Annotated in this window: 58 protein-coding genes and 1 pseudogene (2 of these 59 cut by a window edge); 38 read left to right on the top strand and 21 right to left on the bottom strand. The window is 62.0% G+C overall.

The features are described from left to right. Together def and BS630_RS10670 are read right to left on the bottom strand one after the other, a co-directional pair. A protein-coding gene (gene def, locus BS630_RS10675; RefSeq protein WP_072640856.1) for a peptide deformylase crosses the window boundary here: on the bottom strand, positions 1-397 show its 5' portion. Its footprint begins 119 nt before the window's first position; the window shows 397 of its 516 coding nt (coding positions 1-397); its start codon is at positions 395-397; the stop codon falls past the left edge of the window. Positions 398-494: 97 nt separating this feature from the next. Next, positions 495-662, bottom strand: a pseudogene (locus BS630_RS10670) (globin-coupled sensor protein); the annotation flags it as partial. 106 nt (positions 663-768) lie between these two features. Between BS630_RS10670 and BS630_RS10665 the strand changes: the two are divergent. Together BS630_RS10665 and BS630_RS10660 are read left to right on the top strand one after the other, a co-directional pair. Continuing rightward, complete coding sequence (locus BS630_RS10665) at positions 769-1,995, top strand: DNA recombination protein RmuC (protein ID WP_077977385.1); 1,227 nt, start codon at positions 769-771, stop codon at positions 1,993-1,995. Between the two features lie 80 nt (positions 1,996-2,075). Next, the gene (locus BS630_RS10660; RefSeq protein ID WP_077977384.1) at positions 2,076-2,975 is read left to right on the top strand and encodes a ribokinase; all 900 of its coding nucleotides are present in this window, start codon (positions 2,076-2,078) and stop codon (positions 2,973-2,975) included. 229 nt (positions 2,976-3,204) lie between these two features. On the opposite strand, the gene ptsN is transcribed toward BS630_RS10660, so the two are convergent. The 7 genes from ptsN to lptC form a co-directional block, all read right to left on the bottom strand. Next, a complete protein-coding gene (gene ptsN, locus BS630_RS10655; RefSeq protein ID WP_017995882.1) occupies positions 3,205-3,669 on the bottom strand; it encodes a PTS IIA-like nitrogen regulatory protein PtsN in 465 nt (154 codons plus the stop codon). Positions 3,670-3,739: 70 nt separating this feature from the next. Next, complete coding sequence (gene hpf / locus BS630_RS10650) at positions 3,740-4,315, bottom strand: ribosome hibernation-promoting factor, HPF/YfiA family (RefSeq protein WP_017958734.1); 576 nt, start codon at positions 4,313-4,315, stop codon at positions 3,740-3,742. A 292-nt stretch (positions 4,316-4,607) separates the two neighbouring features. Then, complete coding sequence (locus BS630_RS10645; RefSeq protein ID WP_077977383.1) at positions 4,608-5,531, bottom strand: DMT family transporter; 924 nt, start codon at positions 5,529-5,531, stop codon at positions 4,608-4,610. A 129-nt stretch (positions 5,532-5,660) separates the two neighbouring features. After that, entirely contained in the window at positions 5,661-7,220 is a 1,560-nt protein-coding gene (gene rpoN, locus BS630_RS10640) for an RNA polymerase factor sigma-54 (protein WP_027666156.1), read from the bottom strand. 173 nt (positions 7,221-7,393) lie between these two features. Then, positions 7,394-8,170 carry an LPS export ABC transporter ATP-binding protein gene (gene lptB, locus BS630_RS10630; protein ID WP_003556077.1) on the bottom strand — a complete coding sequence of 259 codons (777 nt, stop codon included), beginning with the start codon at positions 8,168-8,170 and terminating at the stop codon, positions 7,394-7,396. Positions 8,171-8,210: 40 nt separating this feature from the next. Beyond that, a complete protein-coding gene (locus BS630_RS10625; RefSeq protein WP_017958731.1) occupies positions 8,211-8,849 on the bottom strand; it encodes an LptA/OstA family protein in 639 nt (212 codons plus the stop codon). A 15-nt stretch (positions 8,850-8,864) separates the two neighbouring features. Further along, the gene (gene lptC / locus BS630_RS10620; protein ID WP_020048214.1) at positions 8,865-9,530 is read right to left on the bottom strand and encodes an LPS export ABC transporter periplasmic protein LptC; all 666 of its coding nucleotides are present in this window, start codon (positions 9,528-9,530) and stop codon (positions 8,865-8,867) included. 225 nt (positions 9,531-9,755) lie between these two features. Between lptC and sppA the strand changes: the two genes are divergently transcribed. The 3 genes from sppA (at position 9,756) to BS630_RS10605 (ending at position 11,528) form a co-directional block, all read left to right on the top strand. Beyond that, positions 9,756-10,706, top strand: a complete 951-nt coding sequence (gene sppA / locus BS630_RS10615; RefSeq protein WP_077977381.1) for a signal peptide peptidase SppA — start codon at positions 9,756-9,758, stop codon at positions 10,704-10,706. A 29-nt stretch (positions 10,707-10,735) separates the two neighbouring features. Further along, the gene (locus tag BS630_RS10610; protein WP_003544934.1) at positions 10,736-11,035 is read left to right on the top strand and encodes an integration host factor subunit beta; all 300 of its coding nucleotides are present in this window, start codon (positions 10,736-10,738) and stop codon (positions 11,033-11,035) included. A gap of 160 nt (positions 11,036-11,195) precedes the next feature. Next, on the top strand, positions 11,196-11,528 hold the full coding sequence (locus BS630_RS10605; protein ID WP_017958728.1) for a LapA family protein: 333 nt from the start codon (positions 11,196-11,198) through the stop codon (positions 11,526-11,528). Between the two features lie 38 nt (positions 11,529-11,566). Here the strand turns inward: BS630_RS10605 and BS630_RS10600 are convergent, their stop codons facing one another. Continuing rightward, positions 11,567-12,001, bottom strand: a complete 435-nt coding sequence (locus BS630_RS10600; protein WP_077977380.1) for a GNAT family N-acetyltransferase — start codon at positions 11,999-12,001, stop codon at positions 11,567-11,569. A 37-nt stretch (positions 12,002-12,038) separates the two neighbouring features. Further along, positions 12,039-12,494: an SRPBCC family protein gene (locus BS630_RS10595; protein ID WP_077977379.1), complete on the bottom strand. Its 456-nt coding sequence runs from the start codon at positions 12,492-12,494 to the stop codon at positions 12,039-12,041. A 133-nt stretch (positions 12,495-12,627) separates the two neighbouring features. Between BS630_RS10595 and BS630_RS10590 the strand changes: the two genes are divergently transcribed. The 6 genes from BS630_RS10590 to olsB all read left to right on the top strand — a co-directional run bounded on the left by BS630_RS10590 (position 12,628) and on the right by olsB (position 19,184). Further along, positions 12,628-13,218, top strand: a complete 591-nt coding sequence (locus BS630_RS10590) for an NUDIX hydrolase (RefSeq protein ID WP_077977378.1) — start codon at positions 12,628-12,630, stop codon at positions 13,216-13,218. Positions 13,219-13,404: 186 nt separating this feature from the next. After that, a complete protein-coding gene (locus tag BS630_RS10585; protein WP_077977377.1) occupies positions 13,405-14,502 on the top strand; it encodes a class I SAM-dependent methyltransferase in 1,098 nt (365 codons plus the stop codon). Continuing rightward, the gene (locus tag BS630_RS10580) at positions 14,499-15,359 is read left to right on the top strand and encodes a TrmH family RNA methyltransferase (RefSeq protein WP_077977376.1); all 861 of its coding nucleotides are present in this window, start codon (positions 14,499-14,501) and stop codon (positions 15,357-15,359) included. The genes BS630_RS10585 and BS630_RS10580 overlap by 4 nt, the downstream gene beginning before the upstream one ends. Then, the gene (lspA, locus tag BS630_RS10575) at positions 15,356-15,859 is read left to right on the top strand and encodes a signal peptidase II (RefSeq protein WP_077977375.1); all 504 of its coding nucleotides are present in this window, start codon (positions 15,356-15,358) and stop codon (positions 15,857-15,859) included. Before BS630_RS10580 ends, lspA begins: the two co-directional genes overlap by 4 nt. A 55-nt stretch (positions 15,860-15,914) precedes the next feature. After that, complete coding sequence (locus tag BS630_RS10570) at positions 15,915-18,197, top strand: PAS domain-containing hybrid sensor histidine kinase/response regulator (RefSeq protein WP_077977374.1); 2,283 nt, start codon at positions 15,915-15,917, stop codon at positions 18,195-18,197. A gap of 108 nt (positions 18,198-18,305) precedes the next feature. After that, entirely contained in the window at positions 18,306-19,184 is an 879-nt protein-coding gene (gene olsB, locus BS630_RS10565; RefSeq protein ID WP_077977373.1) for a l-ornithine N(alpha)-acyltransferase, read from the top strand. A 142-nt stretch (positions 19,185-19,326) separates the two neighbouring features. Here olsB and BS630_RS10560 read toward each other — a convergent pair whose 3' ends face one another. Then, positions 19,327-21,609, bottom strand: a complete 2,283-nt coding sequence (locus BS630_RS10560) for an NADP-dependent malic enzyme (protein ID WP_077977372.1) — start codon at positions 21,607-21,609, stop codon at positions 19,327-19,329. Positions 21,610-21,722: 113 nt separating this feature from the next. On the opposite strand from BS630_RS10560, the gene mutS reads away from it, so the two are divergent. The 4 genes from mutS (at position 21,723) to murJ (ending at position 29,400) form a co-directional block, all read left to right on the top strand. Further along, positions 21,723-24,449: a DNA mismatch repair protein MutS gene (gene mutS, locus BS630_RS10555; protein WP_077977371.1), complete on the top strand. Its 2,727-nt coding sequence runs from the start codon at positions 21,723-21,725 to the stop codon at positions 24,447-24,449. A gap of 12 nt (positions 24,450-24,461) precedes the next feature. Next, a complete protein-coding gene (locus BS630_RS10550; RefSeq protein WP_003544896.1) occupies positions 24,462-24,737 on the top strand; it encodes a hypothetical protein in 276 nt (91 codons plus the stop codon). A 137-nt stretch (positions 24,738-24,874) separates the two neighbouring features. Then, positions 24,875-27,781, top strand: a complete 2,907-nt coding sequence (locus tag BS630_RS10545; protein WP_077977370.1) for a [protein-PII] uridylyltransferase — start codon at positions 24,875-24,877, stop codon at positions 27,779-27,781. Between the two features lie 38 nt (positions 27,782-27,819). Then, on the top strand, positions 27,820-29,400 hold the full coding sequence (gene murJ, locus BS630_RS10540; RefSeq protein ID WP_077977369.1) for a murein biosynthesis integral membrane protein MurJ: 1,581 nt from the start codon (positions 27,820-27,822) through the stop codon (positions 29,398-29,400). Between the two features lie 26 nt (positions 29,401-29,426). Here murJ and BS630_RS10535 read toward each other — a convergent pair whose 3' ends face one another. Both BS630_RS10535 and BS630_RS10530 read right to left on the bottom strand, forming a co-directional pair. Beyond that, the gene (locus tag BS630_RS10535; RefSeq protein WP_077977368.1) at positions 29,427-29,831 is read right to left on the bottom strand and encodes a nuclear transport factor 2 family protein; all 405 of its coding nucleotides are present in this window, start codon (positions 29,829-29,831) and stop codon (positions 29,427-29,429) included. A gap of 165 nt (positions 29,832-29,996) precedes the next feature. Then, positions 29,997-31,100 (bottom strand): SDR family oxidoreductase, encoded by a 1,104-nt coding sequence (locus BS630_RS10530; RefSeq protein ID WP_245310400.1) that lies wholly within the window; start codon positions 31,098-31,100, stop codon positions 29,997-29,999. Positions 31,101-31,187: 87 nt separating this feature from the next. On the opposite strand from BS630_RS10530, the gene BS630_RS10525 reads away from it, so the two are divergent. Beyond that, positions 31,188-31,781, top strand: coding sequence for a TetR/AcrR family transcriptional regulator (locus BS630_RS10525; protein ID WP_221940754.1), 594 nt, complete (start codon positions 31,188-31,190; stop codon positions 31,779-31,781). Positions 31,782-31,863: 82 nt separating this feature from the next. Here the strand turns inward: BS630_RS10525 and BS630_RS10520 are convergent, their stop codons facing one another. Continuing rightward, positions 31,864-32,292, bottom strand: a complete 429-nt coding sequence (locus BS630_RS10520) for a YcbK family protein (RefSeq protein ID WP_025392900.1) — start codon at positions 32,290-32,292, stop codon at positions 31,864-31,866. Positions 32,293-32,480: 188 nt separating this feature from the next. Between BS630_RS10520 and BS630_RS10515 the strand changes: the two genes are divergently transcribed. The 17 genes from BS630_RS10515 to BS630_RS10435 all read left to right on the top strand — a co-directional run bounded on the left by BS630_RS10515 (position 32,481) and on the right by BS630_RS10435 (position 47,159). Next, complete coding sequence (locus tag BS630_RS10515) at positions 32,481-32,879, top strand: VOC family protein (RefSeq protein ID WP_025392899.1); 399 nt, start codon at positions 32,481-32,483, stop codon at positions 32,877-32,879. A gap of 129 nt (positions 32,880-33,008) precedes the next feature. Beyond that, positions 33,009-34,073, top strand: coding sequence for a tryptophan--tRNA ligase (trpS, locus tag BS630_RS10510; RefSeq protein WP_077977365.1), 1,065 nt, complete (start codon positions 33,009-33,011; stop codon positions 34,071-34,073). A gap of 107 nt (positions 34,074-34,180) precedes the next feature. Then, entirely contained in the window at positions 34,181-34,672 is a 492-nt protein-coding gene (locus BS630_RS10505) for a universal stress protein (protein WP_003544884.1), read from the top strand. 218 nt (positions 34,673-34,890) lie between these two features. Then, the gene (locus tag BS630_RS10500) at positions 34,891-35,457 is read left to right on the top strand and encodes a NifU family protein (RefSeq protein ID WP_017958704.1); all 567 of its coding nucleotides are present in this window, start codon (positions 34,891-34,893) and stop codon (positions 35,455-35,457) included. Positions 35,458-35,545: 88 nt separating this feature from the next. Further along, the gene (tsaB, locus tag BS630_RS10495) at positions 35,546-36,208 is read left to right on the top strand and encodes a tRNA (adenosine(37)-N6)-threonylcarbamoyltransferase complex dimerization subunit type 1 TsaB (protein ID WP_077977364.1); all 663 of its coding nucleotides are present in this window, start codon (positions 35,546-35,548) and stop codon (positions 36,206-36,208) included. Further along, the gene (locus BS630_RS10490; protein WP_017958702.1) at positions 36,205-36,705 is read left to right on the top strand and encodes a GNAT family N-acetyltransferase; all 501 of its coding nucleotides are present in this window, start codon (positions 36,205-36,207) and stop codon (positions 36,703-36,705) included. Before tsaB ends, BS630_RS10490 begins: the two co-directional genes overlap by 4 nt. A gap of 83 nt (positions 36,706-36,788) precedes the next feature. Next, positions 36,789-37,217, top strand: coding sequence for a Fur family transcriptional regulator (locus tag BS630_RS10485; RefSeq protein ID WP_003544875.1), 429 nt, complete (start codon positions 36,789-36,791; stop codon positions 37,215-37,217). A 27-nt stretch (positions 37,218-37,244) separates the two neighbouring features. Further along, entirely contained in the window at positions 37,245-38,042 is a 798-nt protein-coding gene (gene olsA, locus BS630_RS10480; RefSeq protein ID WP_077977363.1) for a lyso-ornithine lipid O-acyltransferase, read from the top strand. Positions 38,043-38,138: 96 nt separating this feature from the next. Beyond that, a complete protein-coding gene (gene miaB / locus BS630_RS10475; protein ID WP_025392895.1) occupies positions 38,139-39,548 on the top strand; it encodes a tRNA (N6-isopentenyl adenosine(37)-C2)-methylthiotransferase MiaB in 1,410 nt (469 codons plus the stop codon). A gap of 18 nt (positions 39,549-39,566) precedes the next feature. After that, the gene (locus tag BS630_RS10470; RefSeq protein ID WP_077977362.1) at positions 39,567-40,616 is read left to right on the top strand and encodes a PhoH family protein; all 1,050 of its coding nucleotides are present in this window, start codon (positions 39,567-39,569) and stop codon (positions 40,614-40,616) included. Next, on the top strand, positions 40,616-41,131 hold the full coding sequence (gene ybeY, locus BS630_RS10465; RefSeq protein WP_017958697.1) for an rRNA maturation RNase YbeY: 516 nt from the start codon (positions 40,616-40,618) through the stop codon (positions 41,129-41,131). The genes BS630_RS10470 and ybeY overlap by 1 nt, the downstream gene beginning before the upstream one ends. Further along, a complete protein-coding gene (locus BS630_RS10460) occupies positions 41,128-42,261 on the top strand; it encodes a hemolysin family protein (RefSeq protein ID WP_072639865.1) in 1,134 nt (377 codons plus the stop codon). The genes ybeY and BS630_RS10460 overlap by 4 nt, the downstream gene beginning before the upstream one ends. A gap of 94 nt (positions 42,262-42,355) precedes the next feature. After that, complete coding sequence (gene lnt, locus BS630_RS10455) at positions 42,356-43,960, top strand: apolipoprotein N-acyltransferase (RefSeq protein WP_077977713.1); 1,605 nt, start codon at positions 42,356-42,358, stop codon at positions 43,958-43,960. Positions 43,961-44,112: 152 nt separating this feature from the next. Further along, positions 44,113-44,529 carry a helix-turn-helix domain-containing protein gene (locus BS630_RS10450; RefSeq protein WP_020048186.1) on the top strand — a complete coding sequence of 139 codons (417 nt, stop codon included), beginning with the start codon at positions 44,113-44,115 and terminating at the stop codon, positions 44,527-44,529. Positions 44,530-44,706: 177 nt separating this feature from the next. Then, entirely contained in the window at positions 44,707-45,960 is a 1,254-nt protein-coding gene (gene metK, locus BS630_RS10445; RefSeq protein WP_025392891.1) for a methionine adenosyltransferase, read from the top strand. Then, a complete protein-coding gene (gene trmB / locus BS630_RS10440) occupies positions 45,957-46,658 on the top strand; it encodes a tRNA (guanine(46)-N(7))-methyltransferase TrmB (protein WP_077977361.1) in 702 nt (233 codons plus the stop codon). The genes metK and trmB overlap by 4 nt, the downstream gene beginning before the upstream one ends. Before the next feature lie 234 nt (positions 46,659-46,892). Next, positions 46,893-47,159 carry a DUF2277 domain-containing protein gene (locus BS630_RS10435; protein ID WP_017958692.1) on the top strand — a complete coding sequence of 89 codons (267 nt, stop codon included), beginning with the start codon at positions 46,893-46,895 and terminating at the stop codon, positions 47,157-47,159. Positions 47,160-47,207: 48 nt separating this feature from the next. Here the strand turns inward: BS630_RS10435 and BS630_RS10430 are convergent, their stop codons facing one another. Both BS630_RS10430 and BS630_RS10425 read right to left on the bottom strand, forming a co-directional pair. Further along, positions 47,208-47,465, bottom strand: a complete 258-nt coding sequence (locus BS630_RS10430) for a BQ00720 family protein (RefSeq protein WP_003544838.1) — start codon at positions 47,463-47,465, stop codon at positions 47,208-47,210. 47 nt (positions 47,466-47,512) lie between these two features. Continuing rightward, positions 47,513-47,938, bottom strand: coding sequence for an Hsp20 family protein (locus tag BS630_RS10425; protein ID WP_017958691.1), 426 nt, complete (start codon positions 47,936-47,938; stop codon positions 47,513-47,515). A gap of 277 nt (positions 47,939-48,215) precedes the next feature. Here BS630_RS10425 and BS630_RS10420 point away from each other — a divergent pair, with 277 nt between their 5' ends. Beyond that, positions 48,216-49,160 carry a nucleoside hydrolase gene (locus tag BS630_RS10420; RefSeq protein ID WP_077977712.1) on the top strand — a complete coding sequence of 315 codons (945 nt, stop codon included), beginning with the start codon at positions 48,216-48,218 and terminating at the stop codon, positions 49,158-49,160. A gap of 39 nt (positions 49,161-49,199) precedes the next feature. Here the strand turns inward: BS630_RS10420 and grpE are convergent, their stop codons facing one another. Both grpE and hrcA read right to left on the bottom strand, forming a co-directional pair. Further along, positions 49,200-49,832 (bottom strand): nucleotide exchange factor GrpE, encoded by a 633-nt coding sequence (grpE, locus tag BS630_RS10415; protein WP_003544834.1) that lies wholly within the window; start codon positions 49,830-49,832, stop codon positions 49,200-49,202. Positions 49,833-49,942: 110 nt separating this feature from the next. Continuing rightward, positions 49,943-51,031, bottom strand: coding sequence for a heat-inducible transcriptional repressor HrcA (hrcA, locus tag BS630_RS10410; RefSeq protein WP_012755759.1), 1,089 nt, complete (start codon positions 51,029-51,031; stop codon positions 49,943-49,945). Positions 51,032-51,159: 128 nt separating this feature from the next. Between hrcA and rph the strand changes: the two genes are divergently transcribed. Genes rph through hemW form a run of 4 tightly spaced genes read left to right on the top strand, consistent with a single transcriptional unit; the run spans position 51,160 to position 54,158 of the window. After that, positions 51,160-51,879, top strand: coding sequence for a ribonuclease PH (gene rph / locus BS630_RS10405; RefSeq protein ID WP_025392888.1), 720 nt, complete (start codon positions 51,160-51,162; stop codon positions 51,877-51,879). Beyond that, entirely contained in the window at positions 51,876-52,301 is a 426-nt protein-coding gene (locus tag BS630_RS10400; protein WP_025392887.1) for a VOC family protein, read from the top strand. Before rph ends, BS630_RS10400 begins: the two co-directional genes overlap by 4 nt. After that, complete coding sequence (gene rdgB, locus BS630_RS10395; RefSeq protein WP_020048178.1) at positions 52,302-52,946, top strand: RdgB/HAM1 family non-canonical purine NTP pyrophosphatase; 645 nt, start codon at positions 52,302-52,304, stop codon at positions 52,944-52,946. 9 nt (positions 52,947-52,955) lie between these two features. After that, positions 52,956-54,158, top strand: a complete 1,203-nt coding sequence (gene hemW, locus BS630_RS10390) for a radical SAM family heme chaperone HemW (RefSeq protein WP_077977360.1) — start codon at positions 52,956-52,958, stop codon at positions 54,156-54,158. Between the two features lie 65 nt (positions 54,159-54,223). Here hemW and BS630_RS10385 read toward each other — a convergent pair whose 3' ends face one another. Together BS630_RS10385 and dnaA are read right to left on the bottom strand one after the other, a co-directional pair. Then, complete coding sequence (locus BS630_RS10385; protein WP_077977359.1) at positions 54,224-55,306, bottom strand: saccharopine dehydrogenase family protein; 1,083 nt, start codon at positions 55,304-55,306, stop codon at positions 54,224-54,226. Positions 55,307-55,443: 137 nt separating this feature from the next. After that, on the bottom strand, positions 55,444-56,006 hold the end of the coding sequence (gene dnaA, locus BS630_RS10380) for a chromosomal replication initiator protein DnaA (protein ID WP_017958684.1). It continues 988 nt past the right edge of the window; only the last 563 of its 1,551 coding nucleotides appear in the window; its start codon lies off the right edge, out of view; its stop codon occupies positions 55,444-55,446.

The following is a 56,006-nucleotide window of genomic DNA, read 5'->3' as shown; positions in this document are numbered from 1 at the left end:
AGGTGGCGAGCAGGCCGTCGGCTTCCACCGTCTGTTCCTTGCCGTTCCGGTCGAGATACTTGACCGAGACGGTGGCCGGGCGCTCGACCTCGGCATAATAATCCGGAATCGAAAGGCAGCCTTCCTCATAGACGGAGCGCTCGTCGGAGGATGTGAGGATCTCCGGATTGATGAAGACCTGCGGCTGCTTTTCTTCGCCCTCGCGCGAGATATCGATGACGAGCATGCGGCGCGGCACGCCGATCTGGATCGCGGCAAGGCCAATGCCCGGCGCGTCGTACATGGTTTCCAGCATATCGTCGGCAAGACGCTGCAGGTCGGAATCCACCCGCTCGATCGGCTTGGACAGCTGGCGGAGAACGGGATCGGGAAGAATGATGAGTGGCTTGATGGTCATGGCGTTCCCATAACCCATCTTTTCCGACTATGGAATTATCCGGTAGGCGGGGAATACGCTTTTTTGCATCCCCGTCTGGAATTTTGCCATATTGGCCTCAGGCAGCCCGTCGAGCAGCACCGGCGGAGCGGCCCTCCGGTCGGGCGCGGAAACGCCGCAGCAGCTCGATCAGCGTCTCCACCTCGTCCTTGAGCCGGCGGGTTTCCGCCGAGGATTGCTCGACCATGTCCGAATTCTGCTGGATGATCGCACCCATGTTGCGGACTTCTCCCCAAGGGAGGAAGAGCGGTCGCTTGCGAGGATATTGAGGCCCACCCATTCCGTTCACGTTTTGATCTATATATCGCCATTTCTTCTGTTATGCTCGCGGCATGACCATCCATTCCGAATCGCTCGCCCTTGCCCTTGCCTCGATCAGCCCGGCCATGCTGGCGCTTGTCGGCGGCGTTCTCGCCGCCCTCGCCCTGCTGGTGATCGTGCTTCTGCTGCGCGGCGCCAGCCTTCGCCGCGAGCAGGCGGAGGAAGCGAGCTTTCGTGCTCAGCAAAACGAAGCGCGCATGGCCGAGCTTCTGAAGATCCAGGCGGAGATGCATGGCCGTATCGCGGCGATGACCGAGGTCTTCGGCGCGCGGCAGAGCGAGCTCAACCAGACGATCAGCCAACGCCTCGATGGCATGTCGCAGCGCGTCAACTCGACGATCACCGAGCAGACGAAATCGACGCATGAGAACCTGCAGCGGCTGCAGGAGCGGCTGGCGGTCATCGATGCCGCGCAGAACAATATCCAGACGCTTGCCAAGGATGTCGTCGGGCTGCAGGCCATTCTGTCCAACAAGCAGACGCGCGGCGCCTTCGGCCAGTCCAGGATGGAAACGATCGTCGCCGACGGCCTGCCGATGGGCGCCTACGCCTTCCAGCAGACGCTGTCCAACGGTTCGCGGCCGGACTGCACGATCCGCATGCCGAACGGCGCGCCGCCGCTGGTGATCGACGCGAAATTTCCGCTCGAAGCCTGGAATGCGATCCGCGACGCCGGCAGCCCCGAGGCCGGCAAGATCGCCGGCCAGCAATTCCGCCGGGACATGGAGGTCCATATAAGGGACATTTCCGAGAAATACCTGATCCAGGGCGAAACCCAGGATACGGCCTTTCTCTTCGTGCCATCCGAATCGATCTTCGCCGAGATCCACGAGCACTTCGAGCCGGTGGCGCAGAAGGCGCACCGCGCACGCGTCGTCATCGTCTCGCCGTCGCTGCTGATGCTGTCGATCCAGGTCATCCAGGCCGTGCTCAAGGACCAGCGCATGCGGGCGCAGGCACATCTGATCCAGGGCGAGGTGGCAATCCTGATGGACGATCTCAGCCGCCTCGACGAGCGGGTGCGCAAGCTGCAGGGCCATTTCGCCCTGGCGCAGAAGGATATCGATATGGTGGTCACGTCGGCCGACAAGCTCACCAAACGCGGCGCCAGGATCGAAGCGCTGGAATTCGAAGCGAGTGGCGGCGAGGCCAAGCCCGCCCGCGACAGCGAAGCCGCGGCCAAATCGGTGGAGAGCCGCACCGGCCTTCTGAAACTCCGGGTGGTTGACGAGGACTGACCGCTTCGGGCAGTGTCGCGCCCGCATGAAACAGTAGGAGCATGATTTCGCCCGCATGCTCCGGAAGACGGGACACATTCATGATCACAGTTTTCGGGTCCATCAACATGGATCTCATCGCCACGACCGAGCGCCTGCCGAAGCCCGGCGAGACGGTGGCCGGCGGCGGCTTTGCCACGGCCGCCGGCGGCAAGGGCGCCAACCAGGCGCTGGCAGCGCGCCGCGCCGGCCGCTACGTGCATATGGCCGGCGCCGTCGGCAAGGATGCCTTCGCTGCGGAGGCGCTGGCCCTGCTCGATGCTGCAGGCACCGACCTTTCCCTGATCAAACATGTCGACGGTCCGACCGGCACGGCGCTGATCCTGGTCGGCGGCGACGGCGAAAACATGATTGCCGTCGTTCCCGGCGCCAATGGCCTCGTCACGCCTGCCGATGCCGAGACGGCGATCGGCCGCATGAACGAAGGCGATATCCTGATGTTGCAGCTCGAAGTTCCGGCTGCTGCCGTCGAACGCGCGCTGTCGGCCGCCCGCGCCAAGGGCGTCACCAGCATCCTCAACCTCGCGCCGCTGATCCCCGATGCGCCGCGCCTCGGCCGGCTCGCCGATATCGTCATCGCCAACGAGACCGAGTTCGAACGGCTAGCCGGGCAGGAAGGCATAGACGCGCAAGCACGGGAGGCAGCCCTTGCGCGCTTGCATGCGGAGACCGGCCAGACGCTGATCGTGACGCTTGGCGCCGATGGGGTCATCGCCATCCGCGACGGGGCGATTTCACGAGCGCAGGGTCTCAAGATCGAACCTGTCGATACGGTCGGCGCGGGAGACACGTTCTGCGGCTATTTCGCCGCCAGCCTCGACGATGGCCTCGATTTTGTCTCGGCGCTGCGCCGCGCGGCGGTTGCCGGTTCGCTCGCCTGCCTCAAGGCCGGGGCACAACCTTCGATCCCCTTGAGCGAGGAAGTCGCAGACAGGATATGAAATCTTGAAGGGATGGACGGCGACAGGCGCCGATGTGCTGTTTCGTATAGTGATGGGACCGCGGAGATTGTGGCCTGATGGGTCAACGCGGTGCCGGCAGCCCCCTCATCCGCCTGCCGGCACCGGGTTTGCTCGACAAGCTCCGCTCAGTCTCTTCAATGCAAAAGGCGCCTGGGAGACCCGGCGCCTTTTTGCATTCGAGAATTAATGCGTTATCGCGCGACGCGCGTCAGGCAGCGTTCGACGTCTGCTCTTCGTTGAGGAAGGCGTAGATCGCCGAGGCGGAATCGGTGGCCCGCAGCTTGGCCACCAGATCGTGATCGCGCAGCACGCGGGCGATACGAGACAGAGCCTTGAGATGATCAGCGCCCGCGCCCTCCGGCGCAAGCAGCAGGAACACGAGATCGACAGGCTGGTCGTCCAGCGCCTCGAAATCGACCGGCTGCTCAAGCCGAGCGAAGATGCCGACGATCGAATGGATGTTTCCCAGCTTGCCGTGAGGAATGGCGATGCCGTTGCCGACTCCGGTCGAGCCCAGGCGTTCGCGCTGCAGGATGACGTCGAAAATCTCCCGTTCGGAAAGCCCGGTGATCCTGGAGGCTCTTGCAGCCAATTCCTGAAGCAACTGTTTCTTGGAATTTACTCTGAGGGCGGGAATGATCGCATCCTGATGGAGCAAATCTGCCAATGCCATTTCTTTTTCCTTCTGTCGCCGGGATCAAATGCAAGGAGCGGCGGCAATACCGCCGCTCACCACCCTGATCTCAGCCTTTGATACTGGCTGAATCGATCCAGCCAATATTTCCGTCGTGCCGACGGTAAACGATGTTCAGATGTTCCTTGCCGGGGCTGCGGAACAGGAGAAGCGGCTCGTCGGTCATGTCGAGCGCCATCACTGCGGTGGCGACCGACATGGTCTTCAGCTGCTTCGTGCTTTCTGCGACGATCGCCGGAGCGAAATCGTCAGCGATTTCATCATCGTGATCAGGAACGGAATCCATAACCGTGTAGGAGACCTCTGCAAAACCATTCAGATGGTTTCCGGCGTGATGGTCCTTCAGCTTGCGCTTGTATCGCCGCAGCCGTTTTTCGATCCGCTGGGAGGCGGCATCGAAAGCCAATTGCGGGTCGGTCGCCTCGCCGGCCGCATGCAGCACCACCCCGCTGTCGAGATGCAGCTTGCAATCCGCCGAGTAACGAGAACTCGCCTTTTCCACGGTCACCTGGCCGGAATATCCCCCGTCGAAGTATTTCGTGATGGCCATACCAATTTGGTCCTCGATCTTTTGACGGAAAGATTCACCAATTTCCATATGTTTCCCGGATACACGCACACTCATGGAGTTTCCCTTCTTATGGTCGTTTGCGGGTATCAGTTTACGCCAAGCCTCAGGTTCATCCAAGCACTTCGCACAATCTCAAGCAAGATCGGCTTAGGCCTGCGGGTCCTTGGTGCCCTTCTGATGCTGGGGATAACTCCAGACGCCGTTCACGGCATCGATTGCGGCGGGCTTCTAGCCAGAGCGTGCCGAAAAGTCAATAGGGCGCCGAATCACCAACAGTGGCACTCGGTCAACGTGTGGCGGATGCCTTGTCGGGCAAGGCATACCGCCGACCGCCAGTCCATCCACTTTACGCGTTTCGCGCCTGCGTTGCGCCCCTTCTGGCGGGGATCGTCATGGCGGCGACACCTGATATGACGCAGATGAGTCCGATCCAGGCCGTCGGACTCAGCCTTTCGCCGAGGAAGACGATGCCGATCGCAACACCGATCGGCACTCTGAGATAGGCTTGCGCGGTGGTTCCGACCGAACCCAGCGTCTGGACGAGACGGAAATAGATCACAAAGGCAAGCGCCGTCGAAAAGGCGGAGAGGGCCAGCAGTGCCAGCATCGATGCCGCCGAAGGATCGAGTTCCCACGGCCGATCGATGATAAGACTCATCGGCAAGAGAACGACCGCGCCTGAGATCAACGAGCCGGCCGCCGGCACGGCGGGATCAAGCCCCTTGAAGTTCTTGCTGAAAATCGCGGCACCTGCATAACAGATAGTCGCCAGGATGATGGCAAGCTGCGCCATCAGGTTTTCACCGAGACCACTGAGCGCTTCGATGCCGATGACGAGGCAGATGCCGGCAAGCCCGGCCATGACGCCGAAAAGCCTTCGCAGCGTCACCTGCTCATGGCCGGTGATCAGCACGGCCAGCAGGAAGGTGAAGATCGGCGTTGCCGAATTCAGGATCACCGCCAATCCGGCATCGACGGACTGTTCCGCCCAGGCGATCAGCGTGAAGGGGACGACGCTGTTCAGACAGGCCTGAACGAAAAACCGCCGCCAGGTGGCACGATCACGCGGCAGACGGACACGCCGGTGGCGCAGGACGGCCAGCAGAATGCCGCCGGCAATCAGCGTGCGGGCGGCGATCAACGTGATCGGCGGGATCGTCTCGACACCGATTTTGATGAAGCTATAGGAGGAACCCCAAAGGGTCGCCAGCACCAGCAGCAGGAAAAGCTCCCTGGCCAGGTTGGAATTTTGCGGTGTTATGGTTGGCATTTCGATCTTCGTTGAAGACAATTGAAAGGGTTGCAGCGCCATTGCACGTCTGAAAAGACGAAGGGTGCCGGAGAGGAATAGCGGGATTTGCAGGCCGGATGCTTCGATCGAGGTCGAAGCATTGCCGCGTCAGAAGCCGGCGACCTTGGCGAGCGCCCGTTTCTCGCGGCGGCGCTGGACCGAAGAGGCGATGTTCATTGCCTCCCGGTATTTCGCTACGGTGCGGCGGGCGAGATCGACGCCGCCCTTCTTCAGCATGTCGACGATATCGTCGTCGGAAAGCACCGCCTCCGGGCTCTCCTGCAGGATCAGCGCACGGATCTTGTGACGCACGGCCTCGGCCGAATGGCTGTCGCCGCCGGCGACGGCGCTGATCGAGACGGTGAAGAAATATTTGAGTTCGAAGAGGCCGCGCGGCGTCAGCATATATTTATTCGACGTGACGCGGCTGACGGTGGATTCATGCATCTTGATCGCCTCGGCGACCGTTTTCAGGTTCAGCGGGCGCAGGTAATCGACGCCGTGCAGCAGGAAGGCGTCCTGCTGGCGGACGATTTCGCTTGCCACCTTCATGATGGTTTTTGCCCGCTGGTCGAGGCTGCGCGTCAGCCAGTTGGCGCTCTGCAGGCAATCGGAGAGGAAGGCGTGGTCCTCGCCGTTCTTCGTCACACGGGAAAAATAGGACTGGTTGACCAGCACGCGCGGCAGCGTATCCGGATTGAGCTCGACCAGCCAGCCGCCGTCCGAGGCGGGCCTGACGACTACATCCGGCGTGATTGCTTCGGAAACACCCGCTTCGAAGCCGCTGCCGGGCTTGGGATTGAGCTGACGGATCTCGCCGAGCATGTCGAGAAGATCTTCCTCGTCGACGCCGCAGAGCCGCTTCAGCGTGGCAAAATCGCGCCGGGCCAGCAGTTCGAGGTTTTCGACCAGAGCCTGCATGGCCGGGTCGTACCGGTCCTTCTGCCTGAGCTGGATCGCCAGGCATTCGGCGAGGCTACGGGCGAAAACACCTGGCGGATCAAGGCTCTGCAGGGTGGCAAGCACGCGCTCGGCCTGTGCGAGGCTCGTGCCCAGCCTCTCGCCCGCCTCGACGATATCGGCCTGTAGATAACCGCAGTCGTCGAGCTGGTCGACGAAATTCTGCGCGATCAACCGGTCGGCCATGTCAGGCAGGACGAAGGGGATCTGCTGGGCGAGATGATCGCGCAGCGACACCTGACCGGCGACGAAATCGTCGAGATCGTAGTCGGCGCCCTCACCGCTGCCCGGCATCGACTTCCACTGGCTGACGAGTTCCGGCGCATCGAGGCGCTGCGGGGCTCCGTCATCAGGAAAGACATTGGTGTAATTGGCGTCGAGTTCGTCGTTCAGCCGGCTGGTGCTGGCGCTGCCGCCATTGTCATACCAGTCGCTGGAGAGCGCCTCGGCGCGGTTGTCATAGCCATCGTCGGAGCCGGCATCCTCAGGCTGATGAGCATACTCTCCATCTTCGGCATCGCCGCGTTCGCCGCCCGCCTCGCCGTCATTCGACGGAAATTCGAGCAGCGGGTTCTTCTCCACTTCCAGGGCGATGAACTGGTTGAGTTCGAAATGAGTCATCTGCAGCAACTGGATGGATTGCATCAGTTGCGGTGTCATCACCAGGGACTGGGTCTGGCGCAGGAAAAGATTGGCGGACAGTGCCATGACGGACGCGAAACTCCCCTCGATTCCTCCGGGAAACCGCGTCCGATCAAGGCTTCAGGCCACGGAAATCCAAGTTGGCCCAAAAATTGCTTTTTTATTGTATTTGGTCAAGCGGAACTATGACGGCACGGTGAATTTCTGCCGATCCGGCCTAAAATCATCCCGATCCGGGGTCAGAGGCTGAAATTGTCGCCGAGGTAGAGCCGGCGCACTTCCGGATTGTTGACGATGTCGTTTGCCCGGCCATGGGTCAGCACCTCACCGGCATGGATGATGTAGGCGCGGTCGATAAGGCCCAGCGTTTCGCGCACATTGTGGTCGGTGATGAGAACGCCTATGCCGCGTGCCGTCAGGTGGTGAACGAGATTCTGGATGTCGGCGACCGAGATCGGGTCGACGCCGGCAAAGGGCTCGTCGAGCAGCATGAAGGTCGGGTCGGTCGCAAGCGCACGCGCGATTTCGAGGCGGCGGCGCTCACCGCCGGACAGGGCGACGGCGGCACTTTTGCGCAGCTTCTGGATATGGAATTCTTCCAGCAGCTCGTTCAGCTTCTGCTCGCGCTCGGCCTTGTCCTTCACATGCACTTCGAGGACGGCGCGGATATTCTCCTCCACCGTCAGGCCGCGGAAGATCGAGGCTTCCTGCGGCAGATAACCGACGCCGAGACGCGAGCGGCGGTACATCGGCATGGTCGTGACATCGTTGCCGTCGATCTCGATCGTGCCTTCATCGACGGGCACCAGGCCGGTGATCATGTAAAAACAGGTGGTCTTGCCGGCGCCGTTCGGGCCGAGCAGGCCGACGGCCTCGCCACGGCGCACCACCAGCGAGACGCCGTTGACGACGCGCCGCGTCGCATAGGTCTTCGTCAGACCCCGTGCGATCAGCGTTCCCTGATAGCGGCTCTTGTCGGCGGCGCCCGCAGCTTGTGGCCCGGGCTTGCCGAACATGGTGGATAGCGATGATAATTTCACGTGGGAGGCCGGCTTCTCAGTTCTGCTTCTGCTGCTGCGCATTCGGCTGCGATTTCGGATCGAGCTGAATCTGGACACGCCCGCCGCAGCTTTCAAGCTGCGCCTGACCGGTCTGCATGTGAACCGTCAGTTTGCAGCCGGTAAAGACGTTCGGCCCGTCCGACAGAATAACTTTATTCCCCTCATCCGCTGTGAGGATGAATGTCTGCGAGGCCATGTCGAAATTGCCGTCATCGGCGGTCGCCGTCTGCGTGCCCGAGCTCAAAAAGACCTTGTCCGTCACCAGGATCTTGTCGATATCAGCACTTCCCGATGCAAGCGAGGCCGACTGTTCCGGCTGCGCTGCAGGCTGCGCGCCGTCAGCAGCCGGCTTTGCCGCCTTGTCCTTGTAATAGACGGTCATCTTGCCGGACTGCATCGTCGTCGTGCCCTGGACGACCTTGACGTTTCCGGTGAAGAGCGCGGTGTGTTCCTGGTCGTGGATCTCCAGCTTGTCGCTTTCGATCTGGATCGGCTGGTCGTTGGACAGCTTCATGCCCGGCATCGTGGCCGTCGCCTGCGCGCCGGCGCCCGTGGCCGTCAGAATAAGGGCAAATGCGCCGGCAATGAATGCCATGCCTGTCTTGCAAGTGGAAATGCGACAATCTTTTGTCATGGATGACCCGGCTGGTTAAGTGCCCTGTTTATGGATGGTGGATGGATCGACATTCATGCGAACATTCCCCTCGAATGTGATCACCCGCCCCTTATCGGTTATCTGAAGCGTCTTCGCAACAATGGAGGCATTGTCCTTGGTGATGGTGACGGGGTCGTCGCTCCGCATGTTTCCGCCCTTGATGTCGAGCTGCGCGGACTGGAAATTCGCATTGAGGCCGCTGCTCAGCACCAGGGTGAAGGGAGCCGTCATATGCAGATTGTCGGTGGCGCGGTTGTAATCGGCGGTCGAGGCGACGACGCGGGCGATCAGGCCGTCATTCATCGGCACGGCGGCCTTGATGGTCTCGAGGGTGATGAGATCGGGATTGCGGATATCCTGCAGCGCCCTTTCGGCCAGCATCGAATAATTGATGCCGTCGGAATTGCGGCCTGATATCGCCGGCTTTTCCATCACGACCTTGCCGTTCTCGATCTTGGCGCCTTCCATCTTGATGTTCTCGGGCAGATAGATGCTGACCAACGCCACCGCGGTGAGGCTCGCCGCGACGATGAGGGCTGCCACAGGCAGCAATATCTTCAGCCGCCGCACGCGGGCGGAATGGAACAACGCATCGCCATAAGCGCTCCTGCCGGACCCTGAATAGGCGGCATGTCCGTTGTTCTTCAGGGTATCGAGCATAGGCCTCGTCCATGTGCGGTGATCGCCGCGCTTCGATAACAAAGCCGGCCGCCAATCACAGTTCGTTTCGCATTATTACATTGGCTTGCCAATATGGAATTTTTTCTGCAACAAGCAACAAAACGGAAAAACATTTAAAAGTGGCATTCGTACGGGCCGCTGCCACTCTATTTCACCGGATCGATCGGCGGCATGCCGAAGCCGGTGCCAGCGCTGGAGGTTTCTATGGACAGTTCGATCATCGCGGATCGCCGGCGGTTGCGCCGCAAGCTGGGCTTCTGGCGCCTCATCGCGGTGGCCCTCATCGTGGCACTTGGTTTCGCCTTCTACCGCTTTGCTCTCGGCGATGCCGGGACGCAGCGCCCGCACATCGCCCATGTGACGATATCCGGGCTGATCGTCGATGACGACGAACTTCTTGAGCGGCTGAAGAAGGTCGAGACCAGCGACCAGGTGAAGGCAGCGGTGATTTCGATCTCCTCGCCCGGCGGCACGACCTATGGCGGCGAAAAAGTCTTTAAGGCGATCCGTGCGATATCAGCCAAGAAGCCTGTCGTCTCCGACGTGCGCACGCTCGCCGCCTCCGCCGGCTACATGATCGCCACCGCCGGCGATACGATCATTGCCGGTGATAGCTCGATCACCGGTTCGATCGGCGTCATCTTCCAGTATCCGCAGATCCAGCCGCTGCTCGACAAAATCGGCGTCTCGCTGCAGGAGATCAAGTCCTCGCCGCTGAAGGCCGAGCCCTCGCCCTTCCACGAGGCGAGCGAGGAAGCCAAGGCGATGATCCGCAACATGGTGGTCGACAGCTATAACTGGTTCGTCGACCTGGTCGCCGACCGGCGCAAGCTGCCGCGCGACGAGGTGCTGAAACTGGCCGACGGCACGATCTACACCGGGCGCCAGGCGCTGAAGGCGAAACTCGTCGATACAATCGGGGGCGAGGCTGAGATCCGCGCCTATCTGACGTCACGCGGCGTCGACAGCGATCTGCCGATGGTAGACTGGGACAAGAAGAGCAATACGCCCTTTCTGCTCGCTGGGGCTGTTTCGCGGTTGATTACGATCTTCGGTTATGGTGATCTCATGAAAACCCAGGATATCAATGGAATCCTGCCCCCAAAGTTGCTTCTTGACGGGCTGCTTTCAGTTTGGCAGGTTGGCCACGATTGATAAGAAATCAATAATTTAAGGGGGCGAAAGTGATCAAGTCTGAATTGGTGCAGATTGTTGCGGCACGCAACCCGCATCTCTATCATCGCGACGTCGAGAATATCGTCAACGCGGTTCTCGACGAGATCACGGATGCACTGGCTGCGGGTAACCGAGTCGAATTGCGCGGCTTTGGCGCCTTTTCGGTCAAGAACCGCCCTTCGCGCTCCGGCCGCAACCCGCGGACCGGCGATACCGTCTTCGTCGAGGAGAAGTGGGTTCCCTTCTTCAAGACCGGCAAGGAGCTGCGCGAGCGGCTTAATCCCGGCCAGGCCGACGAAGAGGATTGAGCCGTCGCTGCCTGCGGCGAAACCGCACTTGAACTCGAGGGCCGTTTTCCTATTCTGGTAACGCATCGTGCTTCGCGTGTCCTACAAGGACACATAGCGCTGCAAGCATGAAACGCGCCCTTCAAAAAGACCGGCGCAATCTGCCGCGTGGAGACCTCTAATGGCCAAGAAGATCGTCAACCTGTTGATTTTGCTGCCGCTCGGCGTCATCCTCATCGTCTTCTGCGTCGCCAACCGGCAGAGCGTCACGCTCGCCTTCAATCCGTTCCGGCCGGAAGACCAGGTGCTTGCAGTTTCCGCGCCCTTCTTCGTCTTCCTCGTCGTCGCGCTGATCACGGGCATGCTGATCGGGGCGGCCGCCACCTGGTTCAGCCAGGGCAAACACCGCAAGCGCGCCCGCACCGAGGCCAAGGAAGCCATCCGCTGGCAAAGCGAGGCCGACCGCCACAAGAACCGCGCAGAAGAAATTGCCGGGCAGCTGCCGGCGCGGTAAAACTGGTCAATATTCGATTGGCTCGGGTTCGGCGGCCGTCAAACCGGAAAAAAGCTCAGTTCCTCATAGTCGCCCTCCGGCGACGCGCCGTTGCCGGTCACGCGGAAACCGTGGGCGAGGTAGAACGCCTTTGCCCGCCGGTTCTTCACCAGGCACTTCAGCCGATACCGGTGCTGCGGCCATTCCGGCAGGGCGTGCAGCAGCGCCGTGCCTGCGCCCTGACCCTGGAATTCCGGTTTTAGGTAGAGCATGTGGATGAAATCGTCCTCCGGCCAAAGCGACAGGAAGCCGGCGACGCTGCCGCTTTCATGCGCGCAGACGAAGACCGTTTCGCCATTGGTATGGGCGGCGAAATCCTCGCGATGGAATTTGCCCGGATCGACCCAGACGAATGTTTCGCGGCGCACGGAAAGGTAAATCTCCGCAAGCACGTCCTGGTCTTCCGCCCGCGGCGGCCTGATGGTCCACATTATGGTGCCGATTTAAACAAACCCTCCGCCCGCGCCAAGCCTAATCGGCCGCCATTTTCGCGACGACGGCGGCATTGAAATCCGAAAAGAACCCTTCGGCGAGCTTCTGCGAGGTCGAATCGAGCAGGCGGGCGCCGAGCTGGGCGAGCCCGCCGCCGAGTTCGGCCTTCGACCGGTAGTGCAGGATCGTCTCGGCGCCCCTTTCCTCAAGCACGATATCGGCGCTGCCCCTGGCGAAGCCGGCAAGACCGCCCTTGCCTTCGGCCGATAGCGTATAGCTCTTCGGCGCATCGACATTGGAAAGCGTCAGCAGCCCGTGGAAGGTGGCAGACAGCAGGCTGAACTTGACCTTGATCGTCGCCTCGAAAGCGCTCGGCGACAGCCGCTCGATGCTCTGGCAGCCCGGAATGCAGCCGCGCATGATCTCGGGATCGTTGAGCGCTGCCCAGACGACGTCCCGCGGCGCGGCGATGCGTTCTTCGCCGGTGAAATCCATTCGATGGCCCCATCTTCGATTCGCTCATCTTATCCCAGCGGGAAAGCGCTTTGCCAAGGCGGCACGGAATGTTATCTGCCGGGTTGCGATCTGACACGCACCTGACACGCACTGACACACAAGGGACGGGCCGATGAACGACGAACTGAAGCCCTGGAGCGTGACGGCGAGCCGCATCACCTATGAGGATCGCTGGATCCGTGTCCGGAGCGACGATTGCATCACCGCCGATGGAATCGTCGTCGCGCCCTTCCATGTGCTCGATTATCCCGACTGGATAAACGTCATCCCTGTGATGCCCGACGGACGCGTGCTGCTGACTCGGGAATATCGACATGGCCGCGGCGAAATCGTGCTCGGTCTGGTCGCCGGCAGCCTCGAACCCGGCGACAGCAAGACCGGCGATGCGGCGATGGCGGCGGCCGAGCGCGAACTCCGGGAGGAGACCGGCTATCAAGCCTCGACCTTCGTCAAGCTGCTGACCTCCTATCCGAATGCCGCCAGCCACAGCAATATGGTGACGAGCTGGCTGGCGCTTGGTCTCAGCCGGGCCGGCGAACCGTCTTTCGACCCGGGCGAGAAGGTTGAGCTGCTGTTTGCGGATCTTGCTGCCATCCTCGGCGAGCTGCAGTCCGGCGCGGTCATCATGCAGTCGATGCATGTGGCAGCCCTTTATGCGGCGGAAAGCTGGCTTCGCAGACAGGCCTCCGAAGGCTTGAAATAGGCGCCGCGCCGGGAAAACCCTGTCCGTTTGCCCGGGCCGGCCGGCAGCGCAGTTGATCCGCCCCGCTTTTCTGGGCTACTGCATATTCAAAGTGCCGCAGCGCGCTTTGCGCGTTTCAAAAGACGCCCAGGCCTGCAGCCGACACAAAGCCGATAAGACACCCCGACAGAGACGCGGAAGAGCACGTTGAAACAGAGAGAAGGCCGGCCGGGCCAGAAGAAAACATCGGGTCCTTCCGGTGAAAGCCGCAGGGACGATCGGGCAGGCCGGCCGCCGAAGCCGGTCGCGCGGCCCGCGGCAACCCGTGAGGCGGTGCGCGAGGCTGCTGTGCCTGCCGCCGTCGTGCGTCCCCTGATGACACGCAGCGGCGAACGCCCGACCGAGCGCGTACCGGTCATCCTCGAATCGCTCGGGGCCGGCGACTTCCATCTGATCGACAGCGGCAACGGCGAAAAGCTCGAGCAATACGGCCCCTATCGCATCATCCGTCCGGAAGCCCAGGCGCTGTGGCGTCCTTCTTTGGCGCCCCAAGTCTGGGAAAAGGTCGATGCCGCCTTCACCGGCGACACCGACGAGGAAGGCACCGGCCGCTGGCGCTTCCCGAAGGAGGCACTCGGCGAGACTTGGCCGCTCAACCTGCTCGGCGTCGATTTCCTCGGTCGCTTCACCTCCTTCCGCCATGTCGGCGTCTTCCCCGAACAGATCGTCCACTGGAGCTGGATGAAGGATCAGGTCGAAAAGGCCGGCCGGCCGCTGAAAGTGCTGAACCTCTTCGGTTATACCGGCGTCGCCTCGCTGGTTGCCGCCGCAGCCGGCGCCGAGGTCACCCATGTCGACGCCTCGAAGAAGGCGATTGGCTGGGCGCGGGAAAACCAGGCGCTCGGGCGTATGGAGAAGCTGCCGATCCGCTGGATCTGCGAGGATGCGATGAAATTCATCCTGCGCGAGGAACGCCGCGGCAGCCAGTACGATATCATCCTCACCGATCCGCCGAAATTCGGCCGTGGCCCCAATGGCGAAGTCTGGCATCTCTTCGAGCATCTGCCGTTGATGCTCGATGTCTGCCGCGAGATCCTGTCGCCGAAGGCGGTGGGCCTGGTGCTGACGGCCTATTCGATCCGCGCCAGCTTCTATTCGATCCACGAGCTTATGCGCGAGACGATGCGGGGCGCCGGCGGTGTGGTCGAATCCGGCGAGTTGGTGATTCGCGAAGCCGGCACCGACGGCAAGACGCAGGGCCGCGCGCTTTCCACCTCCCTCTTTTCCCGCTGGGTACCGAAATGAGCAAGGACTTCCACGATCAGGGACCGCGCAGGGTCGGACAGGTGAAGGAAGTCACTTCGCTCGCCAATCCGATCATCAAGGATATCAAGGCGCTGACGAACAAGAAGTCTCGCGAGGAAAGCGGTACTTTCCTGGCCGAAGGGCTGAAGCTCGTCATCGATGCGATCGAACTCGGCTGGGCGATCCGCACGCTGGTCTATGCCAAGGGCGCCAAGGGCAAGCCGCTGGTCGAGCAGATGGCGGCAAAGACCGTCGCCTCGGGCGGGCTGGTGCTCGAGGTCAGCGAAAAGGTGATCGCCTCGATCACCCGCCGCGACAATCCACAGATGGTCGTCGGCATCTTTGAACAGCGCTGGACGCCGCTGAAGGGTATCCGACTGAGCGAGGGCGAGACATGGGTGGCGCTCGATCGGGTACGCGACCCCGGCAATCTCGGCACCATCATCCGCACGGCCGATGCGGCAGGCGCTTCCGGCATCATACTTCTCGGAGAAACGACCGATCCCTTCTCGCTCGAAACGGTGCGGGCGACCATGGGCTCGGTCTTTGCCGTTCCTGTGGCGCGGGCGACGCCTGAGGAATTCATTGCCTGGCGGAAATCGGCCGGCGTTTCCGTCGTCGCGACACATCTTGCCGGCGCGGTCGATTACCGGACGATCGACTACCGGAAAAAGCCCGTCGTGCTGTTGATGGGCAACGAACAATCCGGCCTGCCCGAGCAGTTGGCCAGGGAGGCCGACGCGCTTGCCCGCATTCCGCAGCAGGGCCGCGCCGATTCACTGAACCTCGCCGTCGCCACCGCCGTCATGCTTTTCGAGGCACGCCGCCATCTCCTCTCACTTGCCGAGGGCAAATGACCGAACAGACGCATGCACGCCCGGCGCTGTTTTCGCGCCCGGCGCCGATCCTCTTCTTCATCGTCGTCGCCGTTCTGATCGACCAGGCCGTCAAGATCGCCGTTGATCATTACCTGCCGCTGCAGGAGGCGGTGCCCGTTATTCCGATGCTGGCGCTCTACCGCACCTACAATCTCGGCGTCGCCTTTTCGATGCTATCAGGCATGGATGGCTGGTTCATCGTCGGCATGCGGCTCGTCATCGTCGCCTTCGTCATCTGGCTGTGGTACCGCACGGCAAAGGATCGCTGGATCGCTCATCTCGGTTATGCGCTGATCATCGCAGGCGCGATCGGCAATCTCGTCGACCGCTTCGCCTATGGGCATGTGATCGATTACATTCTTTTCTACACCGAGAGCTGGTCCTTCGCGGTCTTCAATCTCGCCGACAGTTTCATCACCATCGGGGCCGGCTGCGTCATTCTCGACGAACTGCTGCTGCCGAAAAAGGCCAGCCGCTAAAATCTTATCGAAATCCTGAAGGCATTCGGAACGGGCCTCATGTTAGTCAGATAGCATGCAGAACCTGGGACAGTTGCAGGAAAGATTGTCCGCCGCCTTCGGTGGACCCGCCGCCAAGCCGCATGAGAAGCGGATGGAGGTCGTTTCCCAACGGCCCATCGCAGCGACCCCCCGGGGCGCCGATGACCGCCAGGGCGGGCCTGCACCGACACGGCGCCTGCTGTTCTATTGGCTTGGCGGCGCCGGCCTTCTTGCCGCAACGATCCTGATGCTGCTTGCCCATGCCGGCGATCCGCTGCTGCTTTCGGGCGGTCTCGTCATCCTTGGCCTGGCCGTCATCGCCAGTTATGCCCTGCTGATGGTTCGCTCGCGCAAGGCCGGGCAACGCCCCGGTCAACCCATGCCGGATTGGAACGCCGGCGTAAAGCTGTTCGCCGACGTGCACGACGTGCTCGGCGACATCACGGTCAGTCGCACCATGGACCGGCGTATCATCTCCGCCAACGATACTTTTAGCCGCCTGACCGGGCGGCTGCGTCCGGAAGGACGCACCTGCGAGGAGATCGGGATTGCCTTCCGCCCCGGCCCGGTACCGCATTGCTACGACGTCGAGATTTCGACGCCGGAGGGTCAGCGCATCTTCCTCTGGCGCGATGTCGTCACCCGCGACCCGGCAAACGGCCGCCTGCTGCTGCAGAGCATTGCCCGCGACGTGACCGACGAGCGGCTGATCGCACAGGGCCGCGAGGAGGCTCGCCAGAAGGCCGAGTATAACAGCGCCGCCAAATCGAGGCTGCTTGCCACCGTCAGCCACGAGGTGCGCACGCCGCTTTCCGGCATCCTCGGCATGACGCATCTGATCGCCGAGACGCGGCTGACGCAGGAGCAGCAGAACTATCTCGCAAACATCCGCCAGTCCGGCCACGCCTTGACGCAGCTCGTCGAGGATCTGCTCGACTTCTCCACCATCGAAGTCGGCCGCTTCGCGCTGCACCCGCGCTCGGAATCGCTGCGCAAGCTGCTGGAAAGCGTCGTCGAGATGCTCGCCCACCGGGCGCATGAAAAGGGCATCGAGATCGGCGCCACCGTGTCATCCGACGTGCCCGAAAATATGAGCTTCGATCCGGCGCGGCTGCGCCAGGTCCTCTTCAACGTCATCGGCAATGCCGTGAAGTTCACCCAGGTCGGCGGCGTCTTCATCCGCGTGTCGCTCGACGCCGGCGACTTGCTGATCACCGTCACCGATAGCGGTCCCGGCATGACGGCGGAGGAGCAGGCGCGCGTCTTCGGCGAGTTCGAGCAGGGCGGGAGCGTTGCCGACAAGAGCAGCGGGACCGGGCTCGGCCTTGCCATCTCCGCCCGCATCATGCGCGAATTCAACGGCGCGCTGACGGTTGCCAGCGAAATGGGCAGAGGCAGCGAATTCACCATCCGCTTCCCTGTCGATATCGGCAGCGAGCGCCCCGACCGGCGAAACACGCTGCTTGCCGGCAACAGTGTCGTACTGCTGGCGCCGGCAGGTGCGGCGCGCACTGCCATCGCCGAAACGATCACTGCGCTCGGCGGTCTCTGCCATCTCGTCGGCGACGGCGAGATGGCGCGGGCAACGCTGCTCGAACTGGCGAAGGGCGGACGGCGGTCGACCGACATCATCATCGACCATCGGATGTCGGCGGAATTTTCCGCTCATCTTGCCGATCGCGCCGAAATCGCAGCACTCGGTTTGCGCAAGGTCCTGCTCGTCAATCCGGAAGAGCGTAGCGCCCATCCGCTTGACCTCTTCGATGCCTGGCTGATCCGGCCGCTGCGCGAACAGTCGCTGATCGACGTGCTGCGCGGGCGCATGCGCGGCATGGAGAAGCGCGACGCGCTGAACGACAACCAGCCGGGTTTCGGGCTTTCGGTGGCGGAGACGCTGGTTGCCGCCAGCGGGCTCAGCATCCTGCTCGGCGAAGACGATCCGATCAATGCCATGCTGGTGCGTGTCGTTCTGGAAAAGGGCGGGCACAAGGTGCGCCATGTCGAAGATTTCGAGACACTGCTCGACTGTGCGCTCTGCGACGCCAATGCCCGGCCCGATATCATCATCAGCGATCTCTCGATGCCTGGCGGCAACGGTATCGACATGCTAGGACGCCTGCGCGGCCACGAGCGGCGGCTCGATCTCGCGCCGGTGCCGGTGATCGTACTGACCGCCGACAAGAGCGACGAATCACGCCGCCAAGTCTTGCTCAACGGCGCCAATCGCGTCATGATAAAGCCGGTCGATCCGGTGCGGCTGCTGACCGAAGTTCAGGCGGTTGCCGCCCTTTCCGCCCGCCGGGCAGAGGCGCGGTGAGCGCCTCAGAAACCGGCACGCTTCTTGCGCTTGGAAATTCAAAATGTCACTTTCCTGTCGTAGAGAAGTGTTTTATGGCGTCGATAAGCCGGTAACGGGAGAATCGTCATGTCCGCCATCGACATCCTGAATCGTGACACCACCGCGGAGGCTGCACGGCCCTCGACGGCTGCTGTACAGAAGGACGGCGATATCCTCGGCCGCATCGGCAATCTGGAGACCCGCCTTGCCCGCACGGCACGCGAGATCGATGCCGCCCAGGCCGTGCGTTACCGCGTTTTCGTCGACGAAATGAAGGCGCAGCTGCCGCTGGACGCCATGCGCCGCCAGCGCGATGTCGATGCCTATGACGCTGTCTGCGATCATCTTCTCGTGCTCGACCGCTCGATCGAGGGCGACCCGGAAGACCAGATCGTGGGCACATACCGTCTGCTGCGTCAGGATGTCGCCATCGCCAATGGCGGTTTTTACTCGGCTTCCGAATTCGAAATCGAAGGCCTCATCGCCAAACATCCGGACAAGCGCTTCATGGAGCTCGGCCGCTCCTGCGTGCTGCCGGAATACCGCACCAAGCGCACCGTCGAGCTCCTGTGGCAGGGCAACTGGGCCTACGCGCTGAAGCACGGCGTCAGCGCCATGTTCGGCTGCGCGTCTTTCCCCGGCGTCTATCTCGAAAGCCACGCGCTGGCGCTGTCCTTCCTCTACCACAATGTGCTGGCGAAGAACGAATGGGCCGTCGGCGCCTTGCCGCATCTGGCCCGCAACATGGACCTGATGCCGGTCGAGGCTATCAACCCGAAGCGGGCGCTGATGGCTCTGCCGCCGCTGATCAAGGGCTATCTGCGCCTCGGTGCGATGGTCGGCTCCGACGCGGTCGTCGATCATGCCTTCAACACGACCGACGTGCTGATCGTGCTGCCGATCTCCAGCATTTCGGACCGTTATCTGAATTATTACGGCGCCGACGCCGGCCGCTTCGCCAGTTAGGATAATTCAGACGATGCAGCGTTGAGGGGTCGGTCTTGACGGTCCCCAGACCGAATTGAACTCCGGCTCATGTCTCAAAATATGTGCCCGGCGGGCGCGCTGCTAGCCGGGCACATATCTCTGTTATAGGCGAAGAAGACTACTAGCCCGCCCCGTAGGCGGCGATCGCAGCCATATTGACGATGTCGCTGTCCTTGGCACCCATCGAGGTGATCTGCACCGGCTTGTCGAGACCGACGAGGATCGGGCCGATCACCGTGGAGCCCCCGAGCTCCTGCAGCATCTTGGTCGAGATCGAGGCCGAGTGGAAAGCCGGCATGACGAGCACGTTGGCCGGGCCGGAAAGGCGGCAGAAGGGATATTGCTCCATCACCTTGCGGTTCAGAGCGACGTCGGCCGCCATCTCGCCGTCATATTCGAAATCGACGCGGCGCTTGTCGAGGATCTTCACCGCCTCGCGCACCCGCTCGGAACGTTCGCCCGAGGGATGGCCGAAGGTGGAATAGGCCAGCATGGCGACCCGCGGCGAATAACCCATGCGCCGCGCCAGACCGGCGGCCTCTTCGGCGATATCGGCAAGCTCCTCGGCCGTCGGCATGTCGTGCACCGCGGTATCGGCAACAAAGACCGTGCGGCCGCGGCAAAGCGCCAGCGACACGCCGATGACGCGGTGGCCCGGCTTCTCGTCGATGCAGCGGCGCACATCCTCGAGTGCCGTCGAATAATTGCGGGTGATCCCCGTCACCATGCCGTCGGCATCGCCGAGCGCCACCATGGTGGCTGCGAAGTGGTTGCGGTCGTTATGGATCAGTCGCTGGGCGTCGCGGTGGAGATAACCGTGCCGCTGCAGCCGGGCATAGAGATAGTCGATATAGGCCTCGACCCGGGTCGAAAGCCGGGCATTGACGATTTCGAGGCCCGGCCGGTTGAGATCGATGCCGGCACGTTCCGCCGTCGCCCGGATCAGGTCCTCGCGGCCGAGCAGGATGGCGGTGCCGAGCTGCTGGTTGGCGTAGGACATGGCCGCACGCAAGACCTGTTCTTCCTCGGCCTCGGCAAAGACGATGCGCTTCGGACGGCGGCGGACGCGCTCGTAAAGGCTGGCTAGCGTCGAGGCGATCGGATCGCGGCGCGCCGAAAGCTCGCGGGCATAACCGGCCATGTCGGTGATGACCTTGCGGGCGACGCCGCTTTCGATCGCGGCTTGCGCGACCGCGACCGGGATCGCCGAGATCAGGCGCGGATCGAAGGGAACGGGGATGATATATTGCGAGCCGAAACGCGGCCGGTTGCCCTGATAGGCGGCAACGACGTCATCAGGCACGTCCTCGCGGGCAAGATTTGCCAACGCGTTGACGGCGGCGATCTTCATAGCGTCGTTGATTGTGGAGGCGCGGACATCGAGAGCGCCGCGGAAGATATAGGGAAAGCCGAGGACGTTGTTGACCTGGTTCGGATAGTCCGAACGGCCGGTCGCCATGATGGCGTCGTCGCGGATGCGGGCTACCTCTTCCGGGGTGATCTCGGGATCGGGATTGGCCATGGCGAAGATGATCGGCCGCTCCGCCATCGAGCGGATCATCTTGGCCGAAAACGCGCCCTTCTGCGACAGGCCGAAGACGACGTCGGCGCCCTTCATCGCCTCTTCCAACGTGCGCGTGTCGGTCATTGCCGCATGCGCCGATTTCCACTGGTTCATGCCCTCGGTGCGGCCCTGGTAGATGACGCCCTTGGTGTCGCAGAGGATGACGTTGTCAGGCGCAAAACCCATTGCCTTGATGAGTTCGACGCAGGCGATCGCCGCAGCGCCCGCACCGTTGCAGACGAGTTTCGTCGTCTTCAGGTCGCGGCCGGTCAGCTCCAGCGCGTTAATCAGGCCGGCGGCGGCGATGATCGCCGTGCCATGCTGGTCGTCATGGAACACCGGGATGTCCATCAGCTCGCGCAGCCGGCTTTCGATGACGAAACAATCCGGCGCCTTGATATCCTCGAGGTTGATGCCGCCGAAGGAGGGACCGAGGAAGCGCACGCAGTTGATGAACTCGTCGACATTTTCCGTATCGATCTCGAGGTCGATGGAATCGACATCGGCGAAGCGCTTGAACAGCACCGCCTTGCCTTCCATGACCGGCTTGGACGCCAGCGCGCCGAGATTGCCCAGGCCGAGGATCGCCGTGCCGTTGGAAATGACGGCGACCATGTTGCCGCGCGCCGTATAGTCGTAGGCTGTCTGCGGATCGGCGGCGATTGCCTTCACGGGCACGGCAACACCCGGCGAATAGGCAAGCGAGAGGTCGCGTTGCGTCGCCATCGGCTTGGTCGGGTTGATCTCCAGCTTGCCGGGCCGGCCCATTGCGTGAAAATCGAGCGCCTCCTGGTCGGTAACTGAGGTCACCGGCCGGTCCTTCTTATCGATATCGGGCATAAATCCTCCAACGTCCTGTGGGCGACGCTTTGCTCTTCCTCAAATGCTGTTGTCATCTATAGCGGCGCGCGGATAGGGTTGGCACCTGTTTTTTTGGGAAAAACTGCACCTCCGTGAACGCACGAATAGACACAGGGAATGAAGCCTTTTCGGCGGCCGAGCTCGCCACGGCGGAAAGCCGTGCCTCGGCGACGCCGATGATGGAGCAATATATCGAGATCAAGGCGAACAATCCGGGTTCGCTTCTCTTCTATCGCATGGGCGACTTCTACGAGCTGTTCTTCGAGGATGCGCTGGAAGCCTCACGCGCGCTCGGTATCACGCTGACCAAGCGCGGCCAGCACATGGGCCAGGATATTCCGATGTGCGGCGTTCCGGTGCATGCAGCCGACGATTATCTGCAGAAGCTGATTTCGCTCGGATTCCGCGTCGCCGTCTGCGAGCAGATCGAAGATCCGGCGGAAGCGAAGAAACGCGGCGCGAAATCCGTCGTCAAGCGTGACGTCGTGCGCCTCGTCACTCCAGGCACGATCACCGAGGAAAAGCTGCTTTCGCCCTCGGAATCCAACTATCTGATGGCGCTGACCCGCATTCGCGCCAGCGGCGAGGCCTTGCTGGCGCTTGCCTGGATCGATATTTCCACAGGCGTCTTCCGGCTTGCCGAGACCGAAGCCTCGCGCCTCCTTGCCGATATCCTGCGCATCGATCCACGCGAACTCATCCTGCCCGACACGATCTTCCACGATCCCGAACTCAAGCCGGTCTTCGACGTGCTCGGCCGCACAGCCGTGCCGCAGCCTTCCGTGCTCTTCGACAGCGCCAGCGCCGAAGGCCGGATCGCGCGGTATTTCGGCGTCGCGACGCTTGACGGCTTCGGCACCTTCTCGCGCGCCGAGTTGGCGGCGGCAGCAGCAGCCGTCGCCTATGTCGAGAAAACGCAGATTGCCGAGCGTCCGCCGCTTGGAAAGCCGGAGCGGGAAAGTGCGGCCTCGACGCTGTTCATCGATCCCGCCACCCGCGCCAATCTCGAACTTGCCCGCACGCTTTCGGGCGATCGCAACGGTTCGCTCTTGAAGGCGATCGACCGCACCGTCACCGGCGGCGGCGCCAGGCTTCTTGCCGAGCGGCTGATGTCGCCGCTGACCGACCCCGCCCGCATCAATGCGCGGCTCGATTCGATCGGCTTCCTGATCGACGAACCCCTGCTCTGCGGCAATCTGCGCGACACGCTGAAACATGTGCCCGACATGCCGCGCGCCCTGTCGCGCCTGGCGCTCGACCGCGGCGGCCCGCGCGATCTCTCAGCGATCCGCCAGGGCCTTGACGCGGCCGGTGGAGTTGCGGCGATGCTCGGCAAGGCGATGCTGCCCGAAGAGCTCGGCCAGGCGCTATCCGGGCTGCAGGCTCTTCCCGCGGCGCTGGAAAAGCTGCTTGCCGAGATGCTCGCCGACGAATTGCCGCTGTTGAAACGCGATGGCGGCTTCCTGCGCGACGGCGCCAACTCCGAGCTCGACGAGGTCCGGGCCCTGCGCGACCAGTCGCGTCGCGTCATCGCCGGCCTGCAGTTGCAATATGCCGAGGAGACCGGCATCCGGTCGCTGAAGATCAAGCACAACAACGTCCTTGGTTATTTCATCGAAGTCACCGCCGGCAATGCCGCGCCGATGACGGAGACGGCCGACGCGAAGGCCCGCTTCATCCACCGCCAGACGATGGCGAACGCGATGCGCTTCACCACGACCGAACTTGCCGATCTCGAAAGCCGCATCGCCAATGCCGCCGACCAGGCGCTGACGATCGAGCTCGAAGCCTTCGACAGGATGACGGCGGCCGTCGTTGCCGAAGCCGAGGCGATCAAAGCGGGCGCCCGGGCGCTTGCCGTCATCGACGTCGCCGCAGGCTTGGCGCTTCTCGCCGAGGAGCAGGCCTATTGCCGCCCGCAGGTCGACGGCTCGAAGATGTTTGCCATCGAGGGCGGGCGCCATCCGGTCGTCGAGCAGGCGCTGCGGCGGCAGGCGGGCGGCCCCTTCGTCGCCAATCATTGCGATCTGTCGCCGAGGACCGGCGACCGGGACGGGGCGATCTGGCTGCTGACCGGCCCGAACATGGGCGGCAAGTCGACCTTCCTGCGCCAGAACGCGCTGATATCGATCCTGGCGCAAATGGGCTCCTTCGTGCCGGCGACATCAGCCCATATCGGTATCGTCGACCGACTTTTCTCGCGTGTCGGCGCCTCCGACGACCTGGCGCGCGGACGCTCCACCTTCATGGTCGAGATGGTGGAAACGGCTGCGATCCTCAACCAGGCGAGCGACCGTTCCCTCGTCATTCTCGACGAGATCGGCCGCGGCACCGCCACCTTCGACGGTCTTTCGATCGCCTGGGCCGCCGTCGAGCACCTGCATGAGGCCAATCGCTGCCGCGGCCTCTTCGCCACGCATTTCCACGAGTTGACCGTGCTTTCGGAAAAGCTTGGCCGGCTATCGAACGCGACAATGCGCGTCAAGGAATGGGACGGCGACGTCATCTTCCTGCACGAGGTCGGGCCGGGTGCGGCAGACCGCTCCTACGGCATCCAGGTCGCCCGCCTTGCCGGGCTTCCGGCCTCGGTCGTGGCGCGGGCTCGTGATGTACTGACGCGCTTGGAAGATGCCGACCGTAAGAACCCGGCGAGCCAGCTGATCGACGACCTGCCGCTCTTCCAGGTGGCGGTGCGCCGCGAGGAAACGGCTCGCGGACCTTCCAAGGTTGAGGAGGCGCTGAAGGCGATGAGCCTTGACGACATGACGCCGCGCGAGGCCATGGATGCGCTTTACGACCTCAAGAAGAAGCTGAAATAGGAGTAGCGCGCCATGTTCATGGAAAAACTGGTTCGCGAAACCGAGCGCCTCTCGCTCATCTGCTCCATGCTCGATACGATGCGGCGCGCCGATAAGGACCGCAATGCCCGCGGCTGGACGTCGCCGATCGGCATGCTGAAAATCACCCGCTGCTGCGCTGTGATCTCGGAGCTCGGAACGTCGATCGCCAAGGCGGGCTATCGCGAATGCGACAGGCAGGCGCTTGAGGAGATCATGCGCGAGACACGGCAGGTGCTGCATCTGCTGAATGCGCGGGCCGCCGGCTGACGATTTCCGAGATAGCCGGCGCCTTGCGTCAAAGCGCCCTCGCCTCTCTTGCGGCGAACCAACACCATTTCGCCAAATTTAAAGGTTCTTGCAGTATGAAGGCCCGTGTCAATCGCCGGGCAAAGGGGCTATAGCGCATGCAGACGAAACAAGCGGCAGGCCGTGAACCGGCAGTCCGGCATGAACAGGAAACCGCCCCGGCGACAGCGATGCGCGACCTCGATTTCTCCAATATCCTCGACGTCGAGCTCTTGCAGAAGCAATGTGATGCCGTTGCCGAGGCCAACCGCAACCGGCCCGACGTCCTGCGCGCCGATCTTCTGGCGGTGCTGAAGAAGGCGAGCATCGAAGGCCGGCAGAAGGCGCGCGCCGCACTGATGGCCGATGGCGGCGGGCTCAATTGCGCCTACCGGATTTCCTGGCTGCAGGATCAGATCACCACCGTCCTCTACAATTTCGCCACCGCCCATATCTTTCCGCAGCAGAAGGACAAGTTCGCGGTCACCGCCGTCGGCGGCTACGGCCGCGACACGCTGGCGCCGGGCTCCGATATCGACCTGCTGTTCCTCTTCCTGCCGAGGCCGGCGGAAGAGACGCACAAGGCGGTCGAATTCATGCTCTACGTGCTCTGGGACATGGGCTTCAAGGTCGGTCACGCCACCCGCACGGTGGAGGAATGCATTGCGCTTTCCAAGTCCGACATGACGATCCGCACCGCCATCCTGGAAATGCGCTACATCTGCGGTCTGCAGCGGCTGGAGACCGAGCTCGAGACCCGGTTCGACAAGGAGATCGTCACCGGCACCGGGCCGGAATTCATCGCCGCCAAGCTTGCCGAGCGCGACGAGCGCCACCGCAAGGCGGGCGATACGCGTTATCTCGTCGAACCGAACGTCAAGGAAGGCAAGGGCGGGCTTCGCGACCTGCACACGCTGTTCTGGATCTCGAAATATTATTATCACGTGCGGGACCAGGCGGAGTTGGTCAAGCTCGGGGTGCTCTCCAAGCACGAATACCGCCTGCTTGAGAAAGCCGACGATTTTCTCTGGGCGGTGCGCTGCCATATGCACTTCCTGACCGGCAAGGCCGAGGAGCGCCTGTCCTTCGATATCCAGCGCGAGATAGCCGAAGCTTTCGGCTATCACACCCGCCCGGGACTTTCGGCCGTCGAGCGCTTCATGAAACACTATTTCCTCGTCGCCAAGGATGTCGGCGATCTCACGCGCATCCTGTGCGCTGCGCTCGAAGACCAGCAGGCGAAGTCGATCCCGGGCCTCACCGGCGTCATCAGCCGCTTCACCCATCGCAACCGCAAGATCGCCGGCAGCGTCGAATTCGTCGAAGACCGCGGCCGCATCGCGCTGGCCGACCCCGAAGTCTTCAAGCGCGATCCCGTCAACATCATCCGGCTCTTCCACGTCGCCGACATCAACGGGCTGGAATTCCACCCGGACGCGCTGAAACGCGTCACCCGTTCTCTGGCTTTGATCGACAACGACCTGCGCGAAAACGACGAGGCCAACCGCCTGTTCCTGTCGATCCTGACGTCGAAGCGGGATCCGGCGCTCATCCTGCGCCGGATGAACGAGGCCGGCGTGCTCGGCCGTTTCATCCCCGAATTCGGCAAGATCGTCGCGATGATGCAATTCAATATGTATCACCACTATACGGTCGACGAACATCTGATCCGCACAGTCGACATTCTCTCCGAGATCGACAAGGGGCGCGCGGAGGATCTGCATCCGCTCGCCAACAAGCTGATGCCCGGCATCGAGGACCGCGAGGCGCTTTATCTCGCCGTTCTCCTCCACGACATTGCCAAGGGCCGCCAGGAGGATCATTCGATCGCCGGCGCCCGCGTCGCCCGCAAGCTCTGCGCCCGCTTCGGCCTGTCGCAGAAGCAAACGGAAATCGTCGTCTGGCTGATCGAAGAACATCTGACCATGTCGATGGTGGCGCAGACCCGCGACCTCACCGACCGCAAGACAATCACCGATTTCGCCGACCGCGTGCAGTCTCTCGACCGGCTGAAGATGCTCTTGATCCTGACGATCTGCGATATCCGCGCCGTCGGTCCGGGTGTGTGGAACGGCTGGAAGGGTCAGTTGCTGCGCACGCTCTATTATGAGACCGAGCTGCTGCTCGCTGGCGGCTTTTCGGAGGTCTCCCGCAAGGAGCGGGCCAATGCCGCCGCCGACGCGCTGCGGGCCGCACTCGCGGACTGGAGCCAGAAAGACCGCAACATCTATACCAAGCTGCACTACCAGCCCTATCTGCTCTCCGTGCCGCTGGAAGACCAGATCCGCCATGCCCATTTCATCCGCCAGACGGATAGAGCGGGTCAGGCGCTCGCCACGACGGTGCGCACCGACAGTTTCCACGCGATCACCGAGATCACCGTGCTGTCGCCCGACCATCCGCGACTGCTCGCGGTCATTGCCGGCGCCTGTGCCGCGGCCGGGGCCAACATCGTCGACGCCCAGATCTTCACGACATCGGACGGACGGGCGCTCGACACGATTCATGTCAGCCGCGAATTTACCGACGATGCCGACGAGCTGCGCCGGGCCGCGACGATCGGCCGGATGATCGAGGACGTGCTGTCCGGCCGCAAGCGCCTGCCCGAGGTCATCGCCACACGCGCGCGCAACCGAAAGAAGAGCAAGGCCTTCGTCATTCCGCCTTCGGTCAACATCACCAACAGCCTGTCGAACAAGTTCACGGTCATCGAAGTCGAATGCCTCGACCGGCCGGGACTGCTGTCGGAGATCACCGCCGTCCTTTCCGATTTGTCGCTCGACATCCAGTCGGCGCGCATCACCACCTTCGGCGAGAAGGTGATCGACACCTTCTACGTCACTGATCTGGTCGGCCAGAAAATATCAGGCGACAGCAAGCGCGCCAACATCACCGCCCGGATGAAGGCCGTCATGGCCGAGGAAGAAGACGAGCTGCGCGAGCGCATGCCCTCCGGCATCATCGCACCCGCTGCCACCGCCCGGACCCCGCCTGCCAGCGAAAAGAAGGCCGGTTCCCCCATATGATCTTGAACGCATGAGTCCCCACGCATGAGCCCAAACGGATGAGCCTGGTCAAGAAATTCGCGACCGTCGGCGGCGCCACCCTCGGCAGCCGCATCTTCGGCTTCGCCCGCGAAACGCTGATGGCTGCGGCGCTCGGCACCGGACCGATGGCCGATGTCTTTTACGCCGCCTTCCGCTTTCCGAATCTCTTCCGCCGGCTGTTTGCCGAGGGCGCCTTCAACGCCGCCTTCGTGCCGCTCTTTGCCAAGGAGATCGAGGCGAACGGCACGGATGGCGCCAAGCGCTTTTCCGAAGAAGTGTTCGGCGTGCTGTTTTCGGTGCTGCTCCTCATCACCATCGTGATGGAGCTTGCCATGCCGCTCTTGGTGCGCTTCGTCATCGCGCCGGGCTTTGCCGACGATCCCGAAAAATTCTCGATCACGATCCGCATGGCGGCGGTGATGTTTCCCTATCTGATGTGCATGTCGCTGACGGCGATGATGAGCGGCATGCTGAATTCGCTGCATCATTTCTTCGCCGCCGCCATCGCGCCCGTCTTCCTCAACGTGGTGATGATCGGAGCGCTGCTTTATGCGCTCTATACCGGCGCCGATCCGCTGGCGACGGCGTGGTACCTCTCCTGGGGCGTTCTTGCCGCCGGCGTCCTGCAGCTCGCCGTCGTCTATGTCGGCGTGCTTGCAGCCGGCATGAGCATCGGCTTCCGCTTCCCGAAGATGACTGCGAATGTCAAGCGGCTGCTGATCTTGGCGGTGCCGGCGGCGGTGACCGGCGGCATCACCCAGATCAACCAGCTGATCGGCCAGGCGATTGCTTCGTCCCGCGACGGCGCGATCGCAGCGCTGCAATATGCCGATCGCATCTATCAGCTGCCGCTCGGCGTCGTCGGCGTCGCCGTCGGCGTGGTGCTTTTACCCGAACTTGCCCGGGCGCTGAAGGGCGGCAACCTGCGCGAGGCCGGAAACCTGCAGAACCGCTCGATCGAATTCGTGCTGTTCCTGACGATCCCCGCCGCTTTCGCGCTCTGGATCCTCTCCGACGAGATCATCCGCGTGCTCTATGAGCGCGGCGCCTTTCATCAGGAAAACACCGCCGTCGTCGGCTCGATCCTGGCGATTTACGGCATCGGCCTGCCGGCCTTCGTGCTGATCAAAGCGCTGCAGCCCGGCTTCTATGCCCGCGAGGATACCAAGACGCCGATGCGTTTTTCGGCCATCGCGGTCGCGACCAATTGCGCTACGGCGCTCACCCTCTTTCCCTATATGGGCGCGCCCGGCATCGCCGTTGCCGAAGCCACGGCCGGCTGGATCAGCACCGTGCTGCTGTTTGCCACGCTTTTGCGCCGTGGCCACCTGACATGGGAATGGGCGCTGGCAAAGCGCACCGCCCTGCTGATCGTCGCTGCGGCCGTCATGGGGGCGGCCATCGTCCTCCTCAAGCAGTACTTTGCACCCTGGCTCGCCTCCGGCGCGCCGCTCCTCACCAAGGTCGGCACCCTCGGGCTGCTGATTGCAATCGCCATGCTGATTTATTTCGCCGCCGCTTTCCTGGTCGGCGGGGCAAATCTCGGCATGATCCGACGCAATCTGAACCGCAAGCCGGCGCCGGCAAAGGACGGGTGAGGCCAGTCGTACCACCGTGACTCTGGCTACTTGATGGCTGTGGCTTGCGACCAGACAACCATCCATCGTTCGTCATGCCGCTCATAAGTGTCGGTGTGCCAGTAGTCGTTGAGGGCGACTTTGTGGCCGCCGAAGACGACCTCCAGCTGAGCGCGATACCGAAGAACGGCGACACCGTCATAAAGCCGCACGGCAATGTCAGCGGGCTGCCAGGTCAGGTATTTGATCTGCCCGGAGGCGATCGCACCTAGATATTCTTCCTTTGAAAGCGCGGCACCGATTGGCGTTATCAGCTGGAAGTCCGGAGCGTGAAGCTGTCGTGCCCGAACCATATCGGCGTTGATCAGGGCACGCAGCCTCGCGCGCTCCGTTTCGCGAAGAAGGTTGGCCTCTCTGGCCAATGGGGATGCGTCGACGGTCGGGATTGTCATGTCCGTTCTCCAATTGAAGCCGGAGCATGATGCCGAAAGCCTCGGCGGCTTTCGGACGACATCGTGCTCTAACAATTTGATTTATAACAGGATTCTATCTAAGATCGACCGGCCTGAAATCATCCTGTTCCAAGGATCGGTTAATTCTCTCGGCATAGGCGGCGGCTATGATGCAGTCACTGGCCGTCGCGTTGCCGGTTCTCCATTCGAGGTCGGCACCAATCCCAAGTCGATGAGGCTTTGGGCGCTGGCGCGGATGCATTGCTCATCTGGACGTGAGCGCCACCCGAGGACGCGGTGGGCTTTTGCTGCACTGACACTGAGGTCGCGATTGAGCTCATGAACAATGGTTCGTGCATCTGGGTCGGATTGCGCCATGACCCTGACGATCTCGTCAGAGACTTCGCCTGACGGCAGGCGGGAGGCATGGTCGGGAAAGGAATGGGCAAGAATGGCCACAAGGTCCTTGAGCCAGAAAAACCGTCCACCGATGATGAACCGTTGGCGGCTGGCAGCAGGATTGGTCATCGCTCGAATATGGGCATCGGCGGTATCGCGCACATCCACGACGGAGAAGCCAAAGCGCGGGATACCGTTGAATCGTCCCGTCATCAAATGGTGGATCAATCCAACAGACGTCCCGAAATTCGGCCCGAGCAACGGCCCGAGGATCGTGCTTGGATTGATCACGGCCAGATCGAGCCCGACTTCATGAGCAAAGGCCCAGGCGGCCCGCTCAGTCAGCGTCTTGGATTTGTAATAGGGCGTCGCCCGCGGGCTTTCCGGGTCGGTCCAATTCTCTTCGGTAAAGGGCGCCCGCCCGTCGCCATGGTTGGTGGCAGCTACAGAGGATGTCAGAACCACACGTTTGACCCGTGCCCGATGCGCCTCGCGAAGCACGCGCAACGCACCATCGCGGGCTGTCTGGATCAGTGCATTCTCATTTTCAGGATATCCCGGAGGGAAAGGCGATGCGGTGTGAATGACATAGTCGCATCCTTCGACAGCCGCAGCCCAACCGCCATCGCTATCAAGATCGGCCTGCACCAGACTGAGGTTTTGCAGTTGCCCGTCAGTGTGCGCTCCAAGCAGACCGACCGTCGCAGCGCTTGTACCGATGCTGCGCAGGCTTCCTCTGACCCGATACCCCTGCTTGAGCAACTGCAAGGCAATGTGGCCTGCGAGAAATCCGCCAATGCCGGTCACCAGTACGTTGGCGCCATTAGAATTATCTGACGTGATACTCATGGGTATCTCCTGACTGCGCACCGATGCGCCTTCATCGACTTAGACAGGTATACATTATTTGTCTACTCGTCTTTTGACAGAATGGTCACAAAATGCCAGTCTGTCCAAATGACGCAGACTGATCGAAAAATCGCCCAAATCCTGGATGCCGCCCTGCCGGTGTTCGTGCGTTTCGGCTTTCGCAAGACGTCCATGGCCGACATTGCGCGCGCCGCAGGTATTTCGCGAGCATCGCTCTATCTGAGTTTCAACAGCAAGGAAGAGCTTTTCCGAGCCGGCTCGATGCGGGCGCATACTCGCGCATTGGATGAGGTGGGAGCGGCTCTGGCAGGACAGGGGAACGCGTTTGACCGCATGGAAATGGCCATAGCAGTGTTTCAGCGGGAGTTAATCGCCCCTTTTGGCGGCAGTTCCGATGCAGAAGAACTGTTTGCCGCCAATATGGCCTTGGCTGCGGATATCACGCTCGACGCGCGGACACGGCTATTGACTATGCTGACACAGACGCTGAATGCCGCTGCGGAAGCCACGGAAATCGATCTCGAACCACTGCAGGCCTCGCCTCATCAACTGGCCAATATCATGATGGCTGCAATGGATGGGATCAAACACGCGCAATGGAATGGTTCCAGCCTCGATGACGATACAAAACTATTCATGCGCCTCTTGCGGGTGGCGGTGACGCCACGGAGCGGCCAATAGAGTTGGTCGCGGCAGGTCTTTTCGCCGCCCCTGAATCGGCGATCCTTAAACCGGAATGGGAAAAGGCGGACCGCATGATTCTTCAGCAATCCACCCATCGTCGCTGCGGTCCGACGTCGACATGAATGATGCCGTTGCAATAGCTGCCGATGCCGCCGATGCCCGGCGCGCTTCTTGCGGCAGCAATGATCGTGCGCTCCGACAGGCCGGGCATCCTGAAATCGGCCGCCAGGCATTTTCCATGCAGGGAGCCATGGCGGCGGGGATGCGGCCTGTGGCCAGAGGTTATCACCGGGCGTCGCCCGGTCTTCGCGGCGATATGCGACAGGATCGCTCGCAGGCGCCCTGGAAAACAGCTGGCACGAACGCTGACGGTCTGGACCGTGTAGGCGAGACGTGCCTGAGGTTTTGGAAGATGAATGGCATGCCTTTTCATGTCTTGACCGACGGCAGCCGTTGCTGATTGTAGGGCGAAAAGGCCTGCCATGGCGAGCAAAATTGCGTTCTGCATGGTCGCTCCGATCGGCTATCCCAGCGACCCCAACGGCGCCGGCACCAGGCGCAGGATTTTCGGTTCAAAAAAAGCTTTTTTGTGAAATTTTATACTCAATTATGAGTAAGGCGGCTGATCAATTCGGCTTAAAAGCCGGGGAATTGCCGCTCACAACTGGAATAAACATCTCAAACGCGAGGCAGCACATGACGATCCAGTCTCTTTTTCTCGTCACCCTCGTGGTCGACGATTACGACCGCGCCAAGGCTTTTTACTGCGATGGTCTCGGTTTCGACTGCCTGCAGGACGAGCTACAGCCGGAGGGCAAGCGCTGGGTGGTGGTGAAGCCAAGGGGTGGGGATGGAGCCGCCTTTCTGCTGGCGCAGGCGGCAGACGAGACGCAGCGCGCGGCCATTGGCAATCAGACCGGCGGCCGTGTCGGCTTCTTTCTGAAGACCGACGATTTCGCCCGCGACCATGCCGCGATGCTGGCAGTCGGCGTGCGCTTTCTGGAAGAGCCGCGTCATGAGGTTTACGGCACGGTGGCGGTGTTTGCGGATCCCTACGGCAACACTTTCGATCTGATCCAGCACACTGCCGCCTGAACCCCTTGATTGCGACCGGTTGCCCGTGCATAAGCCGCGGCGTTAACAACATGGCGAAAAGCCCTGCTGCATTCTGCAGCAATTTAAACTGTGACAGCGTGGGCCCTCCACCAGCCTATTGAGGACGACATGAACGAATTCAAGAAACTCGTATTCTCCGGCGTGCAGCCGACCGGCAATCTGCATCTCGGCAATTATCTCGGCGCGATCCGCCGGTTCGTGGCGCTGCAGGAAGGCAATGACTGCATCTACTGCGTCGTCGACATGCATGCGCTCACCGCCCAGCTCGTGCATGAGGACATGCCGAGCCAGACGCGCTCGATCGCCGCCGCCTTCATCGCCGCCGGCATCGATCCGGAAAAACATATCGTCTTCAATCAGTCGGCCGTGCCGCAGCATGCCGAACTCGCCTGGATCTTCAACTGCGTCGCCCGCATCGGTTGGATGAACCGGATGACGCAGTTCAAGGACAAGGCCGGCAAGGACCGCGAGCAGGCCTCGCTCGGGCTCTACGCCTATCCGAGCCTGATGGCCGCCGACATTCTCGTCTATCGCGCCACCCATGTGCCTGTTGGTGAGGACCAGAAGCAGCATCTGGAGCTTGCCCGCGACATCGCGATGAAGTTCAACCTCGACTATGCCGAGCATATCAGCAGGACCGGCTACGGCGTCGACATCACCGTCGGCAACGAGCCGGTGCATGCCTATTTCCCGATGGTCGAGCCGTTGATCGGCGGGCCGGCGCCGCGCGTCATGTCGCTGCGCGACGGCACCAAGAAAATGTCGAAGTCGGACCCCTCCGATCTCTCGCGCATCAACCTGATGGACGACGAGGACGCGATCTCGAAGAAGATCCGCAAGGCCAAGACCGATCCGGACGGTTTGCCGAGCGAGATCGACGGGCTGCAGGGCCGTCCGGAAGCCGACAATCTGGTGGCGATCTATGCCGCACTCGCCGATAAGTCGAAGGCAGACGTGCTCGCCGAATTCGGCGGTCAGCAATTCTCCATCTTCAAGCCGGCGCTGGTCGAGCTGGCAATCAACGTGCTCGCGCCGATCACCGGCGAAATGCGCCGGCTGATGGATGATACCAGCCATATCGACGCGATCCTGCGCAAGGGCGGCGAACGCGCAAGGGCACGCGCCGAGGTGACCATGCGCCAGGTGCGCGACATCATCGGCTTCCTCTATTGAGATAGATCTCCTCTTCTCCCTGTCGCGGTAGAAGAGGATTTCTTCTGGGGCATCACGGAAAAAACTGGACTTGCATATTTTCCGCTTCGGGTGTCAGAGTCCGCGCCATGGTATCGAAGCGACTCTCACGGCTCGAAGGTCACCGCCGCAAATTCATGGCAGTGATCGACGGTACACCCGAATGCCAACGCGCCGTTCATTATGCCGGCCGGCGCGCGAAGAATTCCAATGGCGGGCTGGTGCTGCTCTATGTGATCCCCGACGGGGATTTCCAGCAATGGCTCGGCGTCGAAGAGATCATGCGGGCCGAAGCGCGTGAGGAGGCCGAGGCGGTGGTTGCCAAGATCGCCCAGATCGTGCGCGAGACCATCGGCATCGAGCCCGAGGTCGTCATCCGCGAGGGCGGCGCTGCCGAACAGATCAACGCCGTGATCGAGGAAGACCGCGATGTAGCGATCCTGGTTCTGGCCGCCGGTTCGGCGAAGGAAGGTCCAGGGCCGCTGGTTTCCTCGGTTGCCGGTCGCGCGGCGGCGTTTCCGATCCCGGTCACCGTGCTGCCGGATACGCTGACCAACGAGGAAATCGATGCCCTTTGCTAGAGCATGATGCCGAAAAGTATGAGCGGTTTTCGGACGACATCATGCTCTAACTATATAATGTAGAACAGGATTCAGATTTTATGCTAACGGGCCTAAAATCATCCTGTTCTGGCATTTCTTGAGTACAAGTCTCTTGATTAGAGCCATCAATCGGCTTATCTTCTTTTGAAGAATTCTAAAGACGGCCGAGACCACGGGCCGGCCGCATGGAGAATCAGATGTTCATTCAGACCGAAGCCACGCCGAACCCCGCCACGCAGAAGTTCCTGCCGGGCAAGGTGGTGATGGAAAACGGCACGGCCGAGTTCCGCAGCGCCGAAGAAGCTCAAGCTTCGCCGCTCGCTGCCCGCCTGTTCGAGATATCCGGCGTCACCGGCGTCTATTTCGGCTATGATTTCATTTCCGTCTCCAAGGACAATGCCGACTGGCAGCATCTTAAGCCGGCTATATTAGGCTCGATCATGGAGCACTTCATGTCCGGCAAGCCGGTCATGGGCGATGCCTCCATCCTTTCCGAAGACGCCGATGCCGGCGATGAATTCTTCGACGAAGGCGATGAGTCGATCGTGCTGACCATCAAGGAGCTTCTGGAGACCCGCGTACGCCCGGCCGTTGCCCAGGATGGCGGCGACATCACCTTCCGCGGCTTCAAGGATGGCAAGGTCTATCTGAACATGAAGGGTTCGTGCGCCGGCTGCCCGTCGTCGACGGCAACGCTGAAGCACGGCGTCCAGAACCTGCTGCGCCATTTCGTTCCGGAAGTGCAGGAAGTGATTGCCGCTTAAAAATCCTGAATTCGTCCAGCCGTTCATCTCAGGTTCGGCCGAACGGATTTATCGATAGGCGACACTGGTTTATTCGGAAATTGATGGCATGATCATTCTGGCGCTCGACACGGCAGGTGTGGACTGCGCTGCCGCCGTCTATGACAGCGGCAGGGATACGGTGCTGGGGGAGGCATCGGACATGATCGGCAAGGGGCATGCTGAACATCTGATTGGTATCGTCGATCGCGCACTCGATCAGGCGGGACTGGCCCTTTCTCATATCGACCGACTTGCCGTCACCATCGGTCCCGGCTCCTTTACCGGTATCCGCGTCGGCGTTGCCGCAGCCCGCGGTTTTGCGCTTTCCCTCAATGTGCCGGCAGTCGGCGTCACCACACTCCAAGTTATGGCATCAGCCCAGCGCGACAAGACGCCTCATCGCGCCGTGCTGGCGGCGATGGATGCCAAGCGGGACGAAATCTACCTCCAGTCCTTCGCGGCCGACGGTTCGCCCCTCGACACGCCACAGGCAGTCAGCGTTGCGGAAGCGCAGGTTTTTGCCGCCGGTTTCGACGGCGAGATTACCGGTTCGGCGACGCCGCTCCTCAAGGCCGACACCTTCGGCGATCACACCAACAGGTATCCAATCTCCGTCGTGGCGCGCCTGGGCGCTGCCGCCTCCCCCGATGCCGGAAAGCCGAAGCCCCTTTATCTGCGCGGACCCGATGCCAAGCCGCAGGCCGGGTACGCGATTGCGCGACGAGTATGACGATGCTGGAAAGCTATCTGACGCTGAAACCGGAATTCGAGATCATCGCCATGGAGCGCGAGGATTGCCGCGATGTTGCCGCCCTGCACGGCGAGCGGTTCGCCCGGCCCTGGGGCGACGGTGAATTTCACGGGCTACTGATGCAGGATACCGTCTTCGGCTTCGTCGCGCGCCAGACCAATGCCTTCCTGAAAAAGCCGCTTCCGGGGTTCATTCTCGCCCGACATGTCGCCGGCGAGGCGGAGATCCTGACGATTGCCGTGCAGGCGAAGGTCGCCCGTGCCGGACTTGGCTGGCGGCTGATGCAAGCGGCGATGCGGGAAGCGCGGTCGCGCGGCGGCGAGAGCATGTTTCTCGAGGTCGACAACGGCAATACGGCAGCGCTTGGCCTCTACCGCAAGCTCGGCTTCGAAAAGGTCGGCGAACGTCAGGGTTACTACAGACAAGAAAACGGCGCCCTCTCCACGGCGCTTGTCATGAAGCGCGTTCTTCGGTAGTTCCCTGGCAGCGAGATAACATGCAGGCCGGCGCAAATGCCCCAGCGGCGTTGTCGAAACACGAATATCTCTATAGGCCGGCGATGACTGATGTAGCCAAGACCCTTGAGGAGCTTTGCACCGAACGCGGCATGCGCATGACCGAGCAGCGCCGCGTGATCGCGCGCATCCTGGAAGACTCGGAAGACCATCCCGACGTCGAAGAACTCTACCGCCGCTCGGTGAAAGTCGATGCGAAGATCTCGATCTCGACCGTCTATCGCACCGTGAAACTGTTCGAGGATGCCGGCATTATCGCCCGCCACGACTTCCGCGACGGGCGCTCGCGCTACGAAACGGTGCCGGAAGAACACCACGACCATCTGATCGACCTGAAGACCGGCACGGTCATCGAATTCCGCTCGCCGGAGATCGAGGCGCTGCAGGAGCGCATCGCCCGCGAGCACGGCTTCCGGCTGGTCGACCACCGGCTGGAACTCTACGGCGTCCCGCTGAAGAAAGAAGATCTCTGAAGCAATGGCCGCCCGGGAGACCAGCATTTGATCGCCTGGCTGCGCATCGCCTTCGCCGCCGTCGTCATCCTTGCCGTCAGTATCGTGCTCATGCCGCTGCAGTTGGTGGCGCTGCGGTTCGACTGGCGGCTGCGGCGCCGGCTTCCACGCGTCTGGCACCGGATCGTCTGCTATTGTCTCGGCATCCGTGTCCGCGTCACGGGCAGGCTGGAAGACCGCCGGCCGCTGATGCTCTGTTCCAACCATTCCTCCTGGCTTGATATCATGGTGTTGTCGGCCGTTGCCGACGTCGCCTTCATTGCCAAGATCGAGGTGAGCGACTGGCCGATCTTCGGCACGCTCGCCAAGCTGCAGAAGAGCGTCTTCGTCGTGCGCGAGGAGCGGCGCAAGACCGGCCACCAGGCAAACGAGATCGCCGGACGCATGGCCGACGGCGAGATCGTCGTACTCTTTCCCGAAGGCACGACCTCGGATGGGAACCGGCTGCTGGAGGTCAAGTCGTCGCTGTTCGGCGCCGCCGCGATGGCTGTGCCTTATTCACCGACGGGAACGGTCGTGGTGCAGCCGGTGGCTGTCGCCTATACCAGGGTGCACGGCATCGCCATGGGGCGCTATCATCGGCCGCTCGCCGCCTGGCCGGGTGATATCGAGCTGCTGCCGCATCTCATTGACATCGTGCGCTGCGGCGCCATCGACGCCGAGGTTTCCTTCGGCGAGGCGGTAGATTACCGCGCCGAGACCAGCCGCAAGGAGGTGAGCGCGACCATCGCCATGCGCATCCGCAACCTCCTGAACAGCCGCCTGCGCGGGCGGGAAATCTCCTAGGGCCTTTCCTGGTCAAATTGCAGCAATCTGACCAGGAAAGGCCCTAGAACAAGATTTCGATTTTCTCCGGCGGCAAAAACCACTAAATAGCGCGCCATGACACAGGACAGCGCCCTTCTCCAGGCCCCGGAATCGACACCCCGCGATGGCAGCAACAGCCGCAAGGTCTTCATCAAGACCTATGGCTGCCAGATGAACGTCTACGATTCCATGCGCATGAGCGATGCGCTCGCCCGCGACGGCTATGAGCCGACGGAAGATATGGAAGAGGCGGACCTCGTTCTCCTCAATACCTGCCATATCCGCGAAAAGGCGGCCGAGAAGGTCTATTCGGCGCTCGGACGGCTGCGCGATATGAAAAAGAAGAAGGCGGCGGACGGCCGGGAGATGATGATCGGCGTTGCCGGCTGCGTCGCCCAGGCCGAAGGCGAAGAGATCCTGCGCCGCGCACCCGCCGTCGACGTCGTCATCGGCCCGCAGACCTATCATCGTCTGCCGGAGGCGCTGCGCCGGGCCAAACAGGGCCAGCGCGTCGTCGATACGGAATATGCGATCGAGGACAAGTTCGAGCATTTGCCGATCGCCGAGAGCCGAAGGATCCGAGCCCGCGGCGTCACCGCCTTCCTGACGGTGCAGGAGGGCTGCGACAAGTTCTGCACCTTCTGCGTCGTGCCCTATACGCGCGGCTCGGAAGTGTCGCGGCCGGTTTCCCAGATCGTCGAGGAAGCCGAAAAGCTCGCCGACAGCGGGGTGCGCGAGATCACCCTGCTCGGGCAGAACGTCAATGCCTGGCACGGCGCCGGGAGCCAAGGCGAGGCATGGAGCCTCGGCGACCTGCTCTATCGCCTTGCCGAGATCCCCGGTCTTGCGCGGCTGCGCTACACCACCAGCCATCCACGCGACATGGATGACCGGCTGATCAACGCCCATCGGGACCTCAGGGCCCTGATGCCTTATCTGCACCTGCCGGTGCAATCGGGCTCGGATCGCATCCTGAAAGCGATGAACCGGCGCCACACGGCGGCCGAATATTTGGCGCTGATCGAGCGCATCCGCACCGTGCGGCCGGATATCGCCTTGTCGGGCGATTTCATCACCGGCTTTCCGGGGGAGACAGACAAGGATTTTGAGGATACACTCAGGCTTGTGGAGGAGGTTCGTTATGCACAGGCCTTCTCGTTCAAATACTCGACACGGCCGGGTACGCCCGGCGCGGAGCTGAAGGACCAGGTGCCGGAAGAGATCAAGGCAGAACGGCTGGAACGCCTGCAAATGCTTCTCCTGAAGCAGCAGCAGGAATTTGCCGAATCCTGCATCGGCAAAGAGATCGACCTGTTGCTCGAAAAGCCCGGTCGCATGCCGGAACAACTAATCGGACGGTCTCCCTGGCTTCAATCGGTGAATGTTGATGCAAAAGCATCGCAAATCGGTGACATTATTAAAGTGCGAATCACAGGGACCGGAACAAACAGCCTGTTTGCCGAACGCGCAGAGGCTGCGGTCTAACCCAAGGAGCCCGACCGCTTGAACGGACAAGAATTGGTTTCTTCTTCACCGCGCCACCCCCGCACGCCGAGCGATACCAATCACTTCGTCCTGACGTTCGAGAACAACCGGTTCGCCAGCGAGCTCTTTGGTCAATTCGACCAAAACCTCAAGCTGCTCGAGCAACGGCTGAACATCGATGCGCGGGCACGCGGCAATTCGGTCGTCATCACAGGCGATATCGTGACCACCAATCAGGCGCGGCGCACGCTCGACTATCTCTATGAAAAACTTCAGAAAGGCGGCAGCGTGGAAAGATCCGACGTCGAGGGTGCAATCCGCATGGCGGTCGCCTCCGACGATCAGCTCAGCCTGCCGACCATGGAGCGCAAGGCCAAGCTGACGATGGCGCAGGTTTCCACGCGCAAGAAGACGATCATCGCCCGCACGCCGATGCAGGACGCCTATATCAGGGCACTGGAACGCGCCGAGCTTGTCTTCGGCGTCGGCCCGGCCGGCACCGGCAAGACCTATCTCGCCGTCGCCCATGCCGCCCAGCTGCTGGAGCGCGGCGCGGTCGAAAAGATCATCCTGTCGCGCCCGGCCGTCGAGGCCGGCGAGCGCCTCGGCTTCCTGCCCGGGGATATGAAGGAAAAGGTCGATCCCTATCTTCGCCCGCTCTATGATGCGCTCTACGACATGATCCCTGCCGACAAGGTCGACCGGGCGATCACCGCCGGCGTCATCGAAATCGCGCCGCTCGCCTTCATGCGCGGCCGCACGCTCGCCAATGCCGCCATCATCCTCGACGAAGCGCAGAATACCACGTCGATGCAGATGAAGATGTTCCTGACGCGTCTCGGCGAAAATGCGCGCATGATCGTCACCGGCGACCCGAGCCAGATCGATCTGCCGCGCGGCGTCAAATCCGGCCTCGTCGAGGCCCTGCAGCTTCTGAACGGCGTCGAGGGCATCTCGATCGTGCGCTTCACGGATACCGACGTCGTCCGCCACCCGCTGGTCGGGCGCATCGTCAGGGCCTATGATTCCACCTATGCCGTCGCCGAAGACGTCAGCCGGCAGGGCTAATGGCTGAACTCGACATCCAGATCAGCGTCGAGGATATCGGCTGGCCCGGCGAGGAGACGCTGCTGTCGTTTTGCGAACGTGTGCTCGGCGCCGCCACGATCTATCTACGCGACAGCGAGAAGCAGCCTTTCCCGACGATGCCGCCCGAGGTTTCGCTTGTTTTTACCGACGATGCCTCGATCCAGGACATCAACGCCGAATGGCGCGGCAAGGACAAGGCGACCAACGTGCTCTCCTTTCCGGCCTTTCCGGTTCAGCCCGGCAAGATGCCCGGCCCGATGCTCGGGGACATCATCATCGCCCGGGAGACGCTGGAGCGGGAAGCGGCCGAGCTCGAAAAGAGTTTCGACGACCACCTGACCCATCTTCTGGTCCACGGTTTCTTGCATCTTCTCGGCTACGACCATATGAATAGTGCCGAAGCCGAAATTATGGAGGGGTTGGAGACTCGCATTTTGGCGCAGCTCGGCCTATCTGATCCCTACGAGGGTCAAGACCTTAAAATGGAACCATGAGCGACTTTACGACGAAGCCGGCGGCAGACGCCAAGGACTCCGAGCCATCCTCCTCTTCGGACGAGGCAGGCAGTAGTAGTCGGCCATCCGGCCGATCGCAATCCTTCTGGTCGCGCGCCGCGCGCATCCTTCGCCCGCAGCAGGGCTCGCGATTGCGCGAGGATCTCGCCGACGCGCTTATGACAGATGCAGCCGGCGACGACGCCTTTTCGCCCGACGAACGGGCGATGCTCAACAACATCCTGCGCTTTCGCGAGGTGCGCGTCGCCGACGTGATGGTGCCGCGCGCCGATATCGAGGCGGTCGACCAGAACATCACCATCGGCGAGCTGATGATCCTCTTCGAGGAATCCGGCCGCTCACGCATGCCTGTCTATGCCGATACGCTCGACGATCCGCGCGGCATGGTGCATATCCGCGACCTGCTCTCCTATGTCGCCAAGCAGGCGCGCAACAAGCGCCGCGCCTCGGCGAAGCCGTCCGTTGCCGTGCCGGCGATCGAGGTCGCGCCCGAAAACATCCAGAAGACCACGCGTTCGGCCAAGCCGAATTTCGATCTCGCCCGCGTCGACCTGCAAAAGACGCTGGCCGAGGCCGGCATCATCCGCAAGATCCTGTTCGTGCCGCCGTCGATGCTGGCGTCCGACCTGTTGCGCCGGATGCAGGTGAACCGCACGCAAATGGCGCTCGTCATCGACGAATATGGCGGCACCGACGGGCTTGCCTCGCATGAAGACATCGTCGAAATGGTGGTCGGCGACATCGACGACGAACATGACGACGAGGAGGTGATGTTCAAGCGCGTCGCCGAGGACATGTTCATCGCCGACGCCCGCGTCGAGCTGGAAGAGATCGCCCAAGCGATCGGGCCGGATTTCGACATCAGCGAGCAGGTCGACGAGGTCGATACGCTGGGCGGCCTGATTTTCTCGGCACTCGGCCGCATCCCGGTGCGCGGCGAGGTCGTCCAGGCGCTGCCGGGCTTCGAATTCCACATCCTCGACGCCGATCCGCGCCGCATCAAGCGGCTGCGCATCACCCGCAAGCGCCACGCGATCCGCCGCCGCGCCAAGGCGGATGGCGGCTCAGAGGCCGGCGACGACCGGCCGGCGGAATCGACCGCCAACTGACAGGACCCAACTGACGGGACCCAACTGACGGGACAAAGAGCCGCTTTTTTGAAAGACTGCGAATGGGTTGATTCGCGGTTTGATGGGAGTGCGCATGGAGCGGCTTGCGGACAGGGTTATCCTCGTCTGGGGTTTCAAACGGTCGCTGCTGGCTATCGCCGCCGGGGCATTCGCGGTTCTGGCGCTGCCGCCCATCGGCTTTTTCGCGGCGATGTTCCTTTCCTTCACCCTGCTCGTCTGGCTCATCGACGGGGCGGCGGCTTCGCCTGAAAGCGGCCTGATCGGCAGGCTGTGGCCGGCGTTTGCCACCGGCTGGCTATTCGGCTTCGGCTATTTCGTCGCCGGCCTCTGGTGGCTCGGCCATGCGCTGCTGATCGATCAGGAAGAATTCGCCTGGGCGCTGCCGCTGGCAATCCTCGGGTTGCCGGCCTGTCTTGCGATCTTCTACGGCCTGGCGGCCGCCCTTGCCCGCATCGTCTGGTCTGATGGCATGGGGCGGATCGCCGCGCTTGCGGCAGGCTTCGGGCTGATGGAATGGCTTCGAAGCTTCGTCCTCACCGGCTTTCCCTGGAACGCCATCGGCTACGGCATCATGCCGGTTCCGCTGATGATGCAATCGGCGCATGTGATCGGAGCGATGGGCGTAACGGCCCTTGCCGTCTTCGTCTTTTCTGCGCCTGCCCTTGCCGGGACGCGGCAAGGGGCACGGACGGGCATCGCACTCGCCGCCCTCTTCTTTGCCGCCCATCTCGGTTATGGCGCCTATGCTCTCCATCTCGCGCCGCGGCCGGACACATTGCCTGAGGACAAGCGGCCGGTGGTGCGGCTGGTGCAGCCGGCGATCGACCAGACAGCGAAAATGGATAACGACGTCGACCGCGCCGCGATCTTCGAGACGCATCTGAAGCTGTCGGCCGAAGCGCCTGACAATGGCGGGCGCAAGCCTGATATCATCGTCTGGCCGGAAACGTCGATCCCCTTCATCCTGACCGACAATCAGGATGCGCTGACCCGGATTGCCGATACGCTCGACGACAATCAGATCCTGATCGCCGGCGCCGTTCGCGCCGAGGAGATGGGACCAGGCACGCCGCCGCGCTACTATAATTCCATCTACGTGATCGACGGCCGCGGCCAGATCATCGCCGCGTCCGACAAGGTGCATCTGGTGCCCTTCGGCGAATATCTGCCCTTCGAGGACGTGCTCACCGAATTCGGCATCCAGAACGTCGTCGAGATACCGGGCGGCTTCTCGGCCGCCGCAAGCCGGCACCTGCTGGCGCTGCCCGGCGGGCTCAATCTCTATCCGCTGATCTGCTACGAGATCATTTTTCCCGGCGAAATGACCGGTGACATAAAAGACGCCAACGCGATCCTCAATATCACCAATGATGCCTGGTTTGGCGTGACGCCCGGCCCCTACCAGCATTTCCAGCAGGCGCGGGTACGGGCTGTTGAAACCGGCCTGCCGCTGATTCGCGACGCCAATAGCGGCATTTCAGCGCTGGTGAATGCACATGGGGAAATTATTGCGGGCCTCAGTCTTGGAGAAACCGGTTTCGTCGATGCAACGCTCGATAGCATCAGCGATGGAGCCGGAACGACATTCCCCCGGCAAACATACTTCTGGTTGATCGAGGCGCTGCTGATTTTGATTGCGCTAATTTCTCGCAGAGGTTTTATTTCCGGGTTGAATTGACCAAAAACCCCTAAAATTGCATAGTGATGTCAATCGGCGTTCTTAACGTATGTTTGAAGGTGGGTTCCTCACCGCTTGCAACGTGGCGTTTTGGGATGGATCAGGGGCATGCCGGTTAGAAACAGGTTGAAATTCTTAGCTAGGGCACGACCATGATTGAAAACAAGAAGAAGCCTAACCCGATCGACATCCATGTTGGCAGCCGTATTCGCCTCCGCCGTACGATGCTGGGCATGAGCCAGGAAAAGCTTGGCGAAAGCCTTGGCATCACCTTCCAGCAGATCCAGAAATACGAAAAGGGCACTAACCGCGTCGGCGCAAGCCGCCTGCAGAATATCTCGAACATCCTCAATGTTCCGGTGTCGTTTTTCTTCGAGGACGCGCCCGGCGAACATTCCAGTGGCGGCGGCGGCATGGAAGCCTCCAGCTCGAATTACGTCGTCGATTTCCTCTCCTCCTCGGAAGGACTGCAGCTCAATCGCGCCTTCGTCAAGATTTCCGATCCCAAGGTTCGCCGCAAGGTCGTGGAGTTGGTGAAAGCCCTGGCCGCTGAAGCCGACGCCGACTGACCACCCACCATCGCAGAATTCGAAAGGCGGTCGAAAGGCCGCCTTTTTTGCGTTTTTGGGGCAAAATTTGTCACTTTGCCGCAGATATAAAGATATATTTATGTCCTTCTGCGCTTGTCATCAGGCCTCGAACTGAGTACCTACTAGCTGGCTTTATTCTTTGAGGGGAATCCCGAAATGCGCGCAAATTATCTCTTTACCAGCGAATCTGTTGCCGAAGGTCATCCGGACAAGGTCTGTGACCGCATCTCCGACGAGATCGTCGATCTGGTCTACCGCGAAGCGGCCAAGACCGGCGTCAATCCGTGGGGCGTGCGCATTGCCTGCGAGACGCTGGCGACGACCAACCGTGTTGTCATCGCCGGCGAGGTCCGCCTGCCGCCGAGCCTGATGAAGAAGGACAAGGATGGCAAGGACGTCATCAATCCTTCGAAGTTCAAGGCTGCCGCCCGCCGCGCCATCAAGGATATCGGCTACGAGCAGGACGGCTTCCACTGGAAGACGGCAAAGATCGACGTGCTCCTGCACTCGCAGTCGGCGGATATCGCGCAGGGCGTCGACAGCGCCGCCGACCAGCAGGGCGACGAGGGCGCCGGCGACCAGGGCATCATGTTCGGTTATGCCTGCCGCGAAACGCCGGACCTGATGCCGGCGCCGATCTATTATTCCCACAAGATCCTGCAGCTGCTCGCAGTTGCCCGCAAGAAGGGCGACGGCGAAGTCGCCAAGCTCGGCCCCGACGCCAAGAGCCAGGTGACCGTGCGCTACGTCGACGGCAAGCCGTCGGAAGCAACCTCGATCGTGCTTTCGACCCAGCATCTCGACGAGAGCTGGGATTCGAAGAAGGTCCGCGCTGTCGTCGAGCCCTATATCCGCGAAGCGCTCGGCGAGCTGAAGATCGCCGACGATTGCAAGTGGTACATCAACCCGACCGGCAAGTTCGTCATCGGCGGACCGGACGGCGATGCGGGCCTCACCGGCCGCAAGATCATCGTCGACACCTACGGCGGTGCCGCTCCGCATGGCGGCGGTGCATTCTCCGGCAAGGACACGACGAAGGTCGACCGTTCGGCCGCCTATGCCGCCCGCTATCTTGCCAAGAACGTCGTTGCCGCCAGCCTTGCTGACCGCTGCACAATCCAGCTCTCTTACGCCATCGGTGTTGCTCAGCCGCTGTCGATCTATGTCGACCTGCACGGTACCGGCAATGGCATCAGCGAGGATCAGGTCGAAGCCGCGATCCGCCAGAACATGGACCTGTCGCCGACCGGTATCCGCCGTCATCTCGACCTCAACAAGCCGATCTACGCCAAGACGTCGGCTTATGGCCATTTCGGCCGCAAGGCCGGCCGCGACGGCTCGTTCTCCTGGGAGCGCACCGACCTCGTGAAGGCGCTCAAGGAATCCGTTAAGACCAAAGCCGCTGCATGACGGATATGGAACGCCGGGGGCGGGCGACCGAAGCCTTCTTCGGTCGCCGCAAGGGTAAGGCCCTGCGCGAACAGCAGGCCGAGACGCTGAACAGTCTCCTGCCGGCATTCCTGATCGATCTCTCGGCGGCTCCGCCGGAGCCGCTGACTTCCCTCTTCCCGGTTCCGGTCGAAAAATTACGGCTGGAGATCGGTTTCGGCGGCGGCGAGCACCTGATCCACCGCGCGCTGGAGACGCCTTCGACCGGCTTCATCGGCGTCGAACCCTTCGTCAATTCCATGCAGAAGCTGCTGTCGCGCGTCGGTGAGACGGGTGCCTCCAATATCCGCGTCTATAATGACGACGCGACGCAACTGCTCGACTGGCTGCCGGACGGCGCACTCGATCAGATCGACCTGCTCTATCCCGATCCCTGGCCGAAGCGGAAGCACTGGAAGCGGCGTTTCGTCTCGAAAACCAATCTCGACCGTTTTCATCGCGTGCTGAAACCCGGCGGCCTGTTCTGCTTCGCCTCCGACATCGATACCTATGTAAACTGGACGCTGATCAAGTGCCGCAACCATGGCGGTTTCGACTGGATAGCCGACAATGCAGCCGATTGGCTGACGCCCTATGAGGGCTGGCCGAGCACGCGTTACGAGGCCAAGGCGCGCCGCGAGGGCCGGTCTTCGGCCTATCTGACGTTCAGGAAGATCTGAGGCAGTCGGCAAGTCGGCAAACGCGCCCATGATGTTCCTCACGTGAGCAATCGCGTAGGACGCTGATCTGATGGTTCCCGACAGCGACAAAAAACCGAACTGAAGGAGTTGCGCCCTGCCTTGCGACGCGTAGAGTTCCGCCGTCGGACCGGTTGCCATTAGCGCTCACGCGGCTATTTTCTGTGCTGGCCACCCTCCTCTCAATCGAAGAGAGACAATGACCGGGAGCAAGTCATGTGCCGAAATATAAAACCCCTGTTCAATTTCGATCCGCCAGCGACGGACGACGAGATCCACGATGCCGCGCTCCAGTTCGTGCGCAAGGTGAGCGGAACGACTAAACCGTCGAAGCGCAATGAGGTCGCATTCGAGCACGCGGTCAATTCCATCGCGGCATGTGCCCGCGAGCTGCTCGATTCGCTGGAAACGTCTCAACCTCCTCGTGATCGCGAAGAGGTAGCGGCAAAGGCGCGCGCGAGAACGGCGGTCCGGTTCGCTTAAGGAAACCCGGTCACGCACATCTCAATCAAGCTCAAGTGGTCTTGACGGTCAGTGCAGGCTGACCGTCTTCAATTCGTCCTCGGCAGCCTTGAAAAAGGTGCTGGAGCGGTTGTCCGTCAAAAGGATCGGCGTGCCGTCGGCGCCGAAAAGTGCCCAGAGATCGACGTTCGGATCGATATCCGGCGCCTCGGGAAAGCACTTGGCGACCTCATCGGTCCGCATTTTTCTGATATAGGCGACCTCGCCGTTGCCGATGTGGGCAAGCTCGGATTTGGTCAAGTGAGACGTGGCTTCTTTCATCAACATTCCTGTTCCTCCGGGAGAAGGGACCAACGGTTCGACAAACCGTTGTGCTACTCTGAGACCGAAATGTTAATTTTCTTGACCATGCGCGCGGGTTCCGGACGAATTAGATCGACGGAGAGCAGACCGTTCTTCAGGGCCGCACCCAACACCTGCATCCCGTCGGCAAGAACGAAAGTACGCTGGAACTGACGGGCGGCGATACCGCGATAAAGATAGTCCCGCTCACCCTGTTCGACCTGGCGGCCGCGGATCAGCAGCTGGTTCTCCTCAATGGAGACATCGAGTTCCTCCTCGCTGAAGCCGGCCACGGCAAGGGTGATGCGCAGACGTTCCGGCGCGCCGGTGTCGGCGGCGATGCGTTCGATATTATAAGGCGGATATCCGTCACTCGCCTTGGAAATGCGCTCCAGCGTCTTTTCCATGGCATCGAAGCCCAGAAGCAGCGGGCTGGCGAAAGGGGTAATGCGGCTCATTTTTTTCAAGTCCTTGATGCAAGCGACCATCCCGGACCTCAAGTGCAGCATCCGGATGCCGCTAATATGGGGACAGAATCCCGGCGCCGCAAGGCATCGGCCGAGAGGTGCCGGCGTCACCTCTCGATTTTAAGGTGATGGCGTCAGGCTCTTTCCTTGACAAAGCGTCAGCTGACTCGCATCAAAACATGCCCGCGCCGAATGTGCTGATTTGAGACGGGACGTGAAGAAATCGGTACATGCCGACAACATGCAGTGCGAGGATGGAACGATCGGAATGGCAAGCGCAAGAAAGATCATCATCGACACGGATCCCGGCCAGGACGACGCGGCCGCCATCATGCTTGCCTTCGGCAGCCCTGATGAGCTGGAGGTGCTGGGGATCACGACAGTCGCCGGCAATGTGCCGCTTTCGCTCACCAGCCGCAATGCGCGCATCGTCTGCGAGCTCTGCGGCCGGGCGGAGACGAAGGTTTTCGCCGGCGCCGACGCGCCGATCGCTCGCAAGCTGGTGACCGCCGAACATGTGCATGGCAAAACTGGCCTCGACGGTCCGGATCTCGACGAGCCGACGATGGCGCTGCAGCCCGGCCATGCCGTCGACTTCATCATAGAGACGCTGCGCCGCGAGCCGGAAGGCACGGTGACGCTGTGTACGCTCGGGCCGCTCACCAATATCGGCATGGTCTTCCAGAAGGCGCCCGACATCGCCCCCCGCATCCGCGAACTGGTGATGATGGGCGGCGGCTTTTTCGAGGGCGGCAACATCACGCCGGCGGCCGAGTTCAACATCTATGTCGACCCAGAGGCGGCCGATATCGTCTTCCGCTCGGGCGTTCCGATCGTGATGATGCCGCTTGACGTGACGCATCAGTTGCTGACCCGCAAGGACCGGGTGCAGCACATGGCCGAGATCGGCACGGCGCCGGCAAAGGCCATGGTCGAGATGCTGGAATTCTTCGAACGCTTCGACATCGAGAAATACGGTTCCGACGGCGGGCCGCTGCACGACCCGACCGTCGTCGCCTACCTGCTGAAGCCGGAGCTTTTCAAAGGCCGGGAGTGCAATGTCGAGATCGAGGTCCAGTCCGAACTCACGGTCGGCATGACCGTCGTCGACTGGTGGCATGTGACCGAGCGCAAGCGCAATGCCAGGGTCATGCGCCATGTCGATGCGGACGGCTTCTTCAATCTGCTGATCGAACGCTTCGCCCGCATCTAAAGCTTTGGTTTCCCTTCCTCGAGGAGGAAGGAAACGATCTCAAGCGTCCTTCTCGTCGAAGACGGAGTTGGTTTCGGCTTCGGCCGGCTTCGGGCCGCCCTTGGCGACGCCGACCATGGCTGGGCGCAGCACGCGCTCGCCGATGGTGAAGCCTGCTTGCACGACCTGGACGACCGTGTTGTTCGGCACGTCCGGGTTCGGCACCTCGAACATCGCCTGATGGAAATTCGGATCGAACTTCTGGCCAACCGGCTCCAGCTTGCGAACGCCGTGGCGCTCAAGAGCCGACAGCATGGCGCGCTCGGTCATCTCGACACCCTCGATCAGCGTGCTCAGGCCGGCATCGGCAGCAGCCTTGGTCTCCGGAGGTATGGCATCAAGGGCGCGGCGCAGATTGTCGGAGACGGCGAGCATGTCGCGCGCGAAACCCGCGACGGAATAGGACTTGGCATCCTTCACCTCGCGCTCGGTGCGGCGGCGCAGATTGTCCATCTCGGCAGCAAGGCGCAGATAACGGTCACGCAGTTCGCCGTTTTCGGCTTTCAGAAGCTCGATCGGGTCCGGCTGGGCGGGCTCTTGCTGCGCAGTTTCGTTCTCGACGTAGGCGGCGGCGTCGGCTGCGGCATCGGCCGCAGTTGCGTCAGGTCCGTTTTTCGTCGTGTCATCGGTCATGACGGTCTCCGGTTGGTGTCTTCAGATGCGCCCGATATCGAGGTTTGACCGAAAAAAATCAAGTCTGCGTGACAAAGAAGCGAAAATTCCGCGTGACTGATAGCTGCGCGTCAAAGCTGATTGCGCGAAAGGCGGGAGACGAGCTGGGCCGTATAGTCCACCATCGGCACGATGCGGGAATAATTGAGCCGCGTCGGGCCGATGACGCCGACGGCACCGACAATGCGATCGTCGTCGTCACGATAGGGCGCGACGATGAGCGACGAGCCGGACAGCGAGAAGAGCTTGTTTTCCGAACCGATGAAGATGCGCACGCCCGAACCGCTTTCGGCGAGATTGAGGATCTCGATCAGGCTGTCCTTCTTCTCGAGATCGTCGAACAGCAGGCGAAGCCGGTCGAGATCCTCGGCGCCGGCGAGCCCTTCGAGCAGGTTGGCGCGACCGCGGATGATCAGCTGCGTCGGCTTTCCCTCGTCAGGGCTGCCGGCCCAGACAGCGATGCCGCGCTCGACCAGATCGCGCGACAGGGCATCAAGCTCGTGACGGACGTCGTCTTTCAACCGGCTTAATTGTTTGCGGAGCTCCGGCAGGGTCTGGCCGGACATATGGGCATTGAGGAAATTCGCCGCTTCCGTCAACTGCGAGGAGGTGACGCCCGCCGGCAGTTCGATGATGCGGTTTTCCACCTGATCGTGATCGCCGACGAGCACGGCCAGCGCCTTTGTCGGTTCGAGCCGGATGAATTCGACATGTTTCAGCACTGGATCGCTTTTCGAGGTGATGACGAGGCCGGCGCCGCGCGAAATGCCAGATAACATGCGGCTTGCCTCGTTCATCATCGATTCGACGGGATTGCCGCCGCTTTCGGCCCGCACCTGGCGGTCGATGCTGGCGCGCTCCTCGGCGGAGAGGTCGCCGACCTGCATGAAGGCATCGACGAAGAAGCGCAGGCCGATCTGGGTCGGCAGCCGGCCGGCGCTGACATGCGGCGAATAGATCAGGCCGAGCTCCTCGAGATCGCTCATAACGTTGCGCACCGAGGCCGGCGACAGCGACATCGGCAGGATACGGGACAGGTTGCGCGAACCGAGCGGCTCGCCGCTTTCCAGATAACCTTCGACGATGCGACGAAAAATTTCCCTGGAGCGCTCGTCCAGCGCAGCTACGGCATCCGAAACCGACGTCGACCTGATGCCCATGAAGCTTTCGAACCCGTGCTGATGATACTTCCCGAAAATATAGTCAAACTAACACCCGTGGCAAAAGGGAATTTGCAAATGAGCGCCGCCAATCGTAGAAGCGGTCAAATAAACCCCAGGAGATAAGAATGCGGCCTTCAGGCAGAAAAATCGACCAGATGCGCAAGGTCTCGTTCGAGCGCAATTTTTCCAAGCATGCGGAAGGCTCCTGCCTGGTGAAGTTCGGCGATACGCATGTGCTCTGCACGGCGAGCCTCGAAGAAAAGACGCCACCATGGCTGCGCAATACCGGCAAGGGCTGGGTCACGGCCGAATACGGCATGCTGCCGCGGGCGACCGGCGAACGCATGAAGCGCGAGGCCGCCGCCGGCAAGCAGGGCGGCCGCACCCAGGAAATCCAGCGGCTGATTGGACGGTCGCTGCGCGCCGTCGTCGACCTGCAGGCGCTCGGCGAACGGCAGATCACGCTCGATTGCGACGTCATCCAGGCCGATGGCGGCACACGGACCGCCTCGATCACCGGCGGCTGGATCGCGCTTTACGACTGCCTGAAATGGATGGAAAGCCGGAACATGATCAAGGTCGACCGGGTCCTGAAGGATCACGTCGCCGCCATTTCCTGCGGTATCTTCGCCAGCCAGCCGGTGATCGATCTCGATTACCTCGAGGATTCCTCGGCCGAGACCGATGCGAACTTCGTCATGACGGGCACCGGCGGGATCGTCGAGATCCAGGGCACGGCCGAAGGCACGCCGTTCAGCGAAGGCGAATTCACCTCGCTGATGCAGCTTGCCAGAAACGGAATCGGCGAACTCGTGGCGCTGCAGAAGCAAGTCGTCGAAGGATGAACCCCATGCTGGAAGGCATGTTGGAAACGGCGCTCTATGCGCGGGATCTGGATAAGGCCGAGACGTTCTACGAAGACGTTCTCGGGCTTGAAAAGATCGCCCGCGCCGCCAACCGGCATGTCTTCTTCCGCTGCGGGCCAGGCGTTCTCCTGATCTTCAATCCCGAGGAAACGGTGAAGCCGCCGGCGCCGGAAGCGCTGCAGGTGCCGCCGCACGGCACGACCGGCCAGGGCCATGCCTGTTTCCGGGTATCCGGCCGCAATATCGATGCCATGGCCGAACGGCTGACGGCGGCGGGCGTGGCGATCGAATCCGAAGTGCGCTGGCCGAACGGCGGCCGCTCGATCTATTTCCGCGATCCTGCCGGCAACAGCCTGGAATGCGCGGAGGCTAAAATCTGGGGCATCGAACAGGACATCTGAATGCGCAAGCTTGAAACGAAGACCATCGTCGTCGCCAGCCACAATGCCGGCAAGATCCGTGAGATCCAGGAATTGATCGGGCCGCTTGGCTTCACCGCCAAATCGGCCGCCGAGCTGAATTTCGTCGAACCGGATGAGACGGGCACGAGCTTCGAGGAGAATGCGACGATCAAGGCAATCGCCTCGGCCAATGCCGCCGGCATGCCGGCGCTGTCGGACGATTCCGGGCTGGTGGTCGACGCGCTCGGCGGCGATCCCGGTGTCTACACCGCCAATTGGGCGGAGAGGGCCGACGGCACGCGTGATTTCGACATGGCGATGGCCAAGGTGGAAAAGGCGCTGCAGGATGTGGGCGCGACACAGCCGGAACAGCGCAGGGCGCGTTTCATCAGCGTGCTCTGCCTTGCCTGGCCGGATGGGCATACGGAGCTGTTTCGCGGCGAGGTGGAAGGCAGCGTCGTCTGGCCGCCGCGCGGCACGCAAGGCTTCGGCTACGATCCGGTCTTCCAGCCCGAGGGCTACGACATCACCTTCGGCGAAATGAGCGGCGAGGAAAAACACGGCTGGAACGTCGGCAAGCCGCAAGCGCTGTCGCACCGGGCCCGCGCCTTCAAACTCTTTGTTGAAACCTGCCTGGAGGCATAAGGACGGTCCGTGGTCAATTTCGACACGCCAAGCAGCTCGCGCGACGCGGCTCTGCTGCCCGATACCGGCGAGCCGGGTTTCGGCGTCTATGTGCATTGGCCCTTCTGCGCGGCGAAGTGTCCCTATTGCGACTTCAACAGCCATGTGCGCCACCAGCCGGTGGATCAGGAGCGCTTTACAGCAGCCTTCCTGAAGGAGATGGCGGCAGTCCGGGCGATCAGCGGCCCGAAGACGGTGACGAGCATCTTCCTGGGGGGCGGCACGCCCTCGCTGATGAAGCCGGAAACGGTTTCCGCCATTCTCGACGGCATTGCGCGGCACTGGCATGTGCCTGATGGCATCGAGATCACCATGGAGGCCAACCCTTCGAGCGTCGAGGCCGAACGCTTCCGCGGCTACCGGGCGGCCGGCGTCAATCGCGTCTCGCTCGGCGTGCAGGCGCTGAACGACCGGGATCTGAAATTCCTCGGCCGGCTGCATGATGTCGCCGACGCGCTTAAGGCGATAAGGCTGGCCCGCGACATCTTTCCGCGCATGTCCTTCGATCTGATCTATGCCCGGCCCGACCAGACCATCGGGGAATGGGAAAAGGAGCTGAAAGAGGCGATCTCCTATGCGGTCGACCATCTTTCGCTCTATCAGCTGACCATCGAGGAAGGCACGCCGTTCTACGGCCTGCACAAGGCCGGCAAGTTGATCGTGCCGGACGGCGAGCAATCGGCATTGCTCTATGAGGCGACGCAGGAGATCACGGCGCGCGAGGGCATGCCGGCCTATGAGGTTTCCAATCATGCCCGGCCGGGGGCTGAAAGCCGGCATAACCTGACCTACTGGCGCTACGGCGATTATGCCGGCATCGGCCCGGGCGCCCACGGCCGGCTGACGCGTGGGCCGGAGAAGCTCGCGACGGCGACCGAGCGCAAGCCCGAAACCTGGCTCGACATGGTCGAGCGTGATGGGCACGGCATTCTCGACGAGGAGCGACTCGGCTTCGAGGAACAGTCCGACGAGCTGCTGCTGATGGGGCTGCGGCTCAGGGAAGGCGTCGATCTCGCCCGCTGGCAGCAGCTATCGGGCCGTGACCTCGACCCGAAACGCGAGGAATTCCTGCTCGAACACAAATTCATCGAGCGGATCGGCAATTCACGCCTGCGCTGCACGCCCTCAGGCATGCTGATCCTCGATTCCGTCGTCGCCGATCTCGCCTGCTGATATCATAAGACGAATGGATTTGCAGCGCGACGGCATCGATGTTGCTGCCGTGCCGGAAGGCAGTCTCAGCCGTGGCTGGTGGCACCGGCCTTGAAGAGGCTGCCGGTCGGTGTCTTCAAAAACATCTCCAGCGGAATATGCTCCTGGTGCAGGAAGCCGGTCGCCGGCAGCAGGCCGTCGCGGACCATCTCGATGACGGCGACGACGGAGGCTGACGTCGTCCAGGCGATCGCCGTGCGGCGCGCCCCGGCAATCTCGATCGGATAATAGGCGCGCACGAACTCCTTGCGGCGCAGGCTGCCATTTTCGGTCCCCTCGGCGGCGACATGGACATAGACGACATCGTCTTCAACCGGCGGCTTGGCATTGGTCAGGATCTCGCCGGCGAGCTTGCGCTTGTCGCGCATCAGCAGCTCGTGGAAGAAGAAGTTCATCAGCTCCATATGGCCGGGATAACGCATGGTCTTGTAATCGAGATTGTCGATCTTGCCGAGCATGGTGTCGCACATGGTGCCAAGGCCGCCCGACGTCGTGAAGGCTTCGAGCTTGACGCCGCCGACATAGACGGTCTCGTGCCATTCCATCGGCGAGACGAGCTTGCGCACACCGCCCTCGATGACCTCGCAGTCATTCAGATATTCGTTGACGACGCCCTCGGGCGACCAGTTGAAGGCGTAGCCGAGCAGCCCGGTCGGATGCTGCGGCAGGGCGCCGACACGCATGCGGATCGACCGGCAGCGATCGAAGCCGTCGGCCAGGCTTGCGCCGACGATGCCGACGAAACCCGGCGCCAGGCCGCATTGCGGTGCCATCAGGCCGCGTGATGTCTTCGACAGCTCGATGATGAAATTGGTTGTGGGAACGTCTTCGGTCAGATCGAAATAATGAATACCGGCAAGATGGGCGGCGCGCGCCAATTCGATGTTCAAATGATAGGGCAGGCAGGAGAGCACCGCCTCGACATTCGAGAGCAGTTCGCCGATCACTTGCGGATCGGAGATATCGCCGGTGCGGCACTTGAAGGGGACGTCGCTCAGCGGCAATTGCGCGTCGACGCCGATGACCTCGAAGCCCCCTTCATGCAAAAGCGTCGCCGCCAGCCGTCCGACCTTGCCCAGGCCGAGAACGGCGATCTTTTCGAAACTCATTCATTCCTCCCACGCGCCGTTTTGGCGCTTCAGTCTTTGACATGCACGTCATGCGCGGGAGGTATAGAATAAAAAACTTATAAAGGAAAACGGCCGGAATCACTTCCGGCCGTGGATTTTTCGGAAAAACTAGGCGATTATTCGTTGATCAGGCGCTTCAGAAGCTCGACTTCATGCGAAAGCTTGGTGTCTCCCGAAATCAGCTCCTCGATCTTGCGCACGGCATGCAAAACGGTCGTGTGATCGCGCCCGCCGAACCGGCGGCCGATCTCCGGGAAGGAGCGCGGCGTCAGCGTCTTCGACAGATACATGGCGATCTGGCGCGGCTTGACGATGACGCGGGTGCGGCGGTTCGACACCAGTTCCTGGCGCGAGACGTTGTAGTGCCTTGCGACGATGCGCTGGATATCCTCGATGCGCACACGGCGGGGCTCGCCGGAGCCGACCAGATGGGCGAGCAGCTCGTCGACGCGTTCGATCGACAGGTTCGGCTCGAAGGAGCGCCGGAAGACCAGCTGGTTGAAGGCGCCTTCGAGTTCGCGGCCGCTGGCCGTGACGTTGCGGGCGACATGCTGGAGCAGTTCGGCCGGAATATCGAGCGACGGATCTTCGAGCCGGGCGACAGCCAGGCGACGCTTGAGGATTTCGAGACGCATCTCGTAATCCGGCGCATCGAATTCGATCGCCACACCGCCCTGCA

It is taken from the genome of Rhizobium laguerreae (assembly GCF_002008165.1).
Classification (GTDB): domain Bacteria; phylum Pseudomonadota; class Alphaproteobacteria; order Rhizobiales; family Rhizobiaceae; genus Rhizobium; species Rhizobium laguerreae.
Note: the sequence above shows the minus strand (reverse complement) of the source record. Positions and strands in the feature narration are given on the sequence as shown.

Coding starts and splice junctions, on each gene's coding strand:
- BS630_RS10665 (WP_077977385.1), top strand. CDS start 769: ATGACCATCCATTCCGAATCGCTCGCCCTTGCCCTTGCCTCGATCAGC.
- BS630_RS10660 (WP_077977384.1), top strand. CDS start 2,076: ATGATCACAGTTTTCGGGTCCATCAACATGGATCTCATCGCCACGACC.
- ptsN (WP_017995882.1), bottom strand. CDS start 3,669: ATGGCATTGGCAGATTTGCTCCATCAGGATGCGATCATTCCCGCCCTC.
- hpf (WP_017958734.1), bottom strand. CDS start 4,315: ATGAGTGTGCGTGTATCCGGGAAACATATGGAAATTGGTGAATCTTTC.
- BS630_RS10645 (WP_077977383.1), bottom strand. CDS start 5,531: ATGCCAACCATAACACCGCAAAATTCCAACCTGGCCAGGGAGCTTTTC.
- rpoN (WP_027666156.1), bottom strand. CDS start 7,220: ATGGCACTGTCCGCCAATCTTTTCCTGCGCCAGACCCAGTCCCTGGTG.
- lptB (WP_003556077.1), bottom strand. CDS start 8,170: ATGTTCGGCAAGCCCGGGCCACAAGCTGCGGGCGCCGCCGACAAGAGC.
- BS630_RS10625 (WP_017958731.1), bottom strand. CDS start 8,849: ATGACAAAAGATTGTCGCATTTCCACTTGCAAGACAGGCATGGCATTC.
- lptC (WP_020048214.1), bottom strand. CDS start 9,530: ATGCTCGATACCCTGAAGAACAACGGACATGCCGCCTATTCAGGGTCC.
- sppA (WP_077977381.1), top strand. CDS start 9,756: ATGGACAGTTCGATCATCGCGGATCGCCGGCGGTTGCGCCGCAAGCTG.
- BS630_RS10605 (WP_017958728.1), top strand. CDS start 11,196: ATGGCCAAGAAGATCGTCAACCTGTTGATTTTGCTGCCGCTCGGCGTC.
- BS630_RS10595 (WP_077977379.1), bottom strand. CDS start 12,494: ATGGATTTCACCGGCGAAGAACGCATCGCCGCGCCGCGGGACGTCGTC.
- BS630_RS10590 (WP_077977378.1), top strand. CDS start 12,628: ATGAACGACGAACTGAAGCCCTGGAGCGTGACGGCGAGCCGCATCACC.
- BS630_RS10580 (WP_077977376.1), top strand. CDS start 14,499: ATGAGCAAGGACTTCCACGATCAGGGACCGCGCAGGGTCGGACAGGTG.
- lspA (WP_077977375.1), top strand. CDS start 15,356: ATGACCGAACAGACGCATGCACGCCCGGCGCTGTTTTCGCGCCCGGCG.
- BS630_RS10570 (WP_077977374.1), top strand. CDS start 15,915: ATGCAGAACCTGGGACAGTTGCAGGAAAGATTGTCCGCCGCCTTCGGT.
- olsB (WP_077977373.1), top strand. CDS start 18,306: ATGTCCGCCATCGACATCCTGAATCGTGACACCACCGCGGAGGCTGCA.
- BS630_RS10560 (WP_077977372.1), bottom strand. CDS start 21,609: ATGCCCGATATCGATAAGAAGGACCGGCCGGTGACCTCAGTTACCGAC.
- BS630_RS10550 (WP_003544896.1), top strand. CDS start 24,462: ATGTTCATGGAAAAACTGGTTCGCGAAACCGAGCGCCTCTCGCTCATC.
- BS630_RS10545 (WP_077977370.1), top strand. CDS start 24,875: ATGCAGACGAAACAAGCGGCAGGCCGTGAACCGGCAGTCCGGCATGAA.
- murJ (WP_077977369.1), top strand. CDS start 27,820: ATGAGCCTGGTCAAGAAATTCGCGACCGTCGGCGGCGCCACCCTCGGC.
- BS630_RS10535 (WP_077977368.1), bottom strand. CDS start 29,831: ATGACAATCCCGACCGTCGACGCATCCCCATTGGCCAGAGAGGCCAAC.
- BS630_RS10525 (WP_221940754.1), top strand. CDS start 31,188: ATGACGCAGACTGATCGAAAAATCGCCCAAATCCTGGATGCCGCCCTG.
- BS630_RS10520 (WP_025392900.1), bottom strand. CDS start 32,292: ATGCAGAACGCAATTTTGCTCGCCATGGCAGGCCTTTTCGCCCTACAA.
- BS630_RS10515 (WP_025392899.1), top strand. CDS start 32,481: ATGACGATCCAGTCTCTTTTTCTCGTCACCCTCGTGGTCGACGATTAC.
- trpS (WP_077977365.1), top strand. CDS start 33,009: ATGAACGAATTCAAGAAACTCGTATTCTCCGGCGTGCAGCCGACCGGC.
- BS630_RS10505 (WP_003544884.1), top strand. CDS start 34,181: ATGGTATCGAAGCGACTCTCACGGCTCGAAGGTCACCGCCGCAAATTC.
- BS630_RS10500 (WP_017958704.1), top strand. CDS start 34,891: ATGTTCATTCAGACCGAAGCCACGCCGAACCCCGCCACGCAGAAGTTC.
- tsaB (WP_077977364.1), top strand. CDS start 35,546: ATGATCATTCTGGCGCTCGACACGGCAGGTGTGGACTGCGCTGCCGCC.
- BS630_RS10490 (WP_017958702.1), top strand. CDS start 36,205: ATGACGATGCTGGAAAGCTATCTGACGCTGAAACCGGAATTCGAGATC.
- BS630_RS10485 (WP_003544875.1), top strand. CDS start 36,789: ATGACTGATGTAGCCAAGACCCTTGAGGAGCTTTGCACCGAACGCGGC.
- miaB (WP_025392895.1), top strand. CDS start 38,139: ATGACACAGGACAGCGCCCTTCTCCAGGCCCCGGAATCGACACCCCGC.
- ybeY (WP_017958697.1), top strand. CDS start 40,616: ATGGCTGAACTCGACATCCAGATCAGCGTCGAGGATATCGGCTGGCCC.
- BS630_RS10460 (WP_072639865.1), top strand. CDS start 41,128: ATGAGCGACTTTACGACGAAGCCGGCGGCAGACGCCAAGGACTCCGAG.
- lnt (WP_077977713.1), top strand. CDS start 42,356: ATGGAGCGGCTTGCGGACAGGGTTATCCTCGTCTGGGGTTTCAAACGG.
- BS630_RS10450 (WP_020048186.1), top strand. CDS start 44,113: ATGATTGAAAACAAGAAGAAGCCTAACCCGATCGACATCCATGTTGGC.
- metK (WP_025392891.1), top strand. CDS start 44,707: ATGCGCGCAAATTATCTCTTTACCAGCGAATCTGTTGCCGAAGGTCAT.
- trmB (WP_077977361.1), top strand. CDS start 45,957: ATGACGGATATGGAACGCCGGGGGCGGGCGACCGAAGCCTTCTTCGGT.
- BS630_RS10435 (WP_017958692.1), top strand. CDS start 46,893: ATGTGCCGAAATATAAAACCCCTGTTCAATTTCGATCCGCCAGCGACG.
- BS630_RS10430 (WP_003544838.1), bottom strand. CDS start 47,465: ATGTTGATGAAAGAAGCCACGTCTCACTTGACCAAATCCGAGCTTGCC.
- BS630_RS10425 (WP_017958691.1), bottom strand. CDS start 47,938: ATGAGCCGCATTACCCCTTTCGCCAGCCCGCTGCTTCTGGGCTTCGAT.
- BS630_RS10420 (WP_077977712.1), top strand. CDS start 48,216: ATGGCAAGCGCAAGAAAGATCATCATCGACACGGATCCCGGCCAGGAC.
- grpE (WP_003544834.1), bottom strand. CDS start 49,832: ATGACCGATGACACGACGAAAAACGGACCTGACGCAACTGCGGCCGAT.
- hrcA (WP_012755759.1), bottom strand. CDS start 51,031: ATGGGCATCAGGTCGACGTCGGTTTCGGATGCCGTAGCTGCGCTGGAC.
- rph (WP_025392888.1), top strand. CDS start 51,160: ATGCGGCCTTCAGGCAGAAAAATCGACCAGATGCGCAAGGTCTCGTTC.
- BS630_RS10400 (WP_025392887.1), top strand. CDS start 51,876: ATGAACCCCATGCTGGAAGGCATGTTGGAAACGGCGCTCTATGCGCGG.
- rdgB (WP_020048178.1), top strand. CDS start 52,302: ATGCGCAAGCTTGAAACGAAGACCATCGTCGTCGCCAGCCACAATGCC.
- BS630_RS10385 (WP_077977359.1), bottom strand. CDS start 55,306: ATGAGTTTCGAAAAGATCGCCGTTCTCGGCCTGGGCAAGGTCGGACGG.